Consider the following 55,835-nt stretch of genomic DNA (forward strand, 5'->3'; position numbering starts at 1 on the left):
GACTTGCATGTATTAGGCACGCCGCCAGCGTTCGTCCTGAGCCAGGATCAAACTCTCCATAAAAGTAGTTTGACTTGCTCATTTGCACACCGAATGTGCTTGTTTCAAATTCCTTCATTAAAGAAGAAATGTTTTGACGTACTGGTTGGTTCGTTCAGTTTTCAAAGATCAAATGTTGTCGGCCGTTTGAAAACAGCGACTCAATCATCTTAACATGTGTTGCTTTTTCGTGTCAACAACTTTTTTTCATTAAGTTGAGAAAGTGTTTCGCTGTCGTTTTTAGCGACATTTACTAGATTATCACGGTGAGCTGTTAGTGTCAACAACTTTTTTGTGATTTGTTTTAGCGCTTCTCAGCACCATGCCGCTCTCTTAAAGCGACAAGTAATAATTTATCACGCAACGTTATTGAAGTCAATAACTTTTTTGCTGTTTTCTCACGGAGTCTCTCGTTCCGCTCAGCCGCTCTTAATGCGACGTTTAATAATATAGCACGCTTGTTTTAGAACGGTCAATGGTTTTTATAAAAAAAGTCCTCTTCCTTTAATAAATTGATGGAAGAGGACTTTCAACTATAAATGGTCGGGTTGTTCTACAGGCTTATAGGTGCGGTGGAAAATCTGCGGTCCCTTCGTTTCCTGGGGGATCACCTCGATGGCTCCGTGCTCAACGAGATACTCGATCATCGAGGATAGATCCAGTATATATTCCTGAATTTCCGGATGGACTTTCAATTCGCCGAATGACCACGGCTCTTCTCTGTCGTTCATCAAGTCCAGCAAATGCCGGGCGCTGGAACGGGCTCGCTTGCTGATGGAATGTTCAACGGCCAGGACCATTAGCTGGATCCGTTTTTCCGTCGGCTCCCCACTCTCAATTAACTCCTGATAGAGTTTATAGATTTCAGGCTCAATCCGTTTCACCTGATTCCATACGGTGACTTCCGGATGAAAACCTTTCTCTATAATGGACAACCGGGCCAAATAATGGAGCGAGCTCACCATTCTGCTGTAGGAATCCAAATATTGTTCAGAATCATAAAGATCCTTGGATTCACTGTAACTGCGTATCAGTTTGGCGAATTCTATCGCTTTCTTCAGGCTGCGGTTTTTTTGAGGAAACTCTCGAAGGTGCTCTTTCATTAAAGTCACATATTCATTTCTTTCAAAGATGATGCTTCCATTAATCACCCATTCCACCGCCCGCCGGTAGGAGCTGGTGTCAATCCAGTGATGGAGGAGGGTTTCATCCACAATATGCATTGCTGCTGATTTGTTCTCAAATTCATAGTGCTTCACATACCACAGTTCTTCTGCATCCCGTACGATAATGAAGAGAATCACATCAAAGTTATCCGTGACCGGACTGATTGGTTTGTTCTTTTCCAGGATCAGGATCCCCAGGGTACTGCTCTGGCTGGCTCTTTCCTGATAAATCGGGCGTAATAAATCTTCCATTGTCTTTCCCCCATATTCAATTTCCCTTTCCTGTGTTAATTCGCTACGATGCGCCAAAATCCTTTTTCCGTATTGTATTTGTTCCTAGAAAAATATGCTATACTACGTGGTAGATAAGTAAGGAGGGAGCCTTAGTGGCGTTAAAATACAGCAGTAAAATCAACAAGATCCGTTCTTTTGCTTTCTGGCTGATTTTTCTCGGTATCGGAGTCATGTACATCGGCCTGTTGTTCAAGGACATCGTCTGGCTTATGGCAACGTTCATGATTTTAGGGATGGGCTTTGTCGGACTAAGCACCGTCGTTTACTTCTGGATCGGCATGCTCTCCACCAGGACCATCCAGATCATCTGTCCTTCATGCGAGAAACCGACCAAGATGCTCGGACGGGTCGACGCCTGCATGCATTGTGACCAGCCGCTGACGATGGACAAGTCCCTGGAAGGTAAAGATTTCGATGAGAAGTACAATAAGAAGAAATACCGAAACGAAAAGGCTCCTACACAGTCCTGAGCCGTCCGGACCCGTTATCCACGGGTCTTTTTTTTGTATCCATTCATAAAAAATGCCATAAAAAAACTGAAAGCGCAGGGCTTTCAGTTTAGTGGGCCATTTCTGATTGACATTTGGAACACGTTCCATAGACTTCCATACGATGATGGCTTACGTCAAATCCCGTCACCTGTTCAGCTAATGATTCAACTTCGTTAAGGCTTGGATAGTGGAAATCCACGATTTTTCCGCAGTTGTTGCAGATCGCATGGTAGTGGTCACTCGTATTACAGTCGAACCGGCTTGAGGAGTCTCCATAAGTAAGCTCCCGGACCAATCCGATATCCTTGAACACGCGCAGGTTGTTATAAACAGTGGCCACACTCATGTTTGGGAATTTACTTTCCAGCGCTTTGTATATTTCATCAGCTGTAGGGTGGGTCATTGCATTAAGCAGGAATTCAAGCACCGCATGACGCTGTGGAGTGATTCGGACGCCGGATGATTTCAATGTATCAATCGCATCCTGGAGTCGATGATCAGACACGGTCATGCACCTCGCTTTCATAAAATGATTCTTGATTTATAAAATTATTACATTAGAATGCTTACAATTAGTGTAACCTTTCCGTAAACCGGTTGTCAATATGGAAGCCCGCATTCCACGTTGGATTACACATCGGGATGGAGGGGTGTTTCCTTTCCGCTCAGCTTCTTATTCACATATCTGGCCGCAACAAACAGGAAATCCGATAAGCGGTTCAGATAGGACACAACTAGCGGGTTGTTCAGTTCATCCTCCAGCGTAACGGCCAGTCGTTCTGCTCTGCGCACAACGGTACGGGACAGATGGAGGGCGGCTGACGCTTCATGCCCTGATGGTAGTATGAAATTCTTCAACGGGTCAAGTTCCTGGTCCCACGTATCAATCTGCTGTTCAAGGTCTTCAATATGCTCCTGCTTCAGCTTCCAAGTGACATCCTTCCCCTTGGGTGTAGCAAGCTCCGCCCCTACATGAAAGAGAATCGTCTGGATTTTCTCCATCGTCTGCATGAAAGCTGCCTTATCCGTCCAGTCTTCCTTCCTTAGATGACTGAGCGCAACGCCTATGGTTGAATTAGCCTCATCACACGTTCCGTAGGCCTCCACTCTTACATCATTCTTTGCGACACGCTGGCCGTAAATCAAGGAAGTCTGCCCCTTATCACCGGATCTTGTATAAATACGCATCTCAATACCCCCGTTCTGGATCAATAATATTTCTCAACTCACCGTCTCCGTTCAGGAACACCTCAAGGTTTTCTTCAAAAATGGCAAAGCCGCGCGGCACATAATGAGGAGAAATGCCTGAGATATGCGGCGTGACCGTCACATTTTCCTCTCCCCAGAATGGATGAGCCTCCGGAAGCGGCTCTTCTTCAAACACATCAAGTACGGCATGGGCGATTTCATCGGTGGTGACAGCATCCATAATGACGTCAGCCGGAACAAGATCCCCTCTTCCCATGTTCAAAAAGACCGCATGATCAGGCATGGCAGCAAAATGGGCGTGAGTCAGCATGCCCCTCGTCTCTTCGGTGCTCGGCAGGACAGCAACCATAAAATCAGCTTTCGGCAGGATCAGGTGGATGTCGGAAATCGGGTACACCTGGTCAAAATGCACCTTCGGCCGTCCGGACTTGGACAGGCCGATCGTTGTCATCCCGAAAGCTCCGGCAAGGCGGGCCGTTTCCTGAGCGATGGCCCCTGTGCCGAGCAGCACCATCGTGCGTTCACTGATTTCATTCATCTCAGCTCTCCGGCTCCATTCCCGCTTCTGTTCCTGCTTCATCAGCGTCTTGGCTTTTCTTGCCACCTGCAGCAGCATGGATATCGCGTACTCCGCCATCGGCTTGGCATGAATGCCGCGGACGTTGGTCACAAGGATGCCGCGCTTTTTGATTTCGTCAAAAGGCATCCGGTCCATGCCTGCCGACAAGACCATGATCCATTTCAATTTCTTAGCGACCTGGATTTTCTCTTCATCCAGATCCTCCCCGTATGTAATGAACACATCGGCTTCTGCTAAATAATGCTGCGCCTCATGCATCCCGTGACAGAAAACGAAATCCACCTCGTCAAAACGACGGCTCAAATGAATCCGGATTGATTCCGGAACCCTTTTAATAGCTGAAACAATCTTCATCGTGTCCCCTCCATCCTCTTTTTCTTTATCTTAGCTTATAAAGAAACCATAGTCACCTATGGACTATGGTTTCAAGCTGTTCTTATTGAAGGTTTTCACGGATGTATTGAAGAGCCGCTTCCACGTGGCCCTCTACTTTCACTTTGCGGAACTCCTCAGCAAGGTTCCCCTCTTTATCAATGATGAAAGTGGAGCGCTCGATGCCGTAATACTCCTTGCCGAAGTTTTTCTTCAGCTTCCATACGCCAAACTCCTCGGAAACCTTGTGGTCTTCATCTGCAAGAAGCATAAACGGAAGATCATGCTTGTTAATGAATTTCTCATGAGAATCAACCGGGTCCGGGCTGACACCAAGAATGACAGCGTCCAGATCTTCGAAACTTTCATGATGATCACGGAAGTCACAGGCTTCTGTCGTGCACCCCGGCGTCATATCTTTCGGATAAAAGTACAGGACGACGTTCTTTCCTTTGTAATCAGACAAAGAAACGGATTCCCCATTACTTGCCGGCAGTGTGAAATCTTCCACTTGCTTTCCTTTTTCTATAGACATATAAGCACCCTCCTTAAAGATATCTATCCTCTAGGGTACCTTACTCAGAAGGAAACTTCCAATCTCAGTCTCTTTTTTTGTTCGTCTGCCATACTTTGGCGGCAAGAGCCGCGGGAAGCGTGTAACCGATCATAGCCTCTAGAATCGCCAGCCACTTCCCCACCCCTACAGGCAGCATATCTCCATAGCCGACGGTAAATAATGTGACACCGCTGAAATAGATACTACGTATGAATTCTTCGATCCATGATACCCGCCTGGAAGGGATGCCTGTCCGGTATACATCCACCCCTTCCAGAATCAGCACCGTATATATGAGGCCGAAGCCAATCATCACGATGGTGTACAGAAGCATCACGGCAATGAACAGCTGACTCGAAAAAATTTTATGCTCGATTTCCAGGGAGTGAAAGATCTGCCGGAGACTCGCCCCCATCAGAAGCAGTAAAAGGATGCTGACGATAATCGTAACCATAGCGTGCTCCTTCTTATCATCCAGGTGGACATGGGTGACAGGCTTTACTTTTTCTTATGTCTTTTCCGAGATGGATATGCCTTCGGTGCTCGAAGATATTTGCTGAAAAACGGGCGGATGCACAGCCCGCTTTTCAGGGAAAGGCATAAGATACAGTAAACCGTGGAAAGGGGGAATTGTAATGGGTTACGGATATGGCGGAGGCTTTGCGCTGATCGTTGTTCTTTTCATCCTTCTAATTATCGTTGGTGCAGCGTTCGTATACTAAGAAGAACATCAACTGATGGGATGACCATAAACCAGTGTATATTCCTCATGGGTGCGACCGGACAGCTGCATAGGTTCGTATTGAAACACAGAGAAAGACCGGCCTGCTGAGTCAGGACGGTCTTTTTCTATCTTGTGACATGGACAAACATGCTACAATGAGAAAGTGAAACAGTTGTTAGGAGGTATAGCATGAACATTCCACGTTCAGAACAATTATATAAAGAAGCCGAAGCACACATCGTCGGCGGGGTGAACTCTCCTTCACGCGCCTATAAAGGTGTCGGGGGTGGGACACCGGTCTATATGGACAAAGCGCAAGGCTCCCGTTTCTATGATGTCGACGGCAACGAATACATCGATTACCTTGGTGCCTACGGGCCGATCATCACCGGACATGCCCACCCGCATATTACGGAGGCGATCACGAAGGCAGCACAGAACGGCGTCCTGTACGGGACACCGACGGTTCTCGAAAACCGGTTTGCTAAAATGTTGAAAGATGCCATCCCTTCCCTTGATAAAGTCCGGTTTGTAAACTCCGGAACGGAAGCGGTCATGACGACGATCCGTGTCGCGCGGGCATACACCGGCCGGAATAAAATCATTAAATTCGCCGGCTGCTACCACGGTCACTCCGACCTTGTCCTCGTCGCCGCTGGATCCGGACCTTCCACACTTGGTACACCGGATTCTGCAGGAGTACCGTCATCGATCGCCCAGGATGTCATTACCGTTCCATTCAACGACATTGAACCGTTCAAGGAAGCACTCCGCAAGTATGGCGATGAAATTGCAGGGGTCCTTGTTGAACCGATCGTCGGCAACTTCGGAATTGTTGAGCCAAATCCTGGTTTCCTGGAAGCTGTGAATGAGCTGACCCATGAAGCAGGCGCGCTTGTCATCTATGATGAAGTCATCACGGCCTTCCGCTTTACATATGGAAGCGCCCAGCAGTTGTTGAACATCGAACCGGACATGACCGCGATGGGTAAAATCATCGGCGGCGGGCTGCCGATCGGTGCCTATGGCGGACGGGCCGACATCATGGAACAGGTCGCACCGCTCGGACCGGCTTATCAGGCAGGAACCATGGCTGGTAACCCCGCGTCCATGTCAGCAGGAATCGCCTGTCTGGAAATCCTTCAACAGGAAGGTGTGTACGACGAGATGGACCGCCTCGGTCAAAAACTCGAAGAAGGTATCCTCCAGCACGCGGAACAAGCAGGCGTACAGATACAAATCAACCGCCTGAAAGGAGCCTTAACGGTTTACTTTACAGATGAAAAGGTAGAAAACTACGAGCAGGCGGAAAACACAAATGGAGAACGGTTTGCCCGTTTCTTCAAATTGATGCTTGCTGAGGGCATCAACCTTGCTCCATCTAAATATGAAGCCTGGTTCTTAACGACCGCTCATACGGACGAAGATATCGATCAGACACTCGAAGCGGTTGAGAAGACATTCAAGATTATGGCCGCTGAATAAGCACCATCCCCTTCTTCCTAGATAAGAAGGGGATTTTTTTATGGAAAGGGAGTTGCTTATCCTGATATTCCATGCTATTATATATTTATAATTCTGAATATTCCCACGAATTATGATCTTTGTTTCATTTCTTTCCCTTTTCATAGGAACCAGCTCTTGGGACTGGTTCCCCTTGGGCTTATGCTGTTTTCACGCATAAGCCTTTTTCTTTTGTTCTTCCTGCCCTATTATCATGTATAATGATGGCAGTCCTCCTTAATCGAGGAGTTTCCATGTAAAAAGGATGATGCTTGTATGAAACTGGGCGCACGGATGATGAAGACAGGTCTTGCGGTCGGGATAGCTCTTTATTTCGGACACTTGATCGGATTCATCTCCCCATTACTCGCTGCCATTGCTGTTGTTTTTTCCATTCAGCCTTCGATTTACCGTTCCTATCAATCGATTATTGAACAACTTCAGGGGAACATCATCGGGGCCATGATTGCCATTGTTGCCGTATTCACCCTTGGCAATGACCCATTTGTCGTCGGCTTTGCGATTATCCTCGTCATCGGAGTCACATCGACGATGAAGATGAACGAAAATACGATATCTCTTGCGGTCGTAGCGGTCATCGCCTTGATGGATGCCACCGACCAGACCTTTCTTTACTTCGCTGGCTCACGACTCGCATCCATGATTCTCGGTATTCTGGCCGCTTTCATCGTGAACCTCGTCTTCCTGCCTCCAAGGTATGAAACACGATTGTTCACCAAAATCGACAGCGCCACCAATGATATTCTACAGTGGCTCCGCGTGACAACGAGGCAGTTGTCGGACGAGCCCGCTTTAAAATATGAAATTACGAGGATTCAGGATGACATGCGCTGGGTGGATCACACGTACCTGCTGTATTCAGAGGAACGGACCTACTTCAAGGGCAGCCGATTTTCCAAAGGAAGGAAAATGGTGCTCTTCCGACAGTTGATTACGACGACGAAAAAATCTTTCGATGTCCTGAAGGCCTTTTACAGGCTGGACCATAAGATCGAGCAGATCCCGGAGGATTTCCAGGACGCCGTCGTTCAGGAACTGGATAAGCTGATCAATGCCCACGAGAAACTGGTGTTGAGCTTGAAAGGAAGAATAAAACGAACGCACAAGCAGTCTCTCAGGCGGATCGAGGAACCGGATATTCCTTTATTGGTCGAGCGGCTGATGCATGTGTATGAAGAAAGCAACAATCCCGATAAGCTCGTTTTCCTTCCCCTCGCCTCGCAGCTGATGGAATACCATTATCAGCTTGAGCGGTTGAAGAGACTGTTGAAAAGTTACCAGAACCACCACCAGGGTGACTTCATCCAGACATCAGACAAATAGGAAAGAAGGTACCGCTAACGCGGACTTTAGACGGCCGGGAAGATTTCCGGCCGTCTTTTTTTGTCAGGTTCACTAAAAAAGGATGTTCTCCAGTGGTTTATTAGAGAAGATGATGTTCTGAGACACATATGTTGGGAAGTTACGCCTTCGGGTACAGTCAGTTGAGACCATAAACTTTTTTTAAAGACACAAAAAAGGCATCCGCCCATGCGGATGCCTTCTTTTACGTATTGGAATAGGTGGCTGGTTCATCCAGTTCCTGAACTTGATAAAGATCATAATAATGACCTTTCTTCCTCATTAACTCGTGGTGGGGGCCGACTTCAACGATTTCTCCGTTCTCAATGAGAACAATCCGATCCGCATGCGTGATTGTTGATAAGCGGTGGGCAACAATGAATGTCGTCCGCGATGATGCAAGACGTTCCAGCGCCCCTTGGATGAGATGCTCACTTTCCAGGTCAAGCGCACTCGTCGCTTCATCGAGCACTAACAGCGGTGGGTTTTTCAGGAAGACACGCGCAATCGCGACGCGCTGCTTCTGTCCTCCGGAAAGCTTCACTCCACGCTCACCGACGAGGGTGTCGTACCCGTTAGGAAGATCCATAATGAAGTCATGAGCATTGGCTGCCTTGGCCGCTTCGAACATTTCCTCATCTGTCGCATCAGGGTTTCCCATCCGGATGTTCATCGCAATGGATTCACTGAACAAAATATTGTCCTGCAGCACCATCCCGATTTTATCACGGAGCGAACGAGCCTGAACTTCTCGGATATCCGTGCCATCCAACAGGATTTTCCCTGCTGTCACGTCGTAAAACCTTGGAATCAAGCTGATCAGTGTAGACTTACCACCTCCACTCATTCCGACAAAGGCGATCGTCTCTCCTTTTTGGATATGCAGATCGATATCCTTCAGCACGAGCGGATCTTCTTCATCATAACGGAAGGAAACGCCCTCCAGGCGCACATCACCTTCTACATGCTCCAGCTTCTTGGCCCCGGGTTCATCGACAATGTCATATTCCTCATCGACAAATTCAAAGACACGGTCCATGGAAGCAATCGACTGGGTCAGGACAGTGGCTGAGTTCACAAGTCTCCTCAGCGGATTGTACACACGGTCCATGTAGCCAATGAACGCGACCATCGTACCGACCGTCAACGAGCCGGTAATGACCTGGTAGCCGGCAAAGGTAATGACGAGCAGTGGAGCCAGATCCGTAATCGTGTTCGTCACGGTATACGTGTACGCATTCCAATTGGTGTGCGTAATCGCCTTATCCAGGAAGTTTTTGTTTTTCGTACCGAACTGGGCCTGCTCATGGTCTTCCAAAGCAAAACTCCGAGTGACCGGAACTCCCTGCACGCGTTCATGCAGATGCCCCTGGACTTCAGCAAGGGCCTGGGAACGATCGCGCGTCAACTGGCGGAGACGAGCGTAAAAGTATTTGACCGCAAACCCGTAAAACGGGAATAAAGCAATCGCTACAAGCGTGAGCCATGGGTCCATCGTCAGCATGATAATAACCGCAACAACAATCGTGATCATATCGAGCCAGATGTTCATCAGGCCTGTGATGACAAACGTCTTCGTCTGTTCGACGTCATGAATGACACGAGAAATGATCTCTCCCGTCTTTGTCCTGGAATAAAACCGCAGACTAAGACGCTGGATATGATCGAACAGCTTTTCACGGATATCATAGAGGATGTGGCTTCCGATCCACTGGGCGAGATACTGGCGGATATATTCCACCGGCGGTCTCAGCACGAGGAAAACGAAGAGCGCTCCGCCCATCAGCCAGAGCAGCTGATCCATTTTTTCCGACTGGGCCATCTGATCTGCATTAATGATGTCATCAATGACATATTTCGTTATCAACGGCATCAGCAGTGGAATGGAGAATTTAATGATTCCAATAAGAACGGTTAAAATTATTTTTCCTTTATACGGTTTGACAAACTTCAAGTACCTCTTGATGCTGTCCAAAAAATCACCTGCTTCCTTTCACCTGAACAACAAGAGAAGCGCACTCCTTAGAAGTGCGCATCCACTCATTATCTATACGTTAAATATCTTTCGTACCACTGATCAATAAACTCCGGCGAGAAAGGTCCCTTTCTCTGCCTGATCCATCTAAGTAAAATATCCACATTGTTATACAGAATACGGTCCAGCACGTGAGGATAGTTCATTCTTCTCTTATGAACTTCATACTCGTCCTCATCTAAAATCTTGTACGTCATATCCGGAAACACCTTCACATCGAGATCATAATCGATGTACTTGATGGTTCCGTCCTCATAGATGAAGGGAGAGCTGATATTACAGTAATAGTACACGCCGTCTGTCCGAATCATCCCGATGACGTTGAACCAGTACTTGGAATGGAAATAACAGATGGCAGGCTCTCTGGTCACCCAGCGGCGGCCATCGCTTTCTGTGACGGTCGTCCGGTCATTGGCACCAATGATGACATGCCTCGTTCCTTTTAATATCGTTGTACTTTCCCAAACACGGTGTAAATGCCCATTATGCTTATAGCTTTGAATTTCAATCCGCTTCCCTGCTTCCGGGCCGGGCATAAGATCCCCCCTTCCCTTTCTTTACCGTTTCACCTTCTGTCTATTATAACGACAAACGAAAGCGAATGAAAACAATTACTCTGAAAAGTATGCCGGACGCTCCTTTCTTTTTTCAAGAGAACGGGGAGGGGATTCAAGATGGACCATTATATAGGAAGAAATAGAAAAAAGAGCCGCCCGTTGCCGGGACGGCTCTTACTCATGGGAGATTGCAACAGGCTAATCAAACAGCCCGGCCAACCTGCCAAAGATTCAGGTTACTTTTTCTTCGCCTGAGATTTTTGGTTCTGCTCGATTACGTGCTGTGCATCTGTCTGCTTGGCAAACTCAGCGCCGTATTGGGAATTCCCTTGAGCAGCTTGTTGGTTTTGTTGTTTTACGTGATTAACATCCGTACCAGCTGCTGTTTTGTTTTGTTTCGGTTGCTTAGCCATGTGTATCACCTCCGCAAAAATTATTGTGTACAGCGAGCCTCTGTTTCATTCCTCATCGATCGAAATTTTTCACAAAAAAAAGAGCGGCCCTTGATGGGACGCTCTTTTCTGATGCTTTGATTAGTTGGCAAGACGCTTCGTACCGATATAGCGGCTTCCCCAGTAGTTGCTGGAAAGGGAGCTGATTTCCACGCCGTTCGTAGAACCTGTGTGGATGAACTTGCCGTTTCCAAGGTAGATTCCTGCGTGAGACGCACCAGGCTTGTACGTTTCAAAGAAGACGATGTCTCCAACCTGGCGCTGGGAATCACTGACAGACTGCATACGGCTGTCTGCATAAATGGTAGCTACTGTACGTGGAATGCTTACGCCTTCCTGTGCGAATACGTAGTTAAGGAATCCACTGCAGTCAAAACCGGATGGGGTGCTTCCTGCCCATACATATGGTGTACCGATGTGCTTTTTCGCTTCTGCAACCAGTCCATCTACAAATCCAGAGTTTGAACCTGAAGAACTCGTGGTAGATGTATGACTAGAGGATGAAGAGGAAGATGAAGAAGACGATGTGGACGCCTCACCACTTACCTTCAACTTCTGACCTACATAAATCGTTGTACCGGACAAGCCGTTCAGGCTCTTAAGGCTGGACACGGATGTTCCGTACTCGTATGCAATAACAGAAAGGGAATCACCGCTCTGAACGGTATATGTGCTTGTTGACTTAGATGAAGAAGAGCTTGAGCTGCTGGAAGAAGTAGACTTACTGGAGCTGGAAGAACTTCCAGAAAGAGAAAGCTTCTGTCCAGGATGGATAACATCACTGGAAATATTATTTATGCTCTTCAACTTAGAAACAGACATGCCGTGGTTTACTGCAATCGCCCAAAGGGAATCACCACTTTTAACAGTGTACGATCCACTTCCGGAATTGGAAGACGACGTTGATTTCTGTGAAGATGATGCATCTTTTTCAACAATCAAACTCTGACCAACGTAAATCATGCTGGAATTCAGACCATTCCATGATTTGATTTCTGAAACAGATCCGTCATACTGCCTGCTCAAATCCCAGATTGTATCCCCGGATTTAACCTTGTGCAATTCATCCGCAAAAACTGAAGTTCCCATAACAGATGCCCCAAGCAAAGCTCCACTGACCGCCGTAACCAATTTTTTCTTATTCATGTATTCTTTACTCTCCCCTATGTATGAATTGTTATAATTGTGCAATCAAATAACCTAAATCCCATTATTCATAAAAGACAATTGTTTGTAAATACTCCAAAACTTCTACAAATACCAACAAAGCCAGTCGAACCCTTTGATACCAAGGTTTTCCACACTTCGTTACATTTACTTTACAGGTTTGTTACATGTGTATTTGTCGAATTTTGTTTGTATGAGCAGGACAATTGTACATACATTAAGGAGGAAAAGGAGGCTGTTCTTTTATGTATGTTGGAAGAGATTTAGCTGGATTGACGATGGAACCCAAACAAAACTGGGAAGAAAAAGAGCTGGGGTATTTTCATACATCCCTGTCGCAGGCCGCGCCCTATCTGAATGCAGAAGGTGTCACGCTGCTCAGGGAAATCAACAAAGAAATAGAGCGCCGCGGCGGTCTGGAAGCAAAGGAAGCTTCCTGGACCAGCGGCACTCATACAGTTACGGACTAATATACGGATGGGCTTTTTGATGGGACACGGGAAATGGATGATCAAGCATGGCTTCACGGGTGACAAACCTGGCCCGCTCATGATCGAGATGGCCGCTTTTCACAACGGCTCTGACCACATCCATTTCCCAGATCAAATGGGAAAACACATGACGGACATGATCCACCTTTTCCCCGAGTTCTACCTTCAGACCATACTCCCCGTACACCCAGACCGGTACGGATTCCTGATCCACATCTTCCAGTGGAACCATCGGATACTGCCACAGCGAGGCTAGAAGCCCTTCTCCGGGGCGCTGCTCAATCAATACCTCACCTTGGTCATTTTCAATTAAAAGCAGCAGGTAAGGGATTTTTTTCTGTTTTTTCTTCGACGCTTTAATAGGGAGTACGGTTTCGGCTCCTTTTTCAAAGGCGCTGCAGTGATCCTGCACCGGACAAAGCATACAGGACGGTGTCTTCGGTGTGCAGATAAGGGCACCAAGCTCCATCAGACCCTGATTGAAGGCGGATGGATCCTCTTTGGAGATCAAGTGCCGGACGAGTTCTTCAAACAGCTTTCTTGTGCTCTGCTTACTGATATCATCCTCTACATAAAGAATACGGGAAAGCACCCGCATCACATTTCCATCGACGGCCGGCTCCGGTGTGTCATAAGCTATACTCAAGATCGCCCCTTTCGTATAGGGTCCGACGCCTTTCAGTTTCCCAAGTTCATCCGGGTCACTCGGTACTACCCCGTCATAGGATTCGACAACTTCCCTGACAGCGTTTTGCAAATTTCGAGCACGGGAATAGTAACCTAACCCCTCCCATGCCTTTAAAACCTCCTGCTCATCGGCTTCGGCTAAGGCTTCGGGGCTTGGGAATCTGCTCATAAAATGGTTAAAATAAGGAATAACCGTATCAACACGGGTCTGTTGGAGCATAATTTCTGATACCCAGACTCTGTATGGGTCCTGATTTTCCCGCCAGGGCAGGATTCTCTGCTCTTTTTTAAACCAGGATATAAGATCATCTCTAAAAGCATTTACATTGGTATGATTCAATAGGAAGGGAACTCTTTCTTTCGGTTTCACTGGAAACACCTTTCTTATTTAACGTTTTCGTCACCCAAAAAGGAGGTTTGTACGTTGGATACTGGTACTCATGTGGTCATGGGTGTCGCTCTTGGCGGTATCGCTACGCTTGACCCAGCCGTAAGCTCTGATCCGGCTTTATTCAATGCTGTCCTGATCGGCACGCTCGTCGGGTCACAGGCACCGGACATTGACACCGTTCTGAAACTAAAAAACAATGCCGTTTACATCCGCCATCACCGTGGAATTACCCACTCCATTCCGGCGGTCCTTTTATGGGGAATCAGTATCCCCGGCATCATATACTTATTTAACCCGGAGGTCAACTTTCTGCATTTGTGGCTGTGGAGCTTTTTAGCGGTCATTCTTCACGTATTCGTAGACATCTTCAACGCCTACGGGACCCAGGCCTACCGTCCGATTACGAAACGCTGGGTCGCTTATGGCTTCATCAACACCTTCGACCCTTATATTTTCATTCTGCATATCGCCGGGATCGTCGCTTGGAACCTTGGGGCTTCACCCGGAATGATGTGGCTGATCATTTACGGAGTCATTGCCATTTATTACGTGAAACGATATTTCGATAAACGGGAACTCGTCCGCCTCATTCATGAAAATGTGGACGGAGTGACTCAGATTGCCACCTCCCCCACCATCAAGCAGAATATATGGCGGATTGCCATTACGACTCCGGAACATTATTACGTAGGAAGGGCCGAAAACGGACATTTGAAAATTCTGGACAGATTCGTGAATAAACCGATTGATTACGATGATCCGGTCGTTCAAAAAGCATTAACCGACCAGAACATCAAAGCCTTTCTGTCCTTTTCACCCGTCTACCGCTATGAATTAAGCTACTTTGACGAATATACAGAAGTCCGTTTCATCGATCTGCGCTACCGCTCCCGCGGACGTTATCCTTTTGTAGCTGTTGCGCAGATTGATGATGAGCATGGAGACCACTTGAAGATTCTCAATTCCTATACCGGCTGGGTGTTCACAGAGGAAAAACTGCAGAATAAACTCAGTCCGATGGAATCGAAGTCGTAATGAAAAAAAACCTCTTTGAAGAGAGGCCACTGAAAGAATGAGGATTTGTTAAGGCTAAAGTTTTAAAAAAGCGGATGGTATGGATAAAATATTCCATGCCATCCGCTTTTTTTATATTTATGTGGCTTTTCGTTGTACAAGAAAAAAAGGGATTTTCTTTTATAAATCAAAGTCAAATCACTTTTTAAAGATGGGACACCGTTGATTTCACGAGAAGCGTTCGATGGTGACGCCTGCGGGAACAGCGCGAGCCGAAGACCCACTTGGTCAAGTGATCTTCTTGACCAAGTTAGCTGAGGCCGTGCCCGCGGCAAGCATCCATCGACAAGCAATTCGTGAGAATCAACAACTTTAAACCACTTCTCCTGATTAGGAAGGAGTTTTCAGCGGCCTCCTTTGAACGGGCTCCCTTTTTAATGCAGATCCCCTTTTTTCTCAAGCATTTTCTTGTATTTCGAATTGGTGGCTGCGAACTCATGAAGCCTTGGTCCGTAATTTTGGATCCACTGCGTCACAATCTGTTCCGTCACTTTCTTTCCTTCGTATTCACGACCTGCCTTCGCCCGTGTCGTTTCGAAATCTTCCCACAGAAGCTCGACCCATGTAAGGGCCTCTTCCATTGTCAAATGTTCGTTCTTCTTATATAGGGTTTCAGCCAGACGCTGATAAATTTCATTCATGGTACCACTCCGTCTCTGCCATAGTTTACCCTTTATTATAACACATCACAGGCAGCAGGCGGGGTATACTAAGCCTGCCTCTTCCCGGAGGCATAGGAGGGTGACGAATGCGTAACAAGGCCAAAAATTTCCCGAATGTTCATATGACCCACGCACCGGATGATCAGAGTGAATACTCGAACAAGCGTCCGAACGGAACGATCAACAATAAGCCGCAGGAACGCGCGGCCCGATCGAGACACCGTGATGTTAACGACACAGGGAGGAATTACCATGGGTAAGCGTAATTTCAAAGCCGCTCCGGCTTCTCATTCCCACCGAAGCTCAAAGCACATGAGCCGACGTGTGAATGGTGAAACAGAGCAGACGCAGGCGAACCAGATCACTGAAATTCAAATGAGAAAAAGAAACTAAAGAAACCAGGTACCTTATGTACCCGGTTCAGACTGTCGAGAATTCCTCGACAGTCTTTTTTAACTGAGGCTGTACCGTTTCTGTGAATGCGTGGTTCACCTGGTATTTAAAAGGCGCTGATAAAGGAAAAGCATCCTTTACCAGCGCCTTTTTGTAAATATGTCTACTCCCTGCGCATGATGGCGGGGAGCGTTCGGTGGTAACGCCTGCGGGAACAGCACGATCCGAAGATCCAATTGGTCAGGCGATCTTCTTGACCAAATCAGCTGAGGCCGTTCCCACGGCAGTCATCCACCGATAAGCAGAGCGGTGTACTCGATACTTTCTATTCCTGTACGTGACGGCCGAGCATGGAAATCGGCAGGGCCTCTTCTTCTGTACTCACCTTTTGACCATTATGCTTCCGATATCCCCAGGCAAAAATTCCGTTCATATATTCGATGAAGAAGGTATGCTCATAGTCTCCGTCCATTTCGTAGGTTTCCCCTGCTGAGAAATCGTCCGGATTCATCATATAGGCTTTAGCCATAATGATCTTCCGTTCATGGACAGCGTATTCATTGACCATGCCAAGCTGCTCCGCCTTCTGGGCTTTTTCTGTCAGCTCGGCTATTTCATCCCTTAACTCTCTCTCTGAATAGTCGCTGTATCTCCGTTCCATCCTTCTCCCCCTTATCTGTACTTTCTTTACATTCTAACAGGCTTTAGCGACAATGGATATATGTCAGGACAAGGAGGCTGATTTCATTGGCAAAGATTTGGATAACAGGTGCCGGAACAGGACTGGGAAGGGCTCTCGCCCACACCTATGCCCGGGAAGGAAACCACATTGTATTGAGTGGCAGGAAATACGAACCCTTAGCGGCTGTTCAGAGGGAAATTGAACAGAATAACGGACGCGCAGAGGTTATCGTCTGCGATATTACAACCCCTTCCTCCATCGCTTCGGCTGTAGAGAATATCGACCACGTCGATGTATTGATCAATAACGCTGGAACCGGCATTTTCGGAGAGCTGTCTTCCTACTCTGAGAACGATATAGAACAATTGCTGGGAACCAACGTCAAGGGGACGATCCTTATGACACAGGCAGCCCTTCCCCGTCTGCGGCAGTCTGAAGGCCGCGTGTTGAATATCATTTCCACAGCCGGCCTGCGCGGGAAAAAGAACGAAAGCATCTACTGCGCCAGTAAATTTGCTCTCAGAGGCTTCACAGAGAGTCTGCAGAAGGAATGGGAAGAAGAAAGCATCACAGCGACCGCTGTCTATATGGGCGGGATGAATACACCATTCTGGAACGATACCGACCACGTTCAACATCCGGAGAAGATGAAGAGCCCGGAAATCGCAGCAGATCAAATTTACAAAGAGGATGACGGCCGCACTGAAATTTTTGTTGACCGTTAAAAAACAGGCTCTGTTATTGCTTGGTGTTATTATGTAACATGTGAGCTCAGATCACCCCTTTCTTTCATGGGACTTGTATGAGGCGGCCTTGGGAATGACTCCCTTTCCGCGGGGTGCCGTGAGCCTCCTCAAAGGAAAGCGGACGGTTTTCCCTGCCATCCCATGCTCTGAATAAACAACGGACCGGACCCCTAATTCCAGACGGGGACGATTTAGTAATCGTTTAAACTATCAACAACAGATTTTAACAAAGCTGAAAAATAAAAAGACAGCCTGCCGGATCGGCAGGCTGTCTTTTTTATGAATTACTCACCAAGGTTTTCTTCTTTTGCTTTTGCAACAACAGCGTTTACTGCTTCTTCTTCGTCTGCACCTTCAGCAGAGAACGTGACTTCAGCGCCGTTTGGAATTCCAAGGGACATGACGCCCATGATGGATTTCATGTTAACGGACTTGCCATTGTACTCAAGGTTTACGTCAGATTCGAATCGGCCGGCTACTTGTACAAGTGCTGTGGCTGGACGTGCGTGTACACCGTCCGCAGATGTGATTTTCATTGTTTGTTGTGCCATGATACATTCTCCTTTTTATTCAGTGATTTCTACAATATCCGGCTGGTTATGATTCACTTCACCAGATGCTTTCAGGCTGACACTCTTGCCTTCCTGAAGGTTTGTAAAGATAATCGGTGTCACAATAGACGGAGCGTTTTCCTTAACGAAGTCCAGATCGACCTCCATTAACGCCTGTCCCTGCTTCACTTCGTCTCCTTCAGCTATTTTAGCTGTAAATCCTTCACCTTTCAATCCTACTGTATCAATTCCGATATGAAGCAGGATTTCCATGCCATTATCAGCTTCAAGGCCGATCGCATGTTTTGTAGGGAATACGTTCAACACTTTACCATTGATCGGTGATACCACTTTTCCGTCAACCGGCTCGATGGCAAAGCCGTCACCCATCATTTTACCAGAGAACACCTGATCCGGCACCTCTGTAATCGGCATGATTTTTCCTTTCAGCGGGCTGACAAACGAAAGCTCGCCTTCAGCAACAGGAGCTTCTGCCTGTTTCTGTTCATTCATAATTTCAGCTGCGTCTTCTTTGGAACGTGGTGTTTTACCATCAATGATGTCCTGCATTTGTCCACGCAGCGTATCAGAGACAGGGCCGAAGATAGCCTGGATGTTGTTTCCAACTTCCATGACCCCGGAAGCACCTAGTTTTTTCAGACGGTTTTTGTTGACATCATTTTTATCGTTTACAGAGACACGGAGTCTTGTGATACAAGCATCCAGGTGGTCGATGTTTTTCTGACCGCCCATCGCCTCAAGAATTTCAAATGGCAGGTCGCCCACTTCTCCATCCTCTTCTTCATCTTCTGCTTCGTCTTCACGGCCTGGAGTAGCCAGGTTGAACTTAAGGATCGCCCAGCGGAACCCGAAGTAGTAGATGACGGAGAAGATAAGTCCAACGATGATGACCCACCACCAGTCTGTACGGTTGGGAAGGACACCAAAGAGAATAAAGTCAATCAGACCACCGGAGAAGGTCTGTCCGATTTTCACCCCGAGGATCTCCATGATCATGAAGGAGAATCCGGCAAATACAGCGTGAATAGCGAAAAGGATCGGTGCTACGAACAAGAATGAGAATTCAATCGGTTCTGTAATCCCTGTAAGGAAAGAAGTCAGGGCAGCAGAAGCCATGATTCCTCCGACCACTTTTTTACGTTCCGGCTTCGCTGTGTGATAAATGGCAAGCGCTGCCGCGGGAAGACCGAACATCATGAACGGGAATTTACCGACCATGAAAGTACCGGCAGTAAAATCAACCCCATCTTTCAGCTGTTCGAAGAAAATTGTCTGGTCACCACGGATAATTTCACCGGCCGCGTTGGTGTAGGAACCAAACTCAAACCAGAATGGTGAATAGAAAATGTGGTGCAGACCAAATGGAATCATGGAACGCTCAATCAGGCCGAAGAAGAAAGCAGAGATGGTCTGGTTTCCTTCAAGCATCAGCTGGGAAAGAGCATTCAGACCGGCTTGTGCAAACGGCCATACCCAAAGCATAATCACACCTAGAATCAAGGACGTAAACGCCGTGATGATTGGAACGAAACGTTTACCGGCAAAGAATCCAAGGAACTGTGGCAGTTCTATATTGAAATACCGGTTGTACATCGATGCTGCTAATATACCGACGATAATACCTCCAAAGACTCCGGTCTGGAGCGTTGGTATACCGAGAACTTCCGCATAGGCGGGATCAGAGACCATGTCGGCATCAACATTACCGAGCACGCCCATAACAACGTTCATAATTAAGTAACCGATAATCGCAGCAAGACCTGCAACACCATCGCCTTTTGCAAGACCAATGGCAACACCTACAGCGAAAAGAAGCGGCAGGTTGGCAAAGACAATTCCACCAGCTTCAGCCATCACCTGGAGCAGTGTCTGCACCCACTCGGTACCGAAGAATGGAACTTTGTCGACAAAGCTGTCCTGTGCAAAACTTGTACCAAAAGCGAGAAGAATACCGGCTGCAGGCAGCAGGGCCACAGGGGTCATCAACGCTTTACCGACTTTTTGCAGTGTGCCGAAAGCATTCTTAAACATAAGTATTTCCTCCTTTTTGTTTGTGGCAGAAATGCCGGAGCAATCAAACTAAAACGGTTTCAGTCTTAAACAGATCATGACCATGTAGGAATAATGACTTGAAGCCGATCTGTTTATGGACATAAAAAAGGCATGAGCACAGCAGGCCAAAGTGGCATAAGGATAGACCTATCCCTATGATAACCACTTCCCCTGCATGTACTCATGCCTGATCGTGTCAGTAACACGTACGTTTTAGGATTTATGGGTTAAACGCTGCAGATGAATCGTCAGATAAACGGCTTCTGATTCATCTACGGGTTTATTCAGCTGTTTCTGCATCACTTTAATCAACTTCCAAGCAAGATTATAGCATACCGGGTACTCTTGTTTCAACATCTCAGCGAGACGAATTTCATCCCCTGCCGATTCCCCCTGGTAGACACGGTCGATTGCTCTGTGAAGGTGCTGGACAAGCCGGTGATAATCGACACTTTTTTTGTCGATTTCAACGTCCATGGTTTCCTCCACAATTCCTACAAGCCGGGTGATCAACTGGTTATGCCGGTTGATTTCCCGGAGCGTCTTATCCGTGACTGCACTATGAATATGCAGCGCAATAAAACCGGTTTCCCCTTCCGGAAAATGAATGCCCATCTGGTCGTAGATCATTGTCACCACTTCTGTCGCCACCTGGTATTCCTTCGGGTAAAGCGATTCGATTTCGAACAGGAAAGGATTGGTGAACTGCATTTCCTTTTTCGCCCTGTTGATGGCGAAAGCGATGTGGTCAGTCAGAGCCACGTGGATATGCTGGTTCAGCTCCTGCCCCATCCTCGCTTCAATATGATGCAGAATATCATTCATAAAATCGATCAGCGCTTCATCAATGTAAGGCAGCAGATTGACATACTGTTCCTTTTCCTGTTCATTGCTCAATAGAAAGGTTTTGTCGGCTTTATCGAAGGAGACGTCCTCCCCTGTGGACTTGTTAAAACCGATCCCTTTTCCGATCAGCACCACTTCCTCGTAGGACGGGTGGGCAGCAATGATGACGTTATTATTCAATACTTTTTTTATTGTTAATTGCTGTTCCATAACGGTCCCCCACTAACATCACACTAAAAGCGTTTTCAGTCATCTCATAACTTCTATCCTATAGTTGATTTGTATTTTTTACAAGAGGTTAAACTACGGGCAGGTATTCTCCTTTGTGTGTAAGCGATTACGTCGTGTACAATCATGAAGGTACTTGATAAATGCCAAAGGAAGGAGCATTTCCATGATCAAATTGTTTGTTACAGACCTTGATGGCACCCTGCTCGGTCAGGACCATTATATAAAGAATGAAGATGTAGACGCCTTAAAAAAGATGATCGACTACGGGACTCCGCTTGCCGTAGCATCCGGACGGATGGACCATGAAATCAGCGAGGTGCTGAAACGTGTAGGCGTCAACGGGCACCGCGTCAGCCAGAACGGTGCTTTCGTGTTTGACGATCAGAACAAGCCGGTCCTCGCAAAGACGTTCGACCCTGAGCTTGCCCGCCGGATTGTCAGTGAAATTGACGCCGAACCGATGGTTAAAACCGTATCGACAGCTGATGAAACCTTTACGAAGGAGCACAGCCACTGGATCGACCTCATTTCCGAGCAGATGTTCCATGACATCATCGTTAAGCCGGAGCTGAATGAGCTGATCGGTACAAAAGTGACCCCGTCCAAGATTACCCTGCACGGACAGGAAGCCGATGTCATCAAGGCTGCTGATAAAGTCGCAGGCACTTTCGGCGAAGAAATCGACAGCTTCATCTCCCATGAAACCTGCGTGGATATGATGCCTAAAAACATCAATAAGCAGAGTGGTTTGAAAAAGCTGATCGAAGGACTCGGGCTCGCGCCTGAAGAAATCGCCTGTGTCGGGGATTCCTTTAATGATGTAAGCATGTTTGAAATGACACCGCACAGCTACGTCATGTCCACAGCACGTGATGAAGTGAAAGCGAAAGCCGGTACGGTTGTCGATCATGTTCACGAAGCCATTGAAGACCTTGATAAAAAAGGCCTGCTCAGAAAACAAGAACAAGTAGTTGACGTTTAAGTCACCTGCTTGTTCTTTTTTCATGCTAGCTTTCTTCGATATATTCCTCCATGAACCTGTCAATGGAATCGAATGCAAACCCTTTTCGGTACAGGCCTGCTTTCACCTTCTGCTTCAGTTCATAGCCTTCCGCCTTGGAAGAATACTTCCGGAGCAGCTTCTCTCCCTGGTGAACGACCGCCTGCCACTCGGCATCCTCATTTTCCTCATCAGGGAGCTGTGTAAGCACCTCTTTGATGACATCTCCTGTAAAACCTTTCTGCATCAGCGTCTGCTGCACCTGTTGAACCTGCTGTTTATGAGACTTCCTGCCATCGTTCCTCATTTTCTTTTCCGCAAATTTCAAGGCTTTTTCAATCTGCTCGTCGAAAGAATAATGATGAAGCGCATCCGCTGCGGTCTGCGCATGGACCCCTTTTTCTATCAGTTCCTTTTTCACCATGAGCGGCCCTTTACTGGAAGTCGTCACCCTCGTCCGGACGAGGGAACGGGCGAATTCCTGATCATTCAGCAGCCGCTCGTTTTTTAACCGCTGGATGATTTCATCAATCTGCTCGGGATCGGTTTCCTTGTCCGTCAAATAATCACGGATTTCCTTTTCCGACCGCATTCGATAGCTTAAATAATTGATGGCAAGGGTATAGGATTTATGCAGGTTATCACTCTGAATCAGTGCCTGGACCGCGGCATCATCAAGCTCCATATTTTTCTGGAGGTTGTGCTTGATGAGGACATCTTCATCAACACTGAATCCGTATTCTTCTCCCTGGCCTTTATCCAGAAAAATATTGTACCGTGCCTTATTTTTTTTCTGCGTTGTAATTTTTGTCAGTTTAGCCATTCGCTTCACCCCAATGCGTTTATTTTACCACGACTCCACCTTATATACATGATAAAGGACCGGGGACAGCCTATCCATAGAACAGGAGGAATAGAAATGAAAATTGCCGTAACTGGTGGAACAGGATTTGTAGGACAGAAACTCGTACAATCGTTACAAGAGGAAGGTCATGACATCTACATACTGACCCGGAGTCCCGAAAAGCACCAAAACACAGATCAGGTCACTTATGTTGGATGGTTGAAGGAATCCTTCAACCCGGAAAAGAAACTGCCTGTGCTGGACGCCATTGTAAACCTGGCCGGTGAATCGTTGAACAGCGGATGGTGGACAGAGGAAAAGAAACAGTCCATCTTAAAGAGCCGGATCGAAGCCACCGAGGGCGTGCTTGACTTGATTGATGCCCTTCCTGAAAAGCCGGATGTACTCGTCAACGCATCAGCTGTCGGATTTTATGGACAATCCAAAACGAAAACGTTTACGGAAGAAACGACAAAAGCAGGGAACGATTTTCTTGCGAGTGTCGTCGTGGAATGGGAGGAAAGAGCGGCTAAAGCCAGGGAAAAAGGGGTGCGGACCGTTTATGTGCGCTTCGGAATTATCTTAGGTGAGGAAGGCGCCCTTCCTAAAATGGTCCTGCCTTACAAAATGATGCTCGGTGGAAACCTTGGCTCCGGCGAGCAGTGGATGTCCTGGATCCACGTCCAGGACGTTGTCGGCCTCATTCAATTTGCCCTCATTCACCCTGACCTGGAGGGGCCGTTGAATGGAACAGCTCCCAATCCGAAGCGAAACAAGGATTTCGGACAGACATTGGGGGATGTTCTCAACCGGCCGCACTGGCTCCCGGCTCCGGCCTTCGCATTGAAGGCGGCGCTTGGAGATATGAGCACCCTCTTGCTCGATGGTCAGGCCGTCATTCCGAAAAAAGCGCTACGCGAGGGGTACAGCTTCAAGTATCCCGAACTAGAGCCGGCTCTTGCCTCTATTTTGGAAAACTAGCAAAAAAAGGAACAAAGTCCCGGACTTTGTTCCTTTTTTTAGAGCCAACAGGACAGAATAACCGTATAATAAAAGTATAACTATTGGAAAGGCTGTATGTTTATGATGACTGTCATTAAGAATGTCCATATTCACCCGATCACCTCCCCTTCTATTCCGAATGGCTCTGTCCACGTTGTCGACGGAAAAATTCAGGATTATGGAGCGGACCTTCAAATTCCTGAACAAGCGGAATGCATTGATGGAAAAGGCATGGACTTGTATCCCGGCTTTATTGACGTCCACACCCACCTCGGATTATATGATGAAGGTACAGGCTGGGCAGGCAGTGATGCCAACGAAACGATTGAAGCCATTACTCCACATTTAAGAGCTATCGACGGCGCTCATCCGCTGGATCCTGCTTTCTTCAATGCGCGCAAAGCGGGTGTCACGACTGCCCACATTATGCCGGGGAGCGCCAACATGATCGGCGGAATGACGTCGGTTATCAAGACCGTTGGCCATACGATCAACCAAATGATTCTACGGCAGACGGCCGGACTGAAGCTGGCTCTCGGTGAAAACCCGAAACGCATTCACTCCCAGTCCAAAAATGCGTCCATTACGCGTCTTGGAATTATGGGGACGCTTCGGGAAACGTTCTATGCTGCCATGAAAGATCCCGACCCCGGCCTCCGTGTCCAGCCGATACTCAAAGCGCTCAATAAGGAAATCCCTGTCCGGATCCACGCACACAGAGCGGATGACATTGTTACAGCGCTCCGGTTTGCAGATGAGTTCGATCTCGATTTAAGAATCGAACACTGTACAGAAGGGCACCTGATTGCAGACGAGCTGGCCGGCCGTGATCTTCAGGTATCTGTCGGCCCCACCTTTACACGGGCGTCTAAAATTGAACTGCGCAATAAAACGTGGCAGACGTATAAAATTCTGCATGACTACGGCATTAAAGTATCGATTACGACCGATCATCCCTACACCCCTATCCAATACTTAAACATCTGTGCAGCCCTGGCGGCCAGAGAAGGAATGGAAATTGAGGATGCCCTCCGCGGCATTACCATTACTCCAGCGAAAAACCTTGGCGTGGATGACCGTGTCGGATCTATCGAAAAAGGCAAAGATGCCGACCTTGTCCTATGGAGCGGCCACCCTTTCGAGTATCTCTCCAAACCGATATGGACAATGATTGATGGGAAAATGGTTTACTATCAGGAATAACAAAACAAGCCTCCACCATAAGCGGGTGGAGGCTTGTTTTCATTCATTCAAGATTGGCATGCTTTCCGTACATCGTCTCTGAATCCAGTCCTTTTTTCTCCATCAGACCTAAAATCAAAGCATCATATAAGACAAGCATGGTTTGTTCAAATAAAGATCCCATCGGCTGTATCGTGCGGAACTCTTCCTGACCACGGTCTTTGGGTGCCCCCGGCATTTGAACCGTCAAATCCGCTGTTTTTCCGATTGTAGAATCAGGCTTGATCGTAACAGCCGCCACTTTTCCACCTAAACGCTTTGCCTTTTCTGCAACAGCCGCAAGCGAAACGGTTTCTCCAGAGCCTGTCCCGATAATCAAAAGGTCCCCTTCTTCCAATCCAGCTGTGACGGTCTCACCTACCGCATAAGCGTCCAGTCCTATATGCATGAGACGCATGACAAAAGATTTTCCCATTAACCCGGACCGGCCGGCGCCCGCAACGAAAATTCTCCTGGACTGAAGCATCTGGGTAATCAGTGCTTCTGTTTCTTCTTTAGAAATGTAAGAAACACTTTCTTCGAGTTCAGCGACAATCTTTTTCATATACGCTTGTGCATTCATAAGATGACTCAGCCCTGGGTGATCAGCTCTTTGATTTGCTTGGCAGCTGATGCTTGATCTTCCTGACCAGTAATTCCTCCGCCGACAATGATTAAATCAGGCTTGTGGCTGATCACTTCTGGAAGGGTTTCGAGCTTGATGCCGCCCGCAATAGCCGTCTTCGCGTTCTTGACTACTTTCTTAATTGCGGCAAGGTCTGCAAAAGAATCTTTTCCAACGGCTTGGAGATCATAACCCGTGTGCACACAAATGTAATCCACACCGAGCTGGTCCAGTTCTCCGGCACGTGTTTCAATATCCTGAACAGCGATCATGTCGGCAAGAATCTCTTTGCCCTGATTCTTCGCTTCCTCGACGGCACCTTTGATGGATTCATCTTCAGCAGCTCCCAGAATGGTAACGATGTCTGCTCCTGAAGCAGACGCTTGGCTGACTTCGTAACCGGCAGCATCCATAATTTTAAGATCAGCAAGAACCGTCATATCCGGGAAGGCTTTCTTCACTTCTCTAACCGCCTTCAATCCTTCATTGATGACGACCGGCGTTCCAATTTCCACCACATCGACATGGTTCTCCACTTCCTTCACCACTTCAATGGCACCGTTAATATCTACAAGGTCTAAAGCAAGTTGTAATTTCATTTATCTTCGACTCCTTCTTCTTTGAGTTTGGATAAGCCCCAGGTTAAAAACTTTACGCTGTGGCACAGGGATTAGTATACTCAGCCTAGTGAAATAAAAAAAGTACGCATTTTTTTCTCACGTAGTGAAAAAAAGTATACTGCCCCCTCGACTTTTATATAGAAAGGAAGAGCATGATGCCGAATTTGGGAGAACGATCATTCAACTGTGAAAAAGAATTAACTTTAGCCATTATAGGTGGAAAGTGGAAAATGCTGATTCTCTGGCATTTAGGAAAAGAAGGAACGAAACGCTTCGGAGAACTGAAGACCCTTATGCCGGGGATTACCCAGCGGATGCTCGTCAACCAGCTGCGTGAACTTGAAGCCCACGATATCATTCACCGGGAAGTGTACCCGGTTGTTCCACCCAAAGTGGAATATTCGCTGACCAAACACGGGGAAAGCCTGCTTCCGATCTTAGAAGCGATGTACGCCTGGGGAAGAAATTATGTCGATGAGGTGCTCGATGGTAAAGATGACTTCACTATCGCCGGGGATCACAGCGGATAACGTATAACATCCATCCATAGCAAGGCAGTAAAAAGGGCACCGATTCATCCCGGTGCTTTTTTTGCACATTCATTACAAATATAATGTTTCGAATTCAAACTTTACGGCAATAGGTAGACTGTAACAAAACTTGTACAAGTGTTACACAACGTTGTATGAATTCGATATTTTTTGCCTCTCCGGCAATCAATATAAAAAATCAAGGGAGTGGAATGAATGAAAAAGTTGTTATCAAGTCTTGCTGCTGTTGTTTTGATTTTTGGAATGTTCGCCCCGGCTGTTTTCGCAGATCATCACGAGGAAGCTATGCTCCGTGTCGTCCATGCTTCACCTGATGCGCCTGCGGTTGACGTATACTTAAATGATGAAGCCGCTGTGGAAGGTGCTGAGTTCAAAGCAGCTACCGACTATATGAAAGTTCCTGCAGGAGAACATACCGTTGAAATTTATGCAGCCGGTACAAAAGGTGAACAGGATCCTGTCATTTCTACAAATGTTACGGTAGAAGCTGGTAAAGCTTATACCGCAGCAGCTGTTGATAACCTGGAGAATCTGCAGTTGAAAGCTCTTGAAGATTCCATGGAAGCAAGCGAAGATATGGCTAAAATCCGTGTTGGACACTTCATTCCAGAAGCACCAGCTGTTGATGTAGGACCTATTGATGGAGACGCTGTCTTCTCTGGTGCCGAATTCCCGATGGTAACCGATTATAAGGAACTTGAAGCAGGAACGTATGATCTTGAAGTACGCACAACAGATGGGGCACAGCTGATTGACCTTTCCGGAACAACTCTGGAAGCAGGGAACGTCTATAGTGCATTCGCTGTAGGGACCGCTGATAATCCTGAAGTAATCCTTCTTCAAGATTCATCCGCGATGCCTTCTGATATGCCTGAAACTGGTTTTGGTGGAACAAGTCAAACTTCCAATGCCCTTCTATATGCCGGTATCCTGGGTCTGGCAGCAGCAGGTGCTGGTGTATTCCTTACACGCAGAAAATCTGAAGCGTAAGTAAAATATGAAAAGAATCTTCACCCCTGTGATCCTCGGTCTCTTCGTTTTCTTCGCAAGCTATTCCCTGCTTAGCGAAGAACCCTTGAAAGAGGCCGGGGTTCTTTCTACCTCCAGCCAGGATGAGTTTATGAAAGAAACACACGCAGGAGAAAAAGAAACCAGGGACGCCCTTGAAAACGAGCCGATCCAGCAGAATTACACACCTGCCGCCACCGTATCTCCTGACAAACAGGAGGGCATCGTTCCGAATCGGTTGGAAATCCCCGCCATCGACGTCGACGCCCCTATCCAGTCTCTCGGGTATACCGATGAAGGTGGAATGGCGGTCCCTGCTAACTTGACGGACACCGGATGGTTTGAGCCTGGGACAAAACCAGGGAATCAGGGGAATTCCGTCATTGCCGGTCATGTAGATGGGAGAAGCGGCCCCGCGGTATTTTATAATTTAAAAGAACTGTCAGAGGGCGATGAGATTTATCTTTACGATGATGAAGGAACCCGCCTAACGTTCACAGTGGAAAAAACAGCGTCTTATCCTTTTCAAGATTCACCCATCCGTGAACTTTTCGGTCCTTCCAGCGAACAGAGGTTAAACTTAATTACCTGTACAGGATCGTACAACCAGGAAGCCTCCACCTACTCCGAGCGTCTCGTTGTCTTTACTGTACTGACAGAAGTAGAGGACGTTTAATAGGCACCCAGCCTTCACGATAAGGGTGCCTTTTTTATGTTTTACATAACGGCGGGAAGGTGACGAAACAAGGAAAAAATTTCATCGCAACTTTACAATTATTTTATTCACTTTTTTACGGTTTTGGATTATTATAAGTTTAGATGATTCTTTATAAGTTTCTGTTTTAGGGAAGGCAAATGGTGCGCCACCAGTAGCTTTACTGGTTCTAGTGGGTTCGATTCCCACCCCGGATTTTTGTGAGCAATTGATAAAAATTCGAGGGGGGTTCGAACCAGCCAGGAATGGTTCTTTCCTATGCATACGAACCCCCCTCCTCATCCAAGGAGGGATTTTTTATGCTGAAAAAGCGTGAGCTGCATGACGCCCCGGTTTTGTTTGATTTGATGAGTCACCCTGAAGTTTTTCCATATGTCCGCCATAAAGCTTCATCAAGTGATGAGTTTTACTTTTTGACAAAGCAGACCATAGAAGCAGAAGATCGGGGTGAATTGGTTTCACGTACGATCCTGGATGAGTGGGCCCAGCCAATCGGAACGATCAATCTTTTTGATATACAAGAAGGAAGAGGATTTTTGGCCACTTGGATCGGCCGCCCGTATTTCGGTATGGGATACAACAAGCCTGCCAAGGAAGCGTTTTTTGAAGAGTTGTTCTTCCAGCTGGATGTTCAGGCGGTCTTTATGAAAATCCGCCGTACCAATGTCCGTTCCATGAAAGCCGCACTCAAAATTCCGTATGTATCCTCTGCCAACGAGGATTACCCGGACGTCTACGAATGGATCAACCGTAACGAGGACGTGTATGACCTGTACGTCATTACGAAAGACCAGTATTTATTCCACTATTATGGTGAGCAGAATAATGAGGAAATGATGGAAGCATAAGCAGAGCGCTTATGCTTCTTTTTTGTGGAGAAAACAATCCACAGTGTTGTGCACAATGTGAATAACTTTCTGAATAATCAGCGAAAACGCAACTTTCTCACAGTAATTCCTGTGTACAAAAACCACATCACCGCTGTGGATGATGTGCACAAATCATGTAACCGATGGGATGGGAACCTGCGGGGCATTGATTTCTGTTTTCAGAAGACCTTTCATTGGAACGGGCACTTCTGGTGTTCCATGAACCCCCGCCGCTACTTCAAATTTATTGAATACAAGCACCAGATGATCATCCTTCATGTAAAAAGCTGTGTTCTCGCGGACACCCGCAAATGGCTGTTCAGCACGAAGATCCGGATCAGCATCCAATATTTTTTTCACTTCCTTATTCAATTTGGCCATATCAAAGAGATCCTGCAGCTTCTTCACTTCCCCGCCTGTCCTGTCTTCAAAATTCACCGATGTGACCGTTGAATTGTAACGGTCACCCCTTGATATGTGGGAAATCATGACAACAGAATAGAAATGCTTTTCCTGGTAAACGGCGGACTCCTCATAATACAAATAGGGAACTCCGCTGAAATCGGCTGCCCCCTTCTGCACCCGCCCGGCCGTATGCTCCAGCTTTTGAACAATCCTGTGATTGACGATGTTCTGCAGTTCTTCATTTTCCAAATTCGTAAACAAAGGATAGTCGGCATGTACCTCCCAATCCTCCGCCACTTTATCTTTGTGCATGATTTTATATATACTTTCCGCTGAAACAGCTTCTGATGTGATCAGGGTCATCATCAAAGCCATTACCCATAATCGCTTCACTGTCCATCCCTCCTGTACCATTAGTTTGACCTAAATAGGCGAAACTAATGGACAGGACAGAAATTTTTATCCGCTGGTCTTTATCCATATCCTTTCCAGAGCGTCTGGAACCTGTGATACCATACAAGAAGAAAGGTGGGAAATAAGAATGGATCAACTTATGTTTATACAAACTGGAATGGGAACAGATGTACATGGACAGAACGTGACAAAGGCAGCCGTCCGAGCAATCAAGAATGCCATCCACACCAATTCCATGCCCGGCATACGGACCGTTCTTCCAGAACAATCTCTGGACAATATGAAAATCAACGTCAAACTGGCCGTTCCCTGCGATTTCGATCAGCTGGATCATGAGGAAGTAAAAAAAGCCATTCCTTTCGGCGAAGTGACCATCACCGTCATGGAAGGTGGAATGCTTACAACCAGCGGCATTTTCCTTGAAGAAAAAGAAGACAAAAATGATTTGATGTACATCGTAAACGCAGCCGTTGAAGTCGGTTATTAATCAACAGAAGGCCCGGGATAATCCCGGGCCTAAGCTTGTAGAGAAACCTTTTTTCTAATAACTGCAAAGGGCGGGCATCAATTCTTGGTCACGGGTAGAATTTTTCCAATGCAAGCAGCAGTAACGCAGCCTGTACTGTTCTTTTGAAACGGCGAAGGAGCTATGCTCAACGTTCTCTTTTATCATAGGGTAAAACTGTTTCCACACAGGCATCGGCACGAGGAGCGTTCGGTGGTGACGCCTGCGGGAACTGTGCGAGCCGAAGATCCACTTGGTCCAATGGTTTTCTTGACCAAGTTAGCTGAGGCCGTGCCCGCGGCAAGCATCCACCGATAAGTGGAACGTGCCCCCTCATCACGACAGGACAACTCTAACTGGATAACACGGATTTTTCTACAGCCTTAGGCCCGGGATACTCCCGGGCCTTTAGAGTTTACTGCTCCTCTTCTCTTTCATCCATTTCATCCATATATTTATCATAATGCTCATTTCTTTGGAAGGAGACACCCTCCGCTCCTGTATAGCCATTCATATCCGTGGAAACAAACGACTCGAATTCTTCTGCATAGCCGACACCGTCCTGATTGTCCATAAGGGATGAATCATCATAGGTCATGCTGCTTTGATTGAAGGAAGCCACCTGCTCATAAGCATTCTGTTCATTATATTCAGGATCATCCGAGTCTCTTCCATAGGCATTCTCAAGATGAGTCAACACATCCTGTTCGACCGGAGGGTCAGAGGGAACCTCCTCATTCGGTGATGCATCCGCAATCGTCCGTGCTGTCGGGAGAGCTTCCAGCCGCTCCGCAGGAATCTGCCGGCCCGTCACTTCACAAATGCCGTACGTGCCGTCTTTTATCTGCTGAAGCGAATATTCAATGTCCTGTAATTCTTCTTTAACATGAGCAAGCAGGGCCATATCCTTTTCCCTTTCATACAGCTCTGTCCCTGAATCCGCGGGATGATTGTCGTACTGCGACAATTCACCCGAGGCCATATCACTCGCAAATCCCCGCTTCAGGCCATACTGGTCATCGTCCATCGTCTGTTGTTCCAATTCCCTCTTTCGATCTTCCAACTGCTTTTTATATTGAATATAATCCATGTCATTCCACTCCTGATTGGTAGTCCCTGTTAGTTTGACACTCCCTTCTTTTCCTATACAAAAAGGGAGTGCTCTAACAAGAGCACTCCCCTTTTTCTGGTTATTTTCTTAAGGCTTGGAGGAAATCTTCCTTCAAATCTTCAATATCTTCCAACCCGATGGACACGCGGACAAGCCCCTCCGTAATGCCAAGCTCTGTCCGTCGGTCTTCAGGGATGGACGCGTGAGTCATTTGGGCAGGTACAGAAATGAGACTTTCCACAGCTCCAAGACTTTCCGCCAGCGTAAAATAGTTCACATGGCGGAGCACCTTGTCGGCTTTTTCAGCGGTGCCGACGTCAAAACTGATCATACCACCGTTTCCGCCTGCCTGTTTCGTGTGTACATTATGACCATTATGCGAAGAAAGGCCTGGGTAGTAAATGTCCGTGACTTCCGGAAGTTCCTGAAGAAACTCGACGAACTGCCGGGTGTTCTCTTCAATTTCCTCCATTCGGATACCGAGCGTCTTGATTCCTCTCATTAACAGCCACGAATCTTGAGGTCCGAGGATTCCACCTGAAGAATTCAACACAAAATGAACATCTTCCGCGAGCTGTTCTGAATTCACAACGACAAGCCCGGCGACAACATCACTATGTCCGCCTAAATATTTCGTCGCACTGTGCAGGACGATGTCCGCACCGTGCTCCAGTGGATTCTGCCAGTATGGTGTACTGAAGGTGTTATCCACGATAAACGTTAAGTCATGCTTTTTCGCCAGCTCTGCCGTTTGATCAAGGTCGGTAATTTTCAGCAGTGGATTGGTCGGCGTTTCGACGTAGACCGCTTTCGTACGATTCGTGACTGCCGCTTCGATATTCGCCGTATCACTCGTGTCTACAAAACTCGCTTCCAGGCCGAAGCGGTTGATCACTTTGGACACGAGACGGTACGTACCGCCGTACACATCGTCGGTAAAAATGATGTGATCTCCGTGGTTGAAAGTCATCAGGACCGCCGTAATAGCGGCCATCCCAGAACCGAAGGCAAACCCGCGGTGCCCGCCTTCCAGATCTTTAATCAGTTCTTCCAAGGCAAAACGGGTCGGGTTGCCTGTCCGCGAATATTCATATCCGCGGTGCTGACCCACGCCATCCTGAGCATACGTGCTGACCTGATAAATCGGCACACTGACCGCTCCTGTTTTTTCATCTCCTGTAATACCACCGTGAATCAACTGCGTTTTTTTCCTCATGCTTTCACTCCTCGTATATTCCTTGGCTTAAATACCGTTCACTGCTGTCGGGAAAAATAGTTACAATCCGGGCCCCGGGTTCTGCCTGCTCCGCTTCCCGGAGGGCGGCTTCAAACACTGCTCCGGAAGAACTCGCCACAAGCAGCCCCTCCTTGAGTGCCAGTTCTCTCACACGGGCAAAGGCATCTTCATCGGCAATCGTGTGAATGGCATTAAAATAATCTGTATCCATATAAAAAGGTAGAAATTCCATACCGATGCCTTCCGTACGATGCGATCCGGCTTCTCCACCATTCAGAATCGATCCCTCCGGTTCAACGATGACCGTCTTGACAGCAGGATTCTGTTCTTTCAAGTACCGTGCTGTCCCCATAAAGGTCCCGCCTGTACCAGCTCCTGCTACGAAAACATCGATGTCTCCCTCAAGATCAGCATAAATTTCCGGACCAATGGATTCATAATAAGCATCCGGGTTAGCCTGATTGTTAAACTGTTGAGGGCTGAAGGCGTCCGGAATCTGTTTACACAGCTCCTCCGCTTTATCAATCGCGCCTCTCATTCCCTGGTCCGTCGGCGTGTTGATCACTTCTGCTCCAAGGGCTCTCATCAGCGTCTGTTTTTCAACACTGAATTTCTCAGGTGTCACAAAAATCACCCGGAACCCTTTTCCAATAGCAGCAAGAGCGACGCCGATCCCTGTATTGCCCGCGGTCGGTTCCACAATTGTCCCGCCAGGCTTCAGCAGGTCACGTGCTAAAGCATCCTCAATCAGTTTTAAACCCAGGCGGTCTTTGATACTACCGCCTGGGTTCATGAATTCAAGCTTGGCAAATATACGGGCTTGATTCGGGATCGCTGAATGAGTGAGTTCAATCATAGGTGTCTGCCCAATCAAAGATTGGATATTCTTCACGTACCCCATCGCATTCTCATCTCCCGTTTTTTAAAAAACTTCCGTCCATTCGTCACGCTTATTCAGAAGCTCGCGGGCAAGCTCCTGTGCACCTTCCAGGCTGTGGCTGGCTGCAAAACCGCACTGCACTTCGTTGCAGGCCGGCACTTCTTCCGCTTCCAATACATCCTGAAGCGTTTTTTCGATCACATTCAGGATATTTTCGTAGCTGTCATCATTCAGTACTGCAATATAAAAACCTGTCTGGCATCCCATCGGTCCGATATCGACGATACGGTCATGGTGGTTCCGGCTGTTCTCTGCCATCAGATGTTCAAGAGAATGAAGTGCAGGCATATTCATGTGTTCCTGGTTCGGCTGCTTGATACGCAGATCATATTTATAGATCTTATCTCCCTTTTCCCCTTCGGTCACACCAACAAGGCGTACATAAGGCGCTTTGACTTTCGTATGGTCAAGGTTAAAGCTCTCTACGTTCATAGGCATAAGATCATACTCCTTTTCCCGCCTGGATAAGCCAGGCATATTTGTTAATTTGTTCAAACGATACCTCAAATCCAGCTTCTACAAACATCTCTTTTATCTCTTCTAGATAAGGGTAGTATTCTTCCTGCAAATCCTGTGCTAAATTCAAGAATCCTGCCTGCTCGGCTTCCTTGATCAACGTGTTCTTATGACCTTTATCCTTAAACAGGGTATCAATAAAAATCACCTGGCCATCTTCTTCGAGACGCTGATGAAAGTCGACAATGGCTGCTTTCTTCTCTGAACTAGTCAGGTGATGAAAAGCAAACGAGCTGACAATGGAACGGATTGGTGACTGAAGCATAGGGTATTCAAGGAAATTCCCTTCGTATATTGCTGCTTCAGGACATTTCACTTTGGCAATTCTCCGCATTTCCGAAGAAGGCTCAACGCCCAGCACCACTTTGTTCTGATCGACCATTTTTCTTGTAAGGTTGGCCGTTCCTACTCCGAACTCCAATACGGGAGATAATGAGAGCTTGGCTAAGCGCTCCAGCATTTCCTCATAACCGTCGAAGACTTCTCTATATTCTGGATCTTTTCCTGCTACTGTATCATCATATGAACTCGCCCATTGGTTGAATAGGTCGACGAATTCCATTCCCATCGCTTCATCTCTCCCCATAATTTATAATCCCAATGCGTTTACTCGGAATTACATTATTAATGTATCATATTTCTGAAGATTCTACAACGGTATAGGTCTATGACCCATTTTTCAGCATCTGCTTATCCATCCACCGGTTTACTTCATTCACTGCCGTGCCAACCTTCCTGAAAAAATGGGGTGGCACGGTATGAAAAAAAGCGAAGGATGCCTTTCAGCATCCTTCGCTTTATTCTTTCTCTCTTTTGCCCGGGGATAGTGTATCGAGTGTACGACGTTCGAGTTTTTGTTTGGTTTGTTTTTCTATAATATTCAGCATCTGCTTATCCTTCGGCGAAGCGAAGGTGATGGCGAGGCCTTTGCCGCCCGCTCTTCCTGTACGGCCGATGCGGTGGATGTAGCTGTCCGCATCCTGGGGAATGTCGTAGTTGAAGACATGAGTGACTCCTTCTACATCCAATCCCCGGGCTGCTACATCGGTAGCCACTAAATATTGGATATCCGCTTCACGGAACCTTTTCATGACTTTCTGCCGTTTGGCCTGGGTAAGATCACCATGAAGTTCATCGCTGAGGAATCCTTTGGCAAGCAGCGCATCATTCAACTTCTTCGCCCGGCGTTTGGTCCGGCAGAAAATGACAGCAAGAAATGGCCGGTGCTCGTGCATAATTGTCATCAGGGCATCCTGTTTGGCTCTGTCTGTCGTTTGATACAGCAGCTGTTTAATGTGGCCGATCGTCTCTTTCTCGGGCTTTACGTGAATGGTTCTAGGCTCCCGGAGCATTTCCCGTCCGAGTTTCTTCACCGAGGACGGCAGGGTGGCAGAAAACAGCATGGACTGTCTATCCGGATTCGTTTGATCGAGGATGTCCATCACATCTGGATAAAACCCGGCTTCCAGCATTTGATCCGCTTCATCAATGACAAGGTACTCCACCTGGGTAAGATCGACGGTTTCCCGGCGCAGATGATCAAGCAGCCGGCCGGGAGTCGCTACAATTATATGAACCGTCCCTTCCAGCTTATGCAGCTGTTTGATCGTATCCTGCCCGCCATAAACCGGCAGAACATGGATCCCCTCCGGGGCAAGGCGCTTCGTCTCCTCCGTAATCTGCAGCGCCAATTCCCTTGTCGGTGATATGATCAGCGCCTGCACGTGAGGCTTGGAAGAATCGATCCTTTCTAATATCGGAACAGTAAAAGCAAACGTTTTTCCCGTGCCTGTCTGCGCCTGTCCCATCACATCCTGTCCGTCCATGATTACAGGGACCGCCTGCTCCTGAATAGGAGTGGGTACGGTAATTCCCTGTTTCTTCAATCGATCAATCATTTCCCGGGACATACCCAGTTGTTCAAAAGTTTTTTTCACTACTTATCCTTCTTCCTTCAATAAAATCTTCCTGTATACATACCTTCCCGTAGTATACCTGAAAAAACACCGTTCCACCTCCTTCTCTCAAGAAAAACTATAAAAATTCTGTGCTCCTTCTACGGGGCGGACTTTTGATTCATTCTTTCCAAAGAAAGATTAAGCGCTCTCATTTGTGGAATGAGACATACAGAAAAGAAATTCCTACCAAGGAGGAAAAATAATGGCTCAGTTTGATACAGAAGTTTCTCAAGTCACGATGCCGAGAATCGGGGACCGTGCTCCTTATTTTGAAGCACCCACCAACCACGGAAATATCAGTTTGAAGGATTACAAAGGAAAATGGCTCGTGCTGTTTTCCCACCCTTCCGATTTTACGCCGGTCTGTACGACAGAGTTTGTCGGCTTTCAGGAGATTTATCCTGAACTGCATCAGCTTAACACCGAGCTGCTTGGCTTAAGCGTCGATTCTGTAAACTCCCACATCGCCTGGATCCGCAGCATCGAAGAAAATTTCAACACGTCCATCGAGTTCCCTGTCATTGCCGATCTGGATAAGGAAGTCTCAATGAAGTACGGCATGATTATGCCTGGGGAGAGTCAGGTAGAGACGAGCCGGGCTGTCTTTGTTATTGATGACCAGCAGAAGATCCGCTCGATCATCTATTATCCACTTACGACAGGACGGAATATGCAGGAAATTCTACGCCTTGTTAAAGCTCTGAAGACGACCGATGAACACGGCGTTTCTACGCCCGCGAACTGGCAGGAAGGAGACAAGGCCGTCGTTTCTCCACCAAAATCTCAGGAGGAAGCCGCCAAACGTTCTGAACAGGAGGATATTGATTATATCGATTGGTACATTTCCAAAAAAGACATTACGTAAGAAAAAAGCTGCCCACGCCGGGCAGCTTTTTTCTTGAGAGCGTCCTTGTTCATGCCGGACGGGGACAATCCATATACATAGAATAAAGATGTATCGGTAAGGGGGAATTGTGTTGGACGTACAAGTAAGAAAAGGGGATTCGCTCTGGTACTATGCCGGACTTTTCAATATTCCTCTCCCACTGCTCATGGATTCCAATCCCGGTCTCACGCCTGAAGCTCTTCAAATTGGTCAGACCATTAAAATCCCCGGCTGGCGTACTACTGCGTATACCATTGCGCAGGGGGACACGTTATGGAAGCTGGCCGGTGAAAATCGTCTCTCATTAGATGCGCTGTTTCTATTAAACCCGGACGCCGATCCCGACGCGCTTCCGCTCGGCGGATTCCTTCTCCTCCCGGAACGTGTATCGACCCGGATTGTTAACGGAAACCGCCCCTACACGTCTGCTGTATTATCAGAGGACCTTCGTGCCTTGTTTGACCTTTATCCCTTCATCCGGCGGTCCAGCATCGGACAGTCGGTCATGGGAAAAGAGCTTCAGGAACTACGGATCGGCCGAGGGAACGAGTACGTGCACTGGAATGGATCCTTTCATGCCAATGAGTGGATTACAACCGGAGTCATCATGCAGTTTCTGAATGATTATTTACTTGCACTCACCAACAAAGAATCGATCCGCGGCATGGATGTCCAGCCATTGTACAACCGGATTACCTTGTCGATTGTACCGATGGTGGACCCGGATGGCGTAGATCTTGTCCTGAACGGTCCGCCTGAAGGTGAGGTCGGAGAAGCCGCGCTTGCTATTAATGAAGGAAGCCGGGACTTTTCCGGATGGAAAGCGAATATCCGCGGTGTGGATCTCAATAATCAATTCCCTGCCAAATGGGAAGTCGAAGCAGAGCGTAAACCTGAAGAACCTGCGTTCAGGGATTTTCCCGGCTATGAACCTTTGAGTGAACCGGAAGCTGTGGCAATGGCGGAGCTTGCCAGGAAGAGAAAGTTTTCGAAGATGCTCGCTTTTCATACGCAGGGAGAGGTCATTTACTGGGGATATGAAGGGCTTGAACCTCCCCGGGCCATGACCATAGTAAAAGAATTCAGCCGGGTGAGCGGCTATGAACCGATTCGTTTCGTGGACAGTTATGCCGGCTACAAAGACTGGTTCATCCAGGATTTCCGCCAGCCGGGGTTTACTGTGGAACTCGGACAGGGAGTCAACCCTCTTCCACTTGAACAGTTTGATGAAATTTATCAGGAATCCATCGGCATCTTCCTTGCCAGTCTTTATATGTAAAAATCCCGGCGGGGAACGTCCCCGCACGGGATTTACTCATCATCAAAATCGTTTCGATTCATATGTCCATTATGATCTTTAATGACCGCAACGGCCCGTTCATATTCTTCTTCCTTCACGGAGAAGTGGAGCACATGGGTCAAATGCCTTTTGTCGGATAAGGCTTCCTCACGATCGTGCTTTGGAGTGATGACCTCTGTGAAATTGAATGTCCCGCCGCCTGTATTGGCAGAGCCTGCTACAGGGACAACCGGGGTCAGGTCCACATCCCCCGGAATGGCCTCCACCATTTCCTGCTGGACGGATAACGACTGCAGATCGGCTTTGGCGCTTTCGGCATCATTTTCTGTCTGGAAATAAGCTTGAACGGTTTTAGACATCGTTTTCTTCCTCTCTTAATATAGTTGGTATGGATATAGTATCCTTAAGCAAACCCTTTCAAACCTCCATACAAAAAGAGCACCTCTTATTCGTAGAGGTGCTCTTCTTGTATAAAAACACAATGTTTATCCGTTGTCTCCTCGGCAAAACGACCTTGTGGTGTTTCGACTGTCCGTTTTCTCGAGGAGTGGAGCAGCCGGAAATCCTTCCGTAATCAATGAGACTTTTCCATCCAGAATTATGTTTTGTAAGTGGAACGGTCTCCATTACAAAAATAAGAAACCAGTCTTTTTGATTATGTTTTGGCGAGGTCACGAGGAGCGTTTGGTGGTGACGCCTGCGGGAACAGCGCGAGCCGAAGATCCACTTGGGCAGGTGCTCTTCCTGCCCAAGTTAGCTGAGGTCGTGCCCGCGGCAAGCATCCACCGATAAGCGGAACGTGACCGTAAACGCTTCATGGGAAAAGCACAGAAGTCGACAAATACTCTCTCTTAAGCTTGAGCACCTCTTATTCGTAGAGGTGCTCTTTTGCCGTTTTAATCTGAACATGAACCTGTTCAAAGCCGGTGCCGCCTTCACTGTTCCTTGCAGCGACCACGTGTTCCGGAGCGAGCTTGTCATAAATATCCGCTTCGAACAACTCGGAAAACTGCTGGTATTCCTCTATGGAAAGATCCAGAAGATAGCGTCCTTCCTGAATGGCGTACAGCACGATCTTTCCAATCACTTCATGAGCCTGACGGAAAGGCAGGCCTTTCACAGCCAGATAGTCAGCAATGTCGGTGGCGTTGGAGTAATCTTCCTTCACTGCTTTTTTCATTTCGCCTGCCTTCACTTCCATGGAATCAAGCATCGGAGCAAGCAGAGCGAGCGCCCCTTCCAAAGTATCGACCGTGTCGAACATGCCCTCCTTATCCTCCTGCATATCTTTGTTATAGGCGAGCGGCAGCCCTTTCAAAAGGGTCAGCAGCCCCATCAGGTTTCCATAAATACGTCCCGTTTTTCCACGGAGAAGCTCGGGCACGTCCGGGTTTTTCTTCTGAGGCATAATGCTTGAACCGGTACAGAATTCATCATCAAGCTCAACAAAGTTGAACTCTTCGCTGCTCCATAAAATCAATTCCTCAGAAAGGCGGGAAATGTGCGTAATCATAATTGATGAAATCGACAGAAATTCGAGAATAAAGTCACGATCGCTCACCGCATCCAAAGAGTTTGGATATACCTTTTCAAACCCGAGGAGATCCGCACTCATCTGCCGGTCGATCGGGTAAGGCGTTCCGGCAAGTGCTGCAGCCCCAAGCGGAGACCAATTGATCCGCTTCAAGCTGTCCTGCAGCCGGTCTTTGTCACGTTCAAACATCCAAAAGTAGGCGAGCACATGGTGGGCAAACGAAATGGGCTGCGCCCGCTGCAGATGGGTATACCCTGGAAGAATCGTTTCCACGTTTCCCTCGGCCTGATTCAGCAGCGCTGTCTGGACATTTTCCACAAGCTCAATGATGGCCTCCGTTTTCTCACGGAGGTACAGGTGCATATCCGTGGCGACCTGATCATTCCGGCTTCTTCCGGTGTGGAGCTTGCCCCCGACAGGACCGATTTCTTCTATTAATAGCTTTTCGATGTTCATATGAATGTCTTCATCCGCTACGGAATATTCCACATCCTCGTTTTCGATTTTCCCCTGGATCGTGTGAAGCCCACGGATGATCTGGTTTTTCTCTTCATTGGAAATGATGTCACAGTGGGCGAGCATCTCCACGTGAGCGAGGCTTCCTTTGATATCCTGGAGGGCCAGCTTTTGATCAAAGCCGATCGAAGAGGTATACTCTTCGACCAGCTGATTGGTTGGTTTTGTAAAGCGTCCGCCCCACAGTTTACTCATTGACCTTCACCGCTGCCTGATCGATCAGCTTCTTTTTATGCACATCCGCGTGGACTTTTGTCGGCAGTCCCCACAGCTTGATGAAACCGACGGCTGCATTGTGATCAAAAGCATCTTCCTTGGAATACGTGGACAACTCTTCATTGTAAAGGCTGACCGGTGACTTCTTGCCGATGACAATCGCATGGCCTTTAAACAATTTCACTTTCACCGTTCCCGTGACCACCTGCTGGGTTGTTTCCACAAAGGCGGACAAGGCCGGCTGAAGCGGAGAATACCAGAGACCATCATAAATCATTTTGGACAGCTGCTGATCCACATTCGTTTTATACTGGGATACTTCACGGGTCAGTGTAAGGAATTCCAGTTCTTTATGGGCATTGATCAAAATCATGGCGGCCGGGTTTTCATACACTTCTCTTGATTTGATCCCGACTAAGCGGTTTTCGGTATGATCGATTCTTCCGACCCCATGCAGACCGCCGACATCATTCAGCTTTTCAATCAATGGCACAATGTCCATCGCTTCCCCGTTCAAAGCGACCGGCTTCCCTTCCTTGAAATCGATATCAAGGATTTCCGGTGTATCCGGTGTTTTTTCAAGCGGATTGGTCCAGGCGTAAGCCGCTTCCGGTGCTTCCTGCCATGGATCCTCCAGGACGCCGGCTTCGCAGGCACGGCCCCAGATGTTGGCATCGATGGAAAACGGATTTTCCAGATTCACAGGAATCGGAATCCCTTTTTCCTCTGCGTAAACGATCTGCTCATCACGAGTCATTCCCCACTCTCTGACAGGAGCAATGACTTCAAGCTCCGGATTCAGCGCCTGGATGGAAACTTCAAAACGAACCTGGTCGTTCCCTTTTCCTGTACAACCGTGAGCGACTGCCACTGCTCCTTCCTGTTCTGCAACCTCTACAAGAAGTTTGGAAATAAGTGGACGGGACAAGGCAGAAGATAACGGATATTTACCTTCATACAAGGCGTTGGCTTTCAAGGCAGGCATCAAATATTCCTCAGCAAGGATTTCTTTGGCATTGACCATGATGGCCTTGATTGCTCCGACATCCAGCGCTTTCTGACGGATGGCCTCAAGGTCCTTCCCTTCTCCAACATCAAGCCCGAGTGCAATCACATCATAGCCGTACTTCTCCTGGATCCATTTCACAGAAATCGAAGTATCCAATCCACCAGAATATGCTAATACAACCTTTGGTTTTGTCATTATAACGTCCTCCTTCATATTTTTGTCCATTAAAAAAACCCGTCTCCTACTAATCGTAAGAGACGGATTTTATCGTTCACATCCGCGGTGCCACTCTCATTGTCTATGAAACATAGACCAGCTCAATACTGATAACGGGGGATCCCGGTTCCGGCTACTCGCGTTCACCAAACTTCTCGGAAGTGCGTTTCCCTATGAATGGCCATCAGGCTTCCACCAACCCCGACTCGCTGTAAGACCAGCATCCATACGTACTTTCTTCGTCTTCGAATGTATTTTTATTATTTATTGTTTATAATTATACAAAATATACAGAGGAAGTCAACAAGCAAATCTGAAAAACTTTACTTTTATTCTTTGAAAACGGCCCGCCTTCTGGTGGACCGTTTTCAAATCGACATGAGGATTAAAATAGATAGACAGCCGCCATACCGATTACACCCGCCATGACTACATAGAGGAGCATCGGAATCATCGTCAAACGGATGATTGTTCCTTCTTCACCGACGAGGTTTACGACAGAGGCAGCGGCCACAACATTGAGGATGCACACCATGTTACCCGCATTGGAACCGAGCACTTGCAGAGCCGTTACCTGCTGCGGAGCGACCTGGATCTGATCCGCTACGCTGAATTGGAATAAAGAAAACATCATATTGCTGAATGTCGCACTGCCGGATATGAAAGAACCGAGCGCACCGATTACAGGAGCGGCCAGCGGCCAGGCTTCTCCAACAGAAGCAGAAACAATCTCGGCAAGCTCCATCGGCATACTGGCAAGGCCTGCGTCGTTCACGCCGGAATTGATGAAGATCCGCACCATCGGAACCGCTGTGCCCAGGGCTACAGCACTCCCCACCATGGTATGCGCGGACGTTTTCAATGTTTCCAGCACTTCTTTCCTTCTCATCCTGTGATAAAAAATAGTGAACAAGACAGCAACGGCAAAAATCGTTCCAGGAAGATAGAAGGGCTGAAAAGAAGTTGTGATGCCTGTTCCTAAAATATCGTTCCATGTTACAGACACAGAGGTCAGCCAGCTTTTCAGAGGAAGAACATTCACCCGGGTCAGAACGAGCAGGACAGCAACAACGATATAAGGAACCCATGCTTTGTATAAAGGCATGGTGACAGCGTTGGCGCTGATTTCCTCCACCGCTTCATCTTCCTCCCTTTTTCCGAAATCCCAGGGTTCATCCGGAAGAAGGAACCCTTTTTTAGCTGCCGGAACGACGAGTGCCAAGCCGACAAGGCCGCCGATGATGGACGGAAATTCCGGTCCAAGCAGATGAACGACAAGTAAAGCGGGAAGCGTAAAGCTTACCCCGGCAAAAAGGGCAAATTTCCAGATTTCAAGACCTTCTCTTAAGGAGCGGTTTTCACCAAAGAGCTTCGTAAGAATCAATACGAGCACAAGGGGGATAAAGCTGCCGATAAACAAGTCCATCAGAACGGCAGATTGAGCGACCTCATATACAAATTGTGTTAATGTCTGACTGCCAAGGGCCTGCCGGACGGGTTCGGCCACCGCTTCCCCCTGTCTCAATCCCTGGTCCACTCCTACAATTAACGGTGTCCCCACAGCTCCAAAGGATACTGCACTGCTGTCCGCGATCAAAGCAAGAGAGACGGCAGCGAGCGCCGGAAATCCGAGTGTCAGGAGCAAAGGCGCAGCAATCGCGGCAGGCGTTCCAAATCCGGCCGCCCCTTCAATGAAGGACCCGAACAGCCAGGCGATGATAATCAGCTGAACCCTGCGGTCACTCGTAATCCCGGAAAAACCGGTACGAATCACTCCGAGTGCGCCACTGTTTTTCAAAGTATTCAAAAGAAGCACCGCGCCAAATACAATCCATAATATAGACACGGCAATCATGATGCCTTCAAGGGAGGCCGCAGCCGCCCTGATCAAAGGCACCTTCCAAATGAAGACGGCGGATAAAGCAACGACAAGGAGACTGACCGGCATGGCACGCACCGCCGGAAAACGGAATAAGACCAATAGAATAAAGACGGCAGCCACCGGCATCAGTGCCGTGATTAGTTGAAGAAATGTCATCCTACCCACACCCTTACCTCTTGATACTTTCATTATATCGGAAAAGGATGGAAAAGAGAGTGACCACTTTGTGAAATATTTCACAATATCTCATTAGGAATCTCAGAAATTTCTGTTTCCCTTCGTAGAGATGTGATACAATGGCAGATAGTTTCATAAAATCTGCTGAATAAGCAGGAGAGGTTCTAGCGACACCCTCTATAAAAAACTAAGGATGGAACTGTACCTTGCCTTAGGTGCGGTTTTTTTATGGTTTTGGGTGTGTAGAATTCTCTTTTTCATGATTGAAAGGAGAATTTTTTTATGGAAAAAAACAAGAAAGCCGTCGTCGTGTTCAGCGGCGGACAAGACAGCACGACCTGCCTTTTCTGGGCTTTAGAACAGTTTGATCACGTGGAAGTGGTCACTTTTGACTATAATCAGCGTCATAAACAGGAAATCGGAGTGGCAGAGGAGATCGCCGGAGACCTGGGTGTCCGTCAGCACGTCCTCGACATGTCGCTGTTGAATCAGCTTGCCCCAAACGCGCTGACCCGGGACGATATCGACGTTAAAGACGGAGAAGACGGAGAGCTTCCTTCCACATTCGTCCCTGGAAGAAACCTTCTATTCCTATCTTTCGCTACGATTCTCGCCCGTCAGATTGGTGCCAAGCACATTATTACTGGTGTATGTGAAACGGACTTCAGCGGGTATCCCGACTGCCGCGATGTGTTCGTTAAATCACTGAACGTTTCCCTCAACCTGTCGATGGACGATGAATTCGTCATCCATACCCCGCTCATGTGGCTGGATAAAGCGCAGACGTGGAAAATGGCCGATGACCTGGCCGCCTTTTCCTACGTACGCGAAAAAACCCTCACCTGCTATAACGGTGTACGCGGAGACGGTTGTGGAGAATGTCCCGCCTGCGACCTGCGCAGACAGGGTTTGGAAAACTATTTATCTGAGCGGAAGGAGGCGTAACGATGTACGGATTTACGATCGTGGAAAACCTGCAGAAAATCGATGAAGATATTAAGCGTCATGAGTTGAAATACCACCAGAAACGGGTGATGGTGAGCAAGGAATTCACCTTTGACGCCGCCCACCACCTCCACTGTTATGAAGGCAAGTGCAAAAACCTGCATGGACATACGTACAAAGTTATCTTCGGCATCAGTGGCTATACCGATGAGATCGGCCTTGTGATCGACTTCGGTGATATCAAGAAAATCTGGAAGGACGATATTGAAGTCCACCTCGATCACAGGTACTTGAACGATACGCTTCCGCAGATGAATACAACGGCAGAGAACATGGTCGTCTGGATTTATGAACAAATGCAGGAGTCGCTTCGTTCCTACCCCAATGATTACCGCGTTGAATTTGTAAAGCTGTATGAAACACCGACAAGCTACGCGGAAGCCCGACGGGAGTGGATGAACGATGCATAAGTTCCCTGTACTCGAAATATTCGGACCGACCATACAAGGCGAAGGAATGGTCGTCGGCCGGAAAACGATGTTCGTCCGGACAGCCGGCTGTGATTACAGCTGCGCCTGGTGCGACTCCGCCTTCACGTGGGATGGCAGTGCCAAAGAGGATATCGAACGCCTGACAGCCGATAACATCATCGACCGACTGGTAGAAGAAGGCGGCGACCGATTCGATCACGTCACCATCTCCGGTGGAAACCCCGCCCTTTTGAAAAACCTGCATGAGCTTATTCAGCCGCTGCATGAACGCGGCATTGAAGTGGCCCTAGAAACGCAGGGAAGCCGGTGGCAGGACTGGTTTGTGGACATTGATGATTTAACGATTTCACCAAAACCGCCGAGCTCGCTGATGACGACAAACTGGGACGTGCTCGATGACATCATCCAGAGGCTTCAGGAGCAGGGGCGCTCCTCGCATGTTAGTCTGAAGGTCGTTATTTTTAACGATGAGGATCTGACGTATGCGGAAACCGTGCATCAGCGTTACCCGGACGTTCCTTTCTTTTTACAAGTCGGCAATGATGACCTTGTAGAAGAGAAACCAGGCAGCCTTGCCTCTCACCTGCTTGACCAGTATGAATGGCTGATTGACAAGGTGACGGCCTCGAAAAACTTGAATCATGTACGCGTGCTGCCACAGGTGCACGCCCTCGTCTGGGGAAACAAACGTGGTGTATAAAACAAGCGTCCGCTAACGAAGAAGGCCACTGAAAAACTGAGGATTTGTGAAAGGTATGGATGATTGACGATCTAACATGGAATCCCTCACTTTCATGTATTCTTTTCATCGTATAAGAAAAAAGAGTGATTTTCTTTGATTTATAAATTAAAGAAAATCACTCTTTTTAGGTGGGACACCGTTGATTCCACGATGAGCGTTCGATGGTGACGCCTGCGGAAACAGCGCGAGCCGAAGATCCACTTGGTCCAATGATCTTCTTGACCAAGTCAGCTGAGGCCGTGCCCGCGGCAAACATCCATCGACAAGCGATTCGTGAGAAGCAATAACCACCTTTACCCCCTTCTCTTGATAGGAAGGAGTTTTTCAGTAGTCTCCTGACGAAGCGGTAGCTTTTTTCGTGTTCCCAGGTCAATCAGATCGATATATCAGTCGTTTCTTGAATAGATCGATCCATATTGGTGAGATATCAACATTTTTCCGGATATATCAGCCAAATCTGCATGATATCGATTAACCGGCCTCTTTCACCCGTACCGCCCGCTTTTCGAAAAATTTCCCGGCAAACGAAGCGAGCACCTGCTGAAACAGCATTCCGACGATGACTGGCACAGCGGCCGCTGCGGGAAAATAGGTAATCGCGATAACGGCTCCTCCACTTATGTTGCGCATACCGCTGTTGAACGTGAGCGATAGGATACTCTCGTTCTCAAGCTTCGCAAGCTTTGCTGACCAGAAGCCGAGCGTGTAAGCCAGGACAGCCAGAAGGAACACCGTCAGCGCTGTCGCTGCCAGCTTCCCGTTCATTTCCTTCAAGTAAGGAGCGACCGCTGAACTGTTGATCATCACGACAGAAGCAATGCCAAGTTTGGTTGTGGGAGCCAGGTTCCTCTCCAAACGCTCCGTCCATTCCCTTTTTCCCCACTGGTTCACACACATCCCGAGGAGCGATGGAATCACAATCATCCAGAGCAGACCCATCATAATCGACAGCGCATCCATTTCCACCGCATTTCCGACGAGGAGCTTCATAACGACCGGAACGATAAACGGAGCAAGCATCGTGTCCACCAGAATAATTGACAGCGTCAGCACGACGTTTCCTTTATAGATCGATACCCAGATCAGCGACGTTATCCCGGTTGGAATGACAAAGGATAAAACAAGCCCGATGGTTGTGTTCACATCCCCGCTGAAAAATAGCGCTCCTGTTCCAAGGGCGATGACCGGCATGAGTATATGTAAAACGAGAAGACAGATGATTAACCCGAACGGATGACGCAGCACGTTTTTCAAATCAGTAAAATTGGAACCAAGGCTGCCGGCAAAGGTCATAACAGCAAAGATCCATGGTACAAGAAAAACAAGCGGTTCAAGCCACCTGGCGAAGATCACACCGAAAACGACAGCTGCAGGTGTGAGGTAGGGCATCAGCTTCTGCAGCAGCCGGTTCAACCTTTGAATCATCCCGCTCTCCTCCCCTTATCTATCTATATATGAATCCCATTCTACGCCTCCCACTAAAAAAAGGAAACCCAGAGAATGAGACCCGGGTTTCCTCTCTATTACGCTGTGCGCGATTCTTCCTTCAGCGCTTGGCGTTTCTGTTTTTCGTCACGCTTCGTTAGGATGGAAACGACGAGGGCGATCACAAACAACCCGGCAAAGTAGATCAAGCTGTTCTCATAACTGCCTGTCGTATCTTTCATCCATGCTGCAAACACAGGACCGGCAAGTCCCGCAGCTGCCCATGCGGTCAAAATGTACCCGTGAATGGCACCAAGCTCCTTCGTTCCGAACAAGTCGCCGATAAAGGCCGGCATCGCTGCAAATCCTCCACCGTAGCAAGTGTAAATGACCGAAAACGCCACGACGAACACCCATGTAATGGATGTATAAGGCACAATCAGGAAAAGACCAATCTGCAGAACGAAAAATGCTAAATACGTATTTCCACGGCCGATATAGTCGGACGCACTCGCCCAGCCAATCCGGCCGAGACCGTTAAAGATCCCCATCACGCCCACAAGTGTCGCCGCTGTCCCAGCTGCTACACCGACACTTTCCTCAAGCAGCGGCTTGGCGGCGGAGATGACGGCGATCCCGCACGTCACATTGATGAAGAGCATTACCCATAAGTAATAAAAACGCTTCGTCTTGACCGCTTCCTTCGCCCGCATATTAGCGAGGTCCTGTTTATCCGAAGACTCCTGTTCCTTCGGGTCGTAGCCCTCCGGAACCCAGTCCTCCGGCGGTCGGGACAGATACAGGGAAGAACCAATCATAACGACAAAGTAGGAGATTCCGAGAATGTAGAAAGTTGCGGCAATACCTGTCTGATTGATAAAAAAGTTCATCAGCGGACTGGCAATGGCAGCGGCGAAGCCAAAGCCCATAATCGCCATGCCGGTCGCCAGTCCACGACGGTCCGGGAACCATTTAACAAGCGTGGATACCGGTGCGATATAGCCCACTCCAAGACCGATCCCACCAAGAACCCCATAAAAAAAGTACAGCAGCCAGAGCGATCCGGCCTGTACCGCAATCCCTGATCCCGCGACACCGATTCCGAAGAAAATCGCTGCCGTTATACCGGCCACCCGCGGACCGTATTTTTCTACAAACCAGCCAAGAAAAGCAGCAGATAAACCTAAAAATAAAATTGCGACACTGAACGTAAACTGCACCTGGCTGGCCGACCAGCCGAATTCCTCACTCAACGGCCCTGTAAAGTTACTCCACGCATACACCGATCCGATGGAAATATGGATGCCGACGGCACATAAAGCGATGAGCCATCTGTTTTTCACTTTCCTTTTCCCCATGCTGTCACCCCAATTTGTTAGATTAAAGGTCTTTTTCCCAAATTCTACATATTCAAACAAAAAACCCCTCTTACTTTGAGTAAGAAGGGTTTTAATCGTACCTTTTAAGTGGAGCATAGCGGGCTCGAACCGCTGACCTCTACACTGCCAGTGTAGCGCTCTCCCAGCTGAGCTAATGCCCCGTATTTATTGAAGACAAGTATGATAATAGCATGTCCGTATTTCTTTATCAATACTTTTTGACAAAAAAATTCAAAAAAGACCTTCTGATTAAGATCAGAAGGTCTTTCCGTTCGCATATGGCCTATAGTTGGTTTGAGGAGCGTTCGGTGGTGACGCCTGCGGGAACAGCGCGAGCCGAAGATCCACTTGGGCAGGTGATCTTCCTGCCCAAGTTAGCTGAGGCCGTGCCCGCGGCAGGCATCCACCGATAAGCGGAACGTGACCACGTGACCTACGAAAAGCTGTACTTTTTTCTACAGCAAGAAGACCTTCTGATTACAATCAGAAGGTCTTCTTGAATTAGGATGCACGCACGTCTGCGGCAGCCTCTCCTTTATTAGACGTTACAAGGGTAACGATAATGAGGACGAGAACGGCTACAGGGACCGCGATGACGACACTATTGACGTCAAACGGCTTCTGCAGGACGATCTCCCATACAAGTGTTGTGACAACACCAGCAACCATGGAAGATACACCACCTGCTGCGTTTACGCGTTTCCAGAAGAAAACGGCGAGAACGGCCGGCGTCAATCCGGCACCGTAGACGGTATAAGCGTACATCTGCACACTCAGCACGGTTGGGAAATAGCTGATAATGATAAAAGCAAACAATCCAAGGGCTACGATAAAGATCCGCGTCATCGTGAGCAGCTTCTTATCGGAAGCGTCTTTATTCACATACTTGCCGTACAAGTCGTAGGTTAAGTTGGTCGCTGCCGACAAAAGATACGAATTTCCGGTCGTAATGATAAAGGACGCGGCAGCTGCCAGAAGAACGCCACCGATGGCCATAGGCATAGCTACGGTTGTAGCCATAAGGGCCATTCCGGGATCAATGTCCGGGAATAAGGAACGGGAGGCAAAGGCGATGATAGAAATAGATGGTGAAATGATCAGCATCGCAATCAACCAGCCGATTTGAGCTCGTTTGGCTGACTTGTCCCCTTTGGATGAGGCCAGTCGCTGGTACATGTTCTGGTCACCAAGCAGAAGGAACAAGGAAGGCAGCAGATAACCGATCATCTGTACGGTTGTCAGTCCGCCTGTAGAGGTCATATGACTTTCCGGCACATTGGCGACGATCTCACTCCATCCGCCTGCGACCATGATAATCGTAGGAACTGTGACGATTAAACCACCTACCATCAAAAAGCCGCTGATGGCGTCTGTCTGGGAAACCGAACGAAGTCCGCCGATCATCGCAAGGAAAATGATCATTCCTGCACCGATGATTGTTCCTGCCTGAACGGTCATCCCTGTTGTCAAATTCAAGATAAAGCCGAAGCCTTTCATCTGATAGGATACAATCCCTACATAGGCCAGGATGATAATAACACTCGCAAGGTTTCGGGACGTTCGTCCATATTTCGCTTCCAAAATTCCTGAGACGGTAAATTTCCCGTAGGCCCGGATTTTAGGAGCGACGACATAAAGAATAATAATTCCGACCAACGTTGGGAGCATCATCATCAAGGAAGGCAGAATACCGTAAGAGAACGCCATCGACGTCTCCCCTCCGGAAATACTTCCACTTCCTGTCCACGTAGCAAGCAGGGTCCCCATAAGCACAAAAGGTCCGAGACTTTTACCGGCAAGGACAAAGTCCTCACTTCCAGATACTTTCTTCGACATGACTACACCGATGCCGATCATTACAATCCCGTAGATAGCAATAAACCATAGTAAAGTTGGATCTTGTTGCAATTCCATACTGACTGAATCATCTCCTGATGTTTTTTTACTGCTGGATTTCCTAGAGCACATGAATATCTATCCACCGGCCGGTGACTGCCCGTCTAACACAACACTTTATAACCTAACACAGTTTCAGCATTTGTGAAAACGCATTACACCTTGGGAAAAAAGCGTTAGTTCCAGGCGTTTTGGGGCTTGTTTCATCTTTCACAATCTTCGATAAGCAGGTTAAGGTCACCATCTCAAAAAGTTGTCTTTTTGTTATGAAAGTTCAGTTAAAAAAGGAAAAGAGCGACAGAATTTTGTAGTAAAATTAGTTCTATAGTCCTAAAAAAAGAAGACCGGTATGAATGGGCATACCGGTCTTCTTCTTTATTATAATAAAGCTTTCATCCGTTGTTCGATGACATTTTTAAGAAGCTGCATACCATCATTTGTACCGATGGATTCGGGATGGAACTGCACGCCTTCCACAGGATATTCCAGATGGCGTATCCCCATGATTTCTCCTTCAACGGTGGTGGAGCTGATTTCGAAACAATCAGGAAGGGAATCCAGTTCGACAATCAGGGAGTGATAACGCATCGCTTCCATTGGATTATTCAAGCCCTCATAAATACCGCGGCCATCATGAAAGACTCGGGAGGACTTGCCGTGCATCAGGCGTTCCGCCCGGATGACGTTGCCACCAAATACCTGGGCAATCGACTGATGGCCCAGGCAGACGCCGAAAATCGGTGTCTTCGCCTTGAAATGGTCAATCACATCCAGAGTGACCCCTGTCTCATCAGGTGAGCACGGCCCGGGTGACAGGAATATCAACTCCGGAGCCAGCTCTTCTATTTCTTGTATCGATGCTTCATCATTTCTGCGGACGACAACCTCTTTGCCGAGCTCGCCCAGGTACTGGACGAGATTGTACGTAAATGAATCATAGTGGTCAATCATATAAATCACTCTGCTCATCTCCTCTCTGCTCGATCTGCACCTCAATCTTTGACGAGTTCCTGAATGCCTTTCGTAAAGCTGTCCAGTGCCTCTTCTTTCTGCCCCTTTTCTATGGCTTCAAGCTCTGTTTCGATAAGCCGGATGATCTTACTGCCGATAATGACACCGTCGGCATGTTCACGAACAAGCTTCACATCCTCATTCGTAGAAATTCCAAATCCGACTGCCACAGGGACCTGGCTGTGCTCCTTCACTTTTTTAATGAAGGTTAACGCTTCTGCGGACATTCCGCTGCTTCCGCCGGTCACACCAAGGGAGGATACACAATACAGGAACCCGCGGGCATGTTCTGCGATCTGCTGGATACGTGTATCTGAATTCGGCGCGACGAGGGAAATGAATTCGACATCCTTCTCAACAGCCATGCTCCGCACTTCTTCACTCTCTTCAAAAGGAAGGTCTGGAATCAAAACGCCTTCCACGCCGTTTTCTTCAAGCAGGTTGAAGAAGTCCTGATGGCCGATCTGCAGCACAGGGTTGTAGTACGTGAAGATCACAACAGGAATCTCCACTCCGTGCCTGCGGAGTTCCGGAACAAGCTGGATCGCTTTTCTCAGAGACATGCCGGCGTTCAACGCCCGTTTGGCCGCGCGCTGGATCGTCGGTCCATCAGCAAGCGGGTCGGAGTAGGGAACACCGAGTTCCAGAACGTCCGCTCCCTGCTCCTGCAGCCTCAGCGCAAATTCAATCGTATATTCCGGAGAAGGATCTCCTGCTACGACGAACGGGATGAACAGGTTCTCGGTTTTGTTAAGCTTCCCTTGAAACGATGTTTTCGTCAGCATGTTAAACCTCCTCCTGGAAATGTTCCATCAGTGTTGCCATATCCTTATCCCCGCGTCCGGACAGGTTGATGAGAATCGTCTCATCCGCTTCCATGTTTCCGGCTTCCTTGAAAGCCTGAGCAAGAGCGTGGGCACTTTCAATGGCCGGGATAATGCCTTCTGTCTGCGTAAGAAGTTTCAGCGCGTCCAGGGCCTCCTGATCCGTCACAGCTTCATAGCGGACCTGCTTCGTTTGGAAGAGATGGGCATGCTCAGGGCCGATGCCTGGATAATCAAGGCCTGCCGAGATGGAATAAGGTTCTGTGATTTGTCCGTTATCATCCTGCATCAAGTATGTCAGCGATCCGTGAATGACACCCGGCGTTCCTTTAGAAAGCGTGGCGGCATGTTCCGGTGTATCAATGCCTTTTCCTGCTGCCTCCACCCCGACAAGGGCACTGTCGTCCTGTAGGAATGGGTAGAACATGCCCATTGCATTACTTCCACCGCCGACACAGGCATATATGCGGTCCGGAAGAGTTTCTTCAACCGCAAGGAACTGACGTCTTGATTCGTCTCCGATGATGCGTTGGAAATCGCGGACCATCCGAGGGTACGGGTGCGGCCCGACGACAGAACCGATCAGGTAGAAGTGATCTTCACAATTCGCGACCCAGTAGCGGATCGCTTCGTTCGTTGCATCCTTCAATGTGCCGTTCCCACTGGAAACAGATACGACTTCAGCACCGAGCAGCTTCATACGGAAAACGTTCAGCTCCTGCCTGCGGATATCCTCCTCACCCATAAATACGATGCATTCCAGACCGAATTTGGCAGCGACTGTGGCAGAAGCGACACCGTGCTGACCGGCTCCGGTTTCAGCGATGATCTTTTCCTTGCCCATCCGCTTAGCCAGAAGAGCCTGTCCAATCGCATTGTTCAGTTTGTGGGCGCCGGTATGGTTCAAATCCTCACGCTTCAAATAGATTTTCGCTCCGCCGAGGTGCTCGGAGATTTTATCGGCATACGTCAGGGAAGTCGGACGCCCCGCGTATTCTTTGAGCACATGATGGTATTCATTTTGGAATTCAGGATCCGCCATAGCTTCATCCAGAGCTTCTTCAAGCTCCTGAAGCGGGCCCATCAACGTTTCCGGTACGTATTTGCCCCCGAAGTCACCGAATCGGCCTTTAATATCAGGAAATGCTTGCAACATTTGCTTCCACCTCTTTCATAATCGCTTGTATTTTACCAATATCTTTTTTATTTTCTCGTTCAATCCCGCTGGAAATATCGATACCCTCCGGCTGGTAACTCAACAGTTCACCAACGTTTTCAGGTTTGATTCCACCAGCGATCAGGCAGGGTACTCCTTGATCAAAAGCGGCATCCCTGTAGGCAGGGACCGCTTCCCAGTCAAATCGGACCCCTGTACCTCCGGATGCCCCCTCGACTTTGCTGTCCACGATAAAACCGTCCGCGACGCCTTTAAATACGTCCATCTGGTCGAGGCCACCATCCTGATGATGAACAACCTTCCAGACCGGAAGACCAAAAGCTTCTTTGATCTGCAGCAGCTGGGAAACGGTCTCGTTCCCGTGCAGCTGAATGACATCCAGCGGCACGAAATGGAGAATTTCCTCCAGTTCATCTATTGTAGGGTCAATGAACACCCCGACAAGCTTCTGTCGCGGACGTATTTTCTTAATCCAGCGACCTACACGCTCGGGGCGCACATAGCGCTTCGTCCGCTTCACAAAAATGAAGCCGAGATGAGAGGCTTTGGAGGAGGCCGTTTTCGCTGTGTCAGAAAGCGACTGGTTGCCGCACAATTTCACAATAGGCTCCCTCACTGGACCTCCACTCCTTCAAGCAGGGTACGTACTGCTTTTTTGATATCATCCTGCCTCATCAGCGATTCTCCAACAAGAACCCCCTTCGCCCCATACCCGGCGGCTTGTTGAACATCTTCATTTGTGAAAATGCCGCTTTCCGAAACGAGCAGCGATTCCTCCGGTGCAAGAGCCGCCATCCGTTCGGTCTGTTTCAAGGATGTCTCGAACGTATGCAGGTTGCGGTTGTTGATGCCCAGGATTTTCGGTGTGAACTGGTTCAGCACTTTTTCAAGGGTCTCTTCACTGTGCACTTCCACAAGCACTTCCATTCCCAGCTCATAGGCCTGGTTGTAAAGCTCGTGAAGCTTCTCCGCTTCCAGCGCCTCACCGATCAGAAGAATCGCATCGGCACCGATATACGCACTTTCAACGACCTGGGCGGAATCGATGATAAAATCTTTTCTCATAACAGGAATGTCCACGACCTGCTTGATCTGTGTCAAATAATCGCGATGCCCCTGGAAAAAGTGCTGATCGGTCAAAACAGATATGGCATGGGCGCCTGCTTCGGCGTAATCATGCGCAATGCGGACAGGGTTGAAGTCTTCACGGATGATGCCCTTGGAAGGGGAAGCCTTCTTCACTTCGGCGATCAGTCCGGATGGGTCTGCCCCGTTCAACGCTTCATATAAGGAATGCCTCGGGAAGGACTGTTCCTCGGGCAGGTACATTTTTT

At 48.0% G+C, this 55,835-nt stretch carries 60 protein-coding genes, 1 tRNA gene, 1 rRNA gene, 1 riboswitch and 1 other annotated feature (1 of these 64 running past the window's edge); of the genes, 22 read left to right on the forward strand and 40 right to left on the reverse strand.

The features are described 5' to 3' along the window. Window positions 1-63 (reverse strand): 16S ribosomal RNA (locus ACXAJH_RS12485); the annotation flags it as partial. Window positions 64-572: 509 nt separating this feature from the next. Next, window positions 573-1,457 carry a nucleotidyltransferase-like protein gene (locus ACXAJH_RS12490; protein WP_474994137.1) on the reverse strand — a complete coding sequence of 295 codons (885 nt, stop codon included), beginning with the start codon at window positions 1,455-1,457 and terminating at the stop codon, window positions 573-575. Between the two features lie 134 nt (window positions 1,458-1,591). On the opposite strand from ACXAJH_RS12490, the gene ACXAJH_RS12495 reads away from it, so the two are divergent. Continuing rightward, the gene (locus ACXAJH_RS12495; RefSeq protein WP_027956049.1) at window positions 1,592-1,969 is read left to right on the forward strand and encodes a YgzB family protein; all 378 of its coding nucleotides are present in this window, start codon (window positions 1,592-1,594) and stop codon (window positions 1,967-1,969) included. Window positions 1,970-2,057: 88 nt separating this feature from the next. Here the strand turns inward: ACXAJH_RS12495 and perR are convergent, their stop codons facing one another. From perR to ACXAJH_RS12520, 5 genes are all read right to left on the reverse strand, one after another. After that, window positions 2,058-2,501: a peroxide-responsive transcriptional repressor PerR gene (perR, locus tag ACXAJH_RS12500; RefSeq protein WP_035532548.1), complete on the reverse strand. Its 444-nt coding sequence runs from the start codon at window positions 2,499-2,501 to the stop codon at window positions 2,058-2,060. Between the two features lie 119 nt (window positions 2,502-2,620). Continuing rightward, window positions 2,621-3,178 carry a cob(I)yrinic acid a,c-diamide adenosyltransferase gene (locus tag ACXAJH_RS12505; RefSeq protein ID WP_474967686.1) on the reverse strand — a complete coding sequence of 186 codons (558 nt, stop codon included), beginning with the start codon at window positions 3,176-3,178 and terminating at the stop codon, window positions 2,621-2,623. Between the two features lies 1 nt (window position 3,179). Beyond that, a complete protein-coding gene (locus ACXAJH_RS12510) occupies window positions 3,180-4,133 on the reverse strand; it encodes a D-2-hydroxyacid dehydrogenase (protein ID WP_474967685.1) in 954 nt (317 codons plus the stop codon). A gap of 82 nt (window positions 4,134-4,215) precedes the next feature. After that, entirely contained in the window at window positions 4,216-4,686 is a 471-nt protein-coding gene (gene bcp, locus ACXAJH_RS12515; RefSeq protein ID WP_027956053.1) for a thioredoxin-dependent thiol peroxidase, read from the reverse strand. Window positions 4,687-4,750: 64 nt separating this feature from the next. Beyond that, on the reverse strand, window positions 4,751-5,161 hold the full coding sequence (locus tag ACXAJH_RS12520; RefSeq protein ID WP_474967684.1) for a potassium channel family protein: 411 nt from the start codon (window positions 5,159-5,161) through the stop codon (window positions 4,751-4,753). Between the two features lie 181 nt (window positions 5,162-5,342). Here ACXAJH_RS12520 and ACXAJH_RS12525 point away from each other — a divergent pair, with 181 nt between their 5' ends. The 3 genes from ACXAJH_RS12525 to ACXAJH_RS12535 all read left to right on the forward strand — a co-directional run bounded on the left by ACXAJH_RS12525 (window position 5,343) and on the right by ACXAJH_RS12535 (window position 8,278). After that, window positions 5,343-5,429 (forward strand): YjcZ family sporulation protein, encoded by an 87-nt coding sequence (locus ACXAJH_RS12525; protein WP_079478425.1) that lies wholly within the window; start codon window positions 5,343-5,345, stop codon window positions 5,427-5,429. A gap of 191 nt (window positions 5,430-5,620) precedes the next feature. After that, a complete protein-coding gene (locus tag ACXAJH_RS12530) occupies window positions 5,621-6,916 on the forward strand; it encodes a glutamate-1-semialdehyde 2,1-aminomutase (protein WP_474967683.1) in 1,296 nt (431 codons plus the stop codon). Window positions 6,917-7,210: 294 nt separating this feature from the next. Next, a complete protein-coding gene (locus ACXAJH_RS12535) occupies window positions 7,211-8,278 on the forward strand; it encodes an FUSC family protein (protein WP_474967682.1) in 1,068 nt (355 codons plus the stop codon). Between the two features lie 223 nt (window positions 8,279-8,501). On the opposite strand, the gene ACXAJH_RS12540 is transcribed toward ACXAJH_RS12535, so the two are convergent. From ACXAJH_RS12540 to ACXAJH_RS12555, 4 genes are all read right to left on the reverse strand, one after another. Continuing rightward, window positions 8,502-10,271 (reverse strand): ABC transporter ATP-binding protein, encoded by a 1,770-nt coding sequence (locus tag ACXAJH_RS12540; RefSeq protein ID WP_474967681.1) that lies wholly within the window; start codon window positions 10,269-10,271, stop codon window positions 8,502-8,504. A gap of 68 nt (window positions 10,272-10,339) precedes the next feature. Further along, window positions 10,340-10,867 (reverse strand): nucleoside tri-diphosphate phosphatase, encoded by a 528-nt coding sequence (gene ntdP, locus ACXAJH_RS12545; protein ID WP_027956058.1) that lies wholly within the window; start codon window positions 10,865-10,867, stop codon window positions 10,340-10,342. Window positions 10,868-11,124: 257 nt separating this feature from the next. Beyond that, the gene (locus ACXAJH_RS12550; protein WP_474967680.1) at window positions 11,125-11,301 is read right to left on the reverse strand and encodes a gamma-type small acid-soluble spore protein; all 177 of its coding nucleotides are present in this window, start codon (window positions 11,299-11,301) and stop codon (window positions 11,125-11,127) included. Window positions 11,302-11,421: 120 nt separating this feature from the next. Then, window positions 11,422-12,486 (reverse strand): C40 family peptidase, encoded by a 1,065-nt coding sequence (locus ACXAJH_RS12555; RefSeq protein ID WP_474994139.1) that lies wholly within the window; start codon window positions 12,484-12,486, stop codon window positions 11,422-11,424. Between the two features lie 266 nt (window positions 12,487-12,752). On the opposite strand from ACXAJH_RS12555, the gene ACXAJH_RS12560 reads away from it, so the two are divergent. Further along, complete coding sequence (locus tag ACXAJH_RS12560; protein WP_027956061.1) at window positions 12,753-12,977, forward strand: hypothetical protein; 225 nt, start codon at window positions 12,753-12,755, stop codon at window positions 12,975-12,977. Here the strand turns inward: ACXAJH_RS12560 and mutY are convergent. Beyond that, window positions 12,967-14,055 carry an A/G-specific adenine glycosylase gene (gene mutY / locus ACXAJH_RS12565; RefSeq protein ID WP_474994141.1) on the reverse strand — a complete coding sequence of 363 codons (1,089 nt, stop codon included), beginning with the start codon at window positions 14,053-14,055 and terminating at the stop codon, window positions 12,967-12,969. The two genes, ACXAJH_RS12560 and mutY, sit on opposite strands and share 11 nt — an antisense overlap. Window positions 14,056-14,109: 54 nt before the next feature. On the opposite strand from mutY, the gene ACXAJH_RS12570 reads away from it, so the two are divergent. Beyond that, window positions 14,110-15,111: a metal-dependent hydrolase gene (locus ACXAJH_RS12570; protein ID WP_474967677.1), complete on the forward strand. Its 1,002-nt coding sequence runs from the start codon at window positions 14,110-14,112 to the stop codon at window positions 15,109-15,111. 413 nt (window positions 15,112-15,524) lie between these two features. On the opposite strand, the gene ACXAJH_RS12575 is transcribed toward ACXAJH_RS12570, so the two are convergent. Next, window positions 15,525-15,791 carry a YfhJ family protein gene (locus tag ACXAJH_RS12575; protein WP_474967676.1) on the reverse strand — a complete coding sequence of 89 codons (267 nt, stop codon included), beginning with the start codon at window positions 15,789-15,791 and terminating at the stop codon, window positions 15,525-15,527. Window positions 15,792-15,898: 107 nt separating this feature from the next. Here ACXAJH_RS12575 and sspK point away from each other — a divergent pair, with 107 nt between their 5' ends. Beyond that, the gene (gene sspK / locus ACXAJH_RS12580) at window positions 15,899-16,072 is read left to right on the forward strand and encodes a small acid-soluble spore protein K (protein ID WP_084163184.1); all 174 of its coding nucleotides are present in this window, start codon (window positions 15,899-15,901) and stop codon (window positions 16,070-16,072) included. Further along, window positions 16,065-16,205, forward strand: coding sequence for a YpzG family protein (locus ACXAJH_RS12585; RefSeq protein ID WP_160838703.1), 141 nt, complete (start codon window positions 16,065-16,067; stop codon window positions 16,203-16,205). The genes sspK and ACXAJH_RS12585 overlap by 8 nt, the downstream gene beginning before the upstream one ends. A 325-nt stretch (window positions 16,206-16,530) precedes the next feature. Here the strand turns inward: ACXAJH_RS12585 and ACXAJH_RS12590 are convergent, their stop codons facing one another. Then, window positions 16,531-16,866, reverse strand: coding sequence for a YfhH family protein (locus tag ACXAJH_RS12590; protein WP_474994143.1), 336 nt, complete (start codon window positions 16,864-16,866; stop codon window positions 16,531-16,533). 86 nt (window positions 16,867-16,952) lie between these two features. On the opposite strand from ACXAJH_RS12590, the gene ACXAJH_RS12595 reads away from it, so the two are divergent. Beyond that, window positions 16,953-17,612, forward strand: coding sequence for an SDR family NAD(P)-dependent oxidoreductase (locus tag ACXAJH_RS12595; protein ID WP_474967674.1), 660 nt, complete (start codon window positions 16,953-16,955; stop codon window positions 17,610-17,612). 305 nt (window positions 17,613-17,917) lie between these two features. On the opposite strand, the gene ACXAJH_RS12600 is transcribed toward ACXAJH_RS12595, so the two are convergent. The 3 genes from ACXAJH_RS12600 to glcT all read right to left on the reverse strand — a co-directional run bounded on the left by ACXAJH_RS12600 (window position 17,918) and on the right by glcT (window position 21,313). Continuing rightward, window positions 17,918-18,184, reverse strand: a complete 267-nt coding sequence (locus tag ACXAJH_RS12600; RefSeq protein WP_474967673.1) for a phosphocarrier protein HPr — start codon at window positions 18,182-18,184, stop codon at window positions 17,918-17,920. A gap of 15 nt (window positions 18,185-18,199) precedes the next feature. Continuing rightward, complete coding sequence (gene ptsG / locus ACXAJH_RS12605; RefSeq protein WP_474994145.1) at window positions 18,200-20,236, reverse strand: glucose-specific PTS transporter subunit IIBC; 2,037 nt, start codon at window positions 20,234-20,236, stop codon at window positions 18,200-18,202. A 234-nt stretch (window positions 20,237-20,470) separates the two neighbouring features. Next, a complete protein-coding gene (gene glcT, locus ACXAJH_RS12610; RefSeq protein WP_474991268.1) occupies window positions 20,471-21,313 on the reverse strand; it encodes a glucose PTS transporter transcription antiterminator GlcT in 843 nt (280 codons plus the stop codon). 184 nt (window positions 21,314-21,497) lie between these two features. Here glcT and ACXAJH_RS12615 point away from each other — a divergent pair, with 184 nt between their 5' ends. Further along, on the forward strand, window positions 21,498-22,316 hold the full coding sequence (locus ACXAJH_RS12615; protein WP_474991267.1) for an HAD family hydrolase: 819 nt from the start codon (window positions 21,498-21,500) through the stop codon (window positions 22,314-22,316). A gap of 25 nt (window positions 22,317-22,341) precedes the next feature. On the opposite strand, the gene recX is transcribed toward ACXAJH_RS12615, so the two are convergent. Further along, a complete protein-coding gene (gene recX / locus ACXAJH_RS12620; RefSeq protein WP_474991266.1) occupies window positions 22,342-23,157 on the reverse strand; it encodes a recombination regulator RecX in 816 nt (271 codons plus the stop codon). Between the two features lie 96 nt (window positions 23,158-23,253). Between recX and ACXAJH_RS12625 the strand changes: the two genes are divergently transcribed. Together ACXAJH_RS12625 and ACXAJH_RS12630 are read left to right on the forward strand one after the other, a co-directional pair. Next, window positions 23,254-24,159 (forward strand): TIGR01777 family oxidoreductase, encoded by a 906-nt coding sequence (locus tag ACXAJH_RS12625; protein WP_474994147.1) that lies wholly within the window; start codon window positions 23,254-23,256, stop codon window positions 24,157-24,159. A gap of 102 nt (window positions 24,160-24,261) precedes the next feature. Next, the gene (locus ACXAJH_RS12630) at window positions 24,262-25,383 is read left to right on the forward strand and encodes an amidohydrolase (RefSeq protein ID WP_474967667.1); all 1,122 of its coding nucleotides are present in this window, start codon (window positions 24,262-24,264) and stop codon (window positions 25,381-25,383) included. A 43-nt stretch (window positions 25,384-25,426) separates the two neighbouring features. Here ACXAJH_RS12630 and hxlB read toward each other — a convergent pair whose 3' ends face one another. Then, window positions 25,427-25,984 (reverse strand): 6-phospho-3-hexuloisomerase, encoded by a 558-nt coding sequence (gene hxlB / locus ACXAJH_RS12635; protein WP_474967666.1) that lies wholly within the window; start codon window positions 25,982-25,984, stop codon window positions 25,427-25,429. Between the two features lie 8 nt (window positions 25,985-25,992). Beyond that, window positions 25,993-26,625, reverse strand: coding sequence for a 3-hexulose-6-phosphate synthase (gene hxlA, locus ACXAJH_RS12640; RefSeq protein WP_474967665.1), 633 nt, complete (start codon window positions 26,623-26,625; stop codon window positions 25,993-25,995). Between the two features lie 176 nt (window positions 26,626-26,801). On the opposite strand from hxlA, the gene ACXAJH_RS12645 reads away from it, so the two are divergent. The 4 genes from ACXAJH_RS12645 (at window position 26,802) to ACXAJH_RS12660 (ending at window position 29,768) form a co-directional block, all read left to right on the forward strand. Beyond that, window positions 26,802-27,176, forward strand: coding sequence for a winged helix-turn-helix transcriptional regulator (locus ACXAJH_RS12645; RefSeq protein ID WP_027956076.1), 375 nt, complete (start codon window positions 26,802-26,804; stop codon window positions 27,174-27,176). Between the two features lie 216 nt (window positions 27,177-27,392). Beyond that, window positions 27,393-28,187: a DUF4397 domain-containing protein gene (locus ACXAJH_RS12650; protein ID WP_474971923.1), complete on the forward strand. Its 795-nt coding sequence runs from the start codon at window positions 27,393-27,395 to the stop codon at window positions 28,185-28,187. Window positions 28,188-28,317: 130 nt separating this feature from the next. Further along, the gene (locus ACXAJH_RS12655) at window positions 28,318-28,881 is read left to right on the forward strand and encodes a class F sortase (protein ID WP_474991264.1); all 564 of its coding nucleotides are present in this window, start codon (window positions 28,318-28,320) and stop codon (window positions 28,879-28,881) included. Between the two features lie 338 nt (window positions 28,882-29,219). Continuing rightward, window positions 29,220-29,768 (forward strand): GNAT family N-acetyltransferase, encoded by a 549-nt coding sequence (locus ACXAJH_RS12660; protein ID WP_206934279.1) that lies wholly within the window; start codon window positions 29,220-29,222, stop codon window positions 29,766-29,768. A 153-nt stretch (window positions 29,769-29,921) separates the two neighbouring features. On the opposite strand, the gene ACXAJH_RS12665 is transcribed toward ACXAJH_RS12660, so the two are convergent. Next, window positions 29,922-30,587, reverse strand: coding sequence for an RsiV family protein (locus ACXAJH_RS12665; protein ID WP_474967662.1), 666 nt, complete (start codon window positions 30,585-30,587; stop codon window positions 29,922-29,924). 148 nt (window positions 30,588-30,735) lie between these two features. Between ACXAJH_RS12665 and ACXAJH_RS12670 the strand changes: the two genes are divergently transcribed. Beyond that, complete coding sequence (locus tag ACXAJH_RS12670; protein WP_474967661.1) at window positions 30,736-31,095, forward strand: Lin0512 family protein; 360 nt, start codon at window positions 30,736-30,738, stop codon at window positions 31,093-31,095. Window positions 31,096-31,528: 433 nt separating this feature from the next. Here the strand turns inward: ACXAJH_RS12670 and ACXAJH_RS12675 are convergent, their stop codons facing one another. The 6 genes from ACXAJH_RS12675 to ACXAJH_RS12700 form a co-directional block, all read right to left on the reverse strand. Further along, window positions 31,529-32,203 carry a TraR/DksA C4-type zinc finger protein gene (locus ACXAJH_RS12675; protein ID WP_474971925.1) on the reverse strand — a complete coding sequence of 225 codons (675 nt, stop codon included), beginning with the start codon at window positions 32,201-32,203 and terminating at the stop codon, window positions 31,529-31,531. 100 nt (window positions 32,204-32,303) lie between these two features. After that, window positions 32,304-33,440 carry a bifunctional cystathionine gamma-lyase/homocysteine desulfhydrase gene (locus ACXAJH_RS12680; RefSeq protein ID WP_474994149.1) on the reverse strand — a complete coding sequence of 379 codons (1,137 nt, stop codon included), beginning with the start codon at window positions 33,438-33,440 and terminating at the stop codon, window positions 32,304-32,306. 4 nt (window positions 33,441-33,444) lie between these two features. Continuing rightward, window positions 33,445-34,362, reverse strand: a complete 918-nt coding sequence (locus tag ACXAJH_RS12685; RefSeq protein ID WP_474994151.1) for a PLP-dependent cysteine synthase family protein — start codon at window positions 34,360-34,362, stop codon at window positions 33,445-33,447. 21 nt (window positions 34,363-34,383) lie between these two features. After that, window positions 34,384-34,839, reverse strand: a complete 456-nt coding sequence (locus ACXAJH_RS12690) for an S-ribosylhomocysteine lyase (RefSeq protein WP_474967657.1) — start codon at window positions 34,837-34,839, stop codon at window positions 34,384-34,386. 4 nt (window positions 34,840-34,843) lie between these two features. Further along, window positions 34,844-35,503 (reverse strand): class I SAM-dependent DNA methyltransferase, encoded by a 660-nt coding sequence (locus tag ACXAJH_RS12695; protein ID WP_474967656.1) that lies wholly within the window; start codon window positions 35,501-35,503, stop codon window positions 34,844-34,846. Between the two features lie 211 nt (window positions 35,504-35,714). Then, window positions 35,715-36,854, reverse strand: coding sequence for a DEAD/DEAH box helicase (locus tag ACXAJH_RS12700; RefSeq protein ID WP_474994153.1), 1,140 nt, complete (start codon window positions 36,852-36,854; stop codon window positions 35,715-35,717). A 223-nt stretch (window positions 36,855-37,077) separates the two neighbouring features. Here ACXAJH_RS12700 and ACXAJH_RS12705 point away from each other — a divergent pair, with 223 nt between their 5' ends. Beyond that, a complete protein-coding gene (locus tag ACXAJH_RS12705) occupies window positions 37,078-37,740 on the forward strand; it encodes a peroxiredoxin (RefSeq protein ID WP_474971930.1) in 663 nt (220 codons plus the stop codon). Window positions 37,741-37,852: 112 nt separating this feature from the next. Continuing rightward, window positions 37,853-39,040 (forward strand): M14 family metallopeptidase, encoded by a 1,188-nt coding sequence (locus ACXAJH_RS12710; protein ID WP_474967654.1) that lies wholly within the window; start codon window positions 37,853-37,855, stop codon window positions 39,038-39,040. Between the two features lie 32 nt (window positions 39,041-39,072). Here ACXAJH_RS12710 and ACXAJH_RS12715 read toward each other — a convergent pair whose 3' ends face one another. The 4 genes from ACXAJH_RS12715 to ACXAJH_RS12730 all read right to left on the reverse strand — a co-directional run bounded on the left by ACXAJH_RS12715 (window position 39,073) and on the right by ACXAJH_RS12730 (window position 44,590). Continuing rightward, the gene (locus tag ACXAJH_RS12715) at window positions 39,073-39,420 is read right to left on the reverse strand and encodes a hypothetical protein (RefSeq protein ID WP_474994155.1); all 348 of its coding nucleotides are present in this window, start codon (window positions 39,418-39,420) and stop codon (window positions 39,073-39,075) included. Window positions 39,421-39,929: 509 nt separating this feature from the next. Next, window positions 39,930-41,306, reverse strand: coding sequence for an argininosuccinate lyase (argH, locus tag ACXAJH_RS12720; protein ID WP_474994157.1), 1,377 nt, complete (start codon window positions 41,304-41,306; stop codon window positions 39,930-39,932). After that, a complete protein-coding gene (locus ACXAJH_RS12725) occupies window positions 41,299-42,531 on the reverse strand; it encodes an argininosuccinate synthase (RefSeq protein ID WP_474971934.1) in 1,233 nt (410 codons plus the stop codon). The genes argH and ACXAJH_RS12725 overlap by 8 nt, the downstream gene beginning before the upstream one ends. 55 nt (window positions 42,532-42,586) lie before the next feature. After that, window positions 42,587-42,807 (reverse strand) — a binding site (T-box leader). A 130-nt stretch (window positions 42,808-42,937) separates the two neighbouring features. Next, window positions 42,938-44,590: an L-lactate permease gene (locus tag ACXAJH_RS12730; protein WP_474972322.1), complete on the reverse strand. Its 1,653-nt coding sequence runs from the start codon at window positions 44,588-44,590 to the stop codon at window positions 42,938-42,940. Between the two features lie 173 nt (window positions 44,591-44,763). Then, a riboswitch (PreQ1 riboswitch) is annotated at window positions 44,764-44,808 on the forward strand. Window positions 44,809-44,893: 85 nt separating this feature from the next. Here ACXAJH_RS12730 and queC point away from each other — a divergent pair. From queC to queE, 3 genes are read left to right on the forward strand one after another with little or no spacing between them, the layout of a single operon-like run. Next, window positions 44,894-45,556 (forward strand): 7-cyano-7-deazaguanine synthase QueC, encoded by a 663-nt coding sequence (gene queC / locus ACXAJH_RS12735; protein WP_474991259.1) that lies wholly within the window; start codon window positions 44,894-44,896, stop codon window positions 45,554-45,556. A 2-nt stretch (window positions 45,557-45,558) separates the two neighbouring features. Then, on the forward strand, window positions 45,559-46,026 hold the full coding sequence (gene queD, locus ACXAJH_RS12740; protein ID WP_474991258.1) for a 6-carboxytetrahydropterin synthase QueD: 468 nt from the start codon (window positions 45,559-45,561) through the stop codon (window positions 46,024-46,026). Further along, on the forward strand, window positions 46,019-46,747 hold the full coding sequence (queE, locus tag ACXAJH_RS12745) for a 7-carboxy-7-deazaguanine synthase QueE (protein ID WP_474967648.1): 729 nt from the start codon (window positions 46,019-46,021) through the stop codon (window positions 46,745-46,747). The genes queD and queE overlap by 8 nt, the downstream gene beginning before the upstream one ends. A gap of 513 nt (window positions 46,748-47,260) precedes the next feature. On the opposite strand, the gene ACXAJH_RS12750 is transcribed toward queE, so the two are convergent. From ACXAJH_RS12750 to trpC, 9 genes are all read right to left on the reverse strand, one after another. Then, window positions 47,261-48,214 (reverse strand): bile acid:sodium symporter family protein, encoded by a 954-nt coding sequence (locus tag ACXAJH_RS12750; RefSeq protein ID WP_474994159.1) that lies wholly within the window; start codon window positions 48,212-48,214, stop codon window positions 47,261-47,263. Window positions 48,215-48,312: 98 nt separating this feature from the next. After that, complete coding sequence (locus tag ACXAJH_RS12755; protein ID WP_474967646.1) at window positions 48,313-49,557, reverse strand: L-lactate MFS transporter; 1,245 nt, start codon at window positions 49,555-49,557, stop codon at window positions 48,313-48,315. Window positions 49,558-49,681: 124 nt separating this feature from the next. Then, a tRNA-Ala gene (locus tag ACXAJH_RS12760) sits at window positions 49,682-49,754 on the reverse strand. A 340-nt stretch (window positions 49,755-50,094) separates the two neighbouring features. Further along, window positions 50,095-51,507, reverse strand: a complete 1,413-nt coding sequence (locus ACXAJH_RS12765) for a sodium:solute symporter family protein (RefSeq protein WP_474971937.1) — start codon at window positions 51,505-51,507, stop codon at window positions 50,095-50,097. A gap of 360 nt (window positions 51,508-51,867) precedes the next feature. Then, on the reverse strand, window positions 51,868-52,449 hold the full coding sequence (locus ACXAJH_RS12770; RefSeq protein ID WP_474994160.1) for an anthranilate synthase component II: 582 nt from the start codon (window positions 52,447-52,449) through the stop codon (window positions 51,868-51,870). A 32-nt stretch (window positions 52,450-52,481) separates the two neighbouring features. Further along, window positions 52,482-53,285 carry a tryptophan synthase subunit alpha gene (trpA, locus tag ACXAJH_RS12775; RefSeq protein WP_474991255.1) on the reverse strand — a complete coding sequence of 268 codons (804 nt, stop codon included), beginning with the start codon at window positions 53,283-53,285 and terminating at the stop codon, window positions 52,482-52,484. Between the two features lies 1 nt (window position 53,286). Continuing rightward, window positions 53,287-54,480 (reverse strand): tryptophan synthase subunit beta, encoded by a 1,194-nt coding sequence (gene trpB / locus ACXAJH_RS12780; RefSeq protein WP_474971939.1) that lies wholly within the window; start codon window positions 54,478-54,480, stop codon window positions 53,287-53,289. Then, complete coding sequence (locus ACXAJH_RS12785; RefSeq protein WP_474994162.1) at window positions 54,461-55,117, reverse strand: phosphoribosylanthranilate isomerase; 657 nt, start codon at window positions 55,115-55,117, stop codon at window positions 54,461-54,463. Before ACXAJH_RS12785 ends, trpB begins: the two co-directional genes overlap by 20 nt. Further along, a protein-coding gene (trpC, locus tag ACXAJH_RS12790) for an indole-3-glycerol phosphate synthase TrpC (RefSeq protein WP_474994164.1) crosses the window boundary here: on the reverse strand, window positions 55,114-55,835 show its 3' portion. 40 nt of this gene lie beyond the right edge of the window; only the last 722 of its 762 coding nucleotides appear in the window; its start codon lies beyond the right edge, outside the window — the gene reads right to left on this strand; the stop codon is at window positions 55,114-55,116. Before trpC ends, ACXAJH_RS12785 begins: the two co-directional genes overlap by 4 nt.

Source organism: Halobacillus sp. ABD4_316 (genome assembly GCF_056161385.1).

Excerpts from the sequence above, each read along its gene's own strand:
- ACXAJH_RS12490 (WP_474994137.1), bottom strand. The coding sequence starts at position 1,457 with ATGGAAGATTTATTACGCCCGATTTATCAGGAAAGAGCCAGCCAGAGC.
- perR (WP_035532548.1), bottom strand. The coding sequence starts at position 2,501 with ATGACCGTGTCTGATCATCGACTCCAGGATGCGATTGATACATTGAAA.
- ACXAJH_RS12505 (WP_474967686.1), bottom strand. The coding sequence starts at position 3,178 with ATGCGTATTTATACAAGATCCGGTGATAAGGGGCAGACTTCCTTGATT.
- ACXAJH_RS12510 (WP_474967685.1), bottom strand. The coding sequence starts at position 4,133 with ATGAAGATTGTTTCAGCTATTAAAAGGGTTCCGGAATCAATCCGGATT.
- bcp (WP_027956053.1), bottom strand. The coding sequence starts at position 4,686 with ATGTCTATAGAAAAAGGAAAGCAAGTGGAAGATTTCACACTGCCGGCA.
- ACXAJH_RS12520 (WP_474967684.1), bottom strand. The coding sequence starts at position 5,161 with ATGGTTACGATTATCGTCAGCATCCTTTTACTGCTTCTGATGGGGGCG.
- ACXAJH_RS12525 (WP_079478425.1), top strand. The coding sequence starts at position 5,343 with ATGGGTTACGGATATGGCGGAGGCTTTGCGCTGATCGTTGTTCTTTTC.
- ACXAJH_RS12530 (WP_474967683.1), top strand. The coding sequence starts at position 5,621 with ATGAACATTCCACGTTCAGAACAATTATATAAAGAAGCCGAAGCACAC.
- ACXAJH_RS12535 (WP_474967682.1), top strand. The coding sequence starts at position 7,211 with ATGAAACTGGGCGCACGGATGATGAAGACAGGTCTTGCGGTCGGGATA.
- ntdP (WP_027956058.1), bottom strand. The coding sequence starts at position 10,867 with ATGCCCGGCCCGGAAGCAGGGAAGCGGATTGAAATTCAAAGCTATAAG.
- ACXAJH_RS12550 (WP_474967680.1), bottom strand. The coding sequence starts at position 11,301 with ATGGCTAAGCAACCGAAACAAAACAAAACAGCAGCTGGTACGGATGTT.
- ACXAJH_RS12555 (WP_474994139.1), bottom strand. The coding sequence starts at position 12,486 with ATGAATAAGAAAAAATTGGTTACGGCGGTCAGTGGAGCTTTGCTTGGG.
- ACXAJH_RS12560 (WP_027956061.1), top strand. The coding sequence starts at position 12,753 with ATGTATGTTGGAAGAGATTTAGCTGGATTGACGATGGAACCCAAACAA.
- ACXAJH_RS12575 (WP_474967676.1), bottom strand. The coding sequence starts at position 15,791 with ATGAATGAAATTTATCAGCGTCTGGCTGAAACCCTATATAAGAAGAAC.
- sspK (WP_084163184.1), top strand. The coding sequence starts at position 15,899 with ATGCGTAACAAGGCCAAAAATTTCCCGAATGTTCATATGACCCACGCA.
- ACXAJH_RS12585 (WP_160838703.1), top strand. The coding sequence starts at position 16,065 with ATGGGTAAGCGTAATTTCAAAGCCGCTCCGGCTTCTCATTCCCACCGA.
- ACXAJH_RS12590 (WP_474994143.1), bottom strand. The coding sequence starts at position 16,866 with ATGGAACGGAGATACAGCGACTATTCAGAGAGAGAGTTAAGGGATGAA.
- ACXAJH_RS12600 (WP_474967673.1), bottom strand. The coding sequence starts at position 18,184 with ATGGCACAACAAACAATGAAAATCACATCTGCGGACGGTGTACACGCA.
- ptsG (WP_474994145.1), bottom strand. The coding sequence starts at position 20,236 with ATGTTTAAGAATGCTTTCGGCACACTGCAAAAAGTCGGTAAAGCGTTG.
- glcT (WP_474991268.1), bottom strand. The coding sequence starts at position 21,313 with ATGGAACAGCAATTAACAATAAAAAAAGTATTGAATAATAACGTCATC.
- ACXAJH_RS12615 (WP_474991267.1), top strand. The coding sequence starts at position 21,498 with ATGATCAAATTGTTTGTTACAGACCTTGATGGCACCCTGCTCGGTCAG.
- recX (WP_474991266.1), bottom strand. The coding sequence starts at position 23,157 with ATGGCTAAACTGACAAAAATTACAACGCAGAAAAAAAATAAGGCACGG.
- ACXAJH_RS12625 (WP_474994147.1), top strand. The coding sequence starts at position 23,254 with ATGAAAATTGCCGTAACTGGTGGAACAGGATTTGTAGGACAGAAACTC.
- ACXAJH_RS12630 (WP_474967667.1), top strand. The coding sequence starts at position 24,262 with ATGATGACTGTCATTAAGAATGTCCATATTCACCCGATCACCTCCCCT.
- hxlB (WP_474967666.1), bottom strand. The coding sequence starts at position 25,984 with ATGAATGCACAAGCGTATATGAAAAAGATTGTCGCTGAACTCGAAGAA.
- hxlA (WP_474967665.1), bottom strand. The coding sequence starts at position 26,625 with ATGAAATTACAACTTGCTTTAGACCTTGTAGATATTAACGGTGCCATT.
- ACXAJH_RS12645 (WP_027956076.1), top strand. The coding sequence starts at position 26,802 with ATGCCGAATTTGGGAGAACGATCATTCAACTGTGAAAAAGAATTAACT.
- ACXAJH_RS12650 (WP_474971923.1), top strand. The coding sequence starts at position 27,393 with ATGAAAAAGTTGTTATCAAGTCTTGCTGCTGTTGTTTTGATTTTTGGA.
- ACXAJH_RS12655 (WP_474991264.1), top strand. The coding sequence starts at position 28,318 with ATGAAAGAAACACACGCAGGAGAAAAAGAAACCAGGGACGCCCTTGAA.
- ACXAJH_RS12660 (WP_206934279.1), top strand. The coding sequence starts at position 29,220 with ATGCTGAAAAAGCGTGAGCTGCATGACGCCCCGGTTTTGTTTGATTTG.
- ACXAJH_RS12670 (WP_474967661.1), top strand. The coding sequence starts at position 30,736 with ATGGATCAACTTATGTTTATACAAACTGGAATGGGAACAGATGTACAT.
- ACXAJH_RS12675 (WP_474971925.1), bottom strand. The coding sequence starts at position 32,203 with ATGGATTATATTCAATATAAAAAGCAGTTGGAAGATCGAAAGAGGGAA.
- ACXAJH_RS12680 (WP_474994149.1), bottom strand. The coding sequence starts at position 33,440 with ATGAGGAAAAAAACGCAGTTGATTCACGGTGGTATTACAGGAGATGAA.
- ACXAJH_RS12685 (WP_474994151.1), bottom strand. The coding sequence starts at position 34,362 with ATGGGGTACGTGAAGAATATCCAATCTTTGATTGGGCAGACACCTATG.
- ACXAJH_RS12690 (WP_474967657.1), bottom strand. The coding sequence starts at position 34,839 with ATGCCTATGAACGTAGAGAGCTTTAACCTTGACCATACGAAAGTCAAA.
- ACXAJH_RS12695 (WP_474967656.1), bottom strand. The coding sequence starts at position 35,503 with ATGGGGAGAGATGAAGCGATGGGAATGGAATTCGTCGACCTATTCAAC.
- ACXAJH_RS12705 (WP_474971930.1), top strand. The coding sequence starts at position 37,078 with ATGGCTCAGTTTGATACAGAAGTTTCTCAAGTCACGATGCCGAGAATC.
- ACXAJH_RS12715 (WP_474994155.1), bottom strand. The coding sequence starts at position 39,420 with ATGTCTAAAACCGTTCAAGCTTATTTCCAGACAGAAAATGATGCCGAA.
- argH (WP_474994157.1), bottom strand. The coding sequence starts at position 41,306 with ATGAGTAAACTGTGGGGCGGACGCTTTACAAAACCAACCAATCAGCTG.
- ACXAJH_RS12725 (WP_474971934.1), bottom strand. The coding sequence starts at position 42,531 with ATGACAAAACCAAAGGTTGTATTAGCATATTCTGGTGGATTGGATACT.
- ACXAJH_RS12730 (WP_474972322.1), bottom strand. The coding sequence starts at position 44,590 with ATGACATTTCTTCAACTAATCACGGCACTGATGCCGGTGGCTGCCGTC.
- queC (WP_474991259.1), top strand. The coding sequence starts at position 44,894 with ATGGAAAAAAACAAGAAAGCCGTCGTCGTGTTCAGCGGCGGACAAGAC.
- queD (WP_474991258.1), top strand. The coding sequence starts at position 45,559 with ATGTACGGATTTACGATCGTGGAAAACCTGCAGAAAATCGATGAAGAT.
- queE (WP_474967648.1), top strand. The coding sequence starts at position 46,019 with ATGCATAAGTTCCCTGTACTCGAAATATTCGGACCGACCATACAAGGC.
- ACXAJH_RS12750 (WP_474994159.1), bottom strand. The coding sequence starts at position 48,214 with ATGATTCAAAGGTTGAACCGGCTGCTGCAGAAGCTGATGCCCTACCTC.
- ACXAJH_RS12765 (WP_474971937.1), bottom strand. The coding sequence starts at position 51,507 with ATGGAATTGCAACAAGATCCAACTTTACTATGGTTTATTGCTATCTAC.
- trpA (WP_474991255.1), bottom strand. The coding sequence starts at position 53,285 with ATGCTGACGAAAACATCGTTTCAAGGGAAGCTTAACAAAACCGAGAAC.
- trpB (WP_474971939.1), bottom strand. The coding sequence starts at position 54,480 with ATGTTGCAAGCATTTCCTGATATTAAAGGCCGATTCGGTGACTTCGGG.